The organism is Yersinia sp. 1252 StPb PI (assembly GCF_048593885.1).
Lineage (GTDB): Bacteria > Pseudomonadota > Gammaproteobacteria > Enterobacterales > Enterobacteriaceae > Yersinia > Yersinia enterocolitica_E.
Map to the genome: position 1 here is coordinate 1 of NZ_JAZGQE010000010.1, position 53,654 is coordinate 53,654.

The window sequence follows — 53,654 nt, forward strand, 5'->3', positions numbered from 1 at the left end:
GTTCGAACCCATTTATAAATTAAAACTATTTCCGTAGATAGTGGGAAAATTTTCTATAATTATGGTTCTATCGAGTTTTATTTAGCTAAGATTAAGTCATTCATTTTTAAAGGGGGTGTCATTTATGAGTTTTATGAAGGAATTTCGTGAATTTGCCATGCGTGGCAATGTGGTCGATTTGGCAGTCGGGGTAATTATTGGTGCCGCATTTGGCAGAATTGTTTCTTCACTTGTCGCCGACATCATCATGCCGCCACTTGGCTTATTGCTTGGGGGGGTCGATTTCAAGCAATTCCATTTCATATTACGTGCTGCTGAAGGGACTATACCTGCTGTAGTAATGAACTACGGTACATTCATTCAGAGCATTTTCGATTTTGTTATTGTGGCGCTCGCTATATTTTCCGCCGTGAAGCTAATGAATAAAATGCGCCGTGAAAAAGCGGAAGAGCCTGCAGCACCGCCAGCACCAACAACAGAAGAAAAGCTGTTAGCCGAGATTCGTGATTTACTGAAAGCGCAGCAATCAAAGTAAGTTCAGTTTTGATAAACGTAAAAGCCATCATATGATGGCTTCTTACTGCTTTCAAATCAGAAGACCAGTGGTAATGAATCTATTGATTGCTTACCACTGGCCTCCCAGTTACTACCTTTTGCGTATTTTTCTTTACGCCGATAACTTCCTTTTCCTTTACTGTTCTGCTCGATACGTTGCCTGAAAAGTGGGTCATGGAGTAATGCCTCTAGCGCATTATCTTTAATTTTCCCCTTGGTATGTCGATATACCGCCATAATAAAACCTCACTGATAAATTTATTGATTAAAAATCCTACGCATAATACTGCTAATGTAAGCTGATTTAAACTACCCACCTAAAATTTAGTCTTTAGCTGGTTCTTCAGTCGCCCCTTGTTCCAGTGCTTCCAGAATAGAACAATAAGTCGTTGCATGAGTACTTCCGCAGCAGGCATTACTAAGGCGTTTTAGTGATTCACGCATTCTTTTAAACTCAGTTATCTTACTTTCCACATCATGTAATCGAGAATCCACAATTGCTTTTGATTCCTGACAGGTATGATGTTCAGGATCGACACGAATCGACAGTAATTCGGCGATAGTTTCTAATGTAAACCCGAGCTGCTTCGCATAGCGGATAAAACGTAAACGCTGTAAATCTTGTTCACTATACAGTCGGTAACCGCCTTCTGTCCGTTTGCCATGATCCATCATTCCTTGTTTCTCATAGTAGCGAATAGTATCTGGTGTAACATCTGCCAGTTTAGCGAGTTGCCCAATTTTTAACATTTAGTTACTCCTCTTTTGACAGTTTATCGACCATTTTATGTTGGTACTCCTGATGGAGAAAGTCAGTGCTAAACCCTGCTTGTCTCAATCTCAGTTCTAATAATGCCAAGCGCTTATGTAAATTCTGGTAGTTATCGTGCTGCTTATCTATCTGTGACAACAATTCGGCGACAGTAAGTGCTTCTTGACGATCCTGCAATTCAACGGGGAGGTACCCTGCATTTCTCAGTAATCTGTAACCTGCTCTCAAATCAAGAGGAACTAGGGAGTCATCATCTAGCTGTAGTGGTTTACCGCTGCCTGACAGATTATCGAGTTCGCCCTTTTGCTGAGCATCAATAATGCGTCGTTCCGCCCATTCATCAATTAATTCCATATCACGACCAGGAGATCAGACTTTATAAAATCGAAGAATAGTTAAGGTTAAAGGATCGGTAGCAAAATAATAAGAGAGGATTGACAATATATGGGAAGGATAAACGCATATCACTGAATTGTAGACGTAAAAAAACCGGGCAAGCCCGGTTTTTTTACGCGTTTACAGATTACTCTGCAGCAACTACTTCTGCTTGCGATGCAGCACGATCAACTAACTCGATGTAAGCCATCGGTGCGTTGTCGCCTGCACGGAAGCCACACTTCAGAATGCGAGTGTAACCACCGGCGCGGCTCGCGAAACGCGGGCCTAGCTCGTTAAACAGTTTTGCCACGATCTCGTTATCACGAGTACGGGCGAATGCCAGACGACGATTAGCTACGCTGTCGGTCTTGGCAAGAGTAATCAGCGGCTCAACAACGCGACGCAGCTCTTTCGCTTTCGGCAGGGTCGTCTTGATTATCTCATGACGAACCAAAGAGCCGGCCATGTTACGGAACATAGCCTGGCGATGGCTGCTGTTACGGTTCAGTTGACGACCACTCTTACGATGGCGCATGACCTTATCCTTCTCAGTAAAACCTTAACCTGTGATCCGGTTACTCGTCAGCAATGCTAGCTGGCGGCCAATTTTCTAGGCGCATGCCTAAAGAAAGACCACGTGAAGCAAGCACGTCTTTAATCTCAGTAAGAGATTTTTTACCCAGGTTCGGCGTTTTCAGCAACTCAACCTCGGTACGCTGTACCAGATCACCGATGTAGTGGATAGCTTCTGCCTTGAGGCAGTTAGCAGAGCGGACAGTCAATTCCAGATCGTCAACAGGGCGCAGCAGGATCGGATCGAACTCTGGCTTCTCTTCTTTAACTTCCGGCTGACGTACATCTCGTAAATCAACGAAAGCTTCAAGCTGTTCAGCCAAGATAGTTGCCGCACGGCGGATCGCCTCTTCAGGATCGATCGTACCATTGGTTTCCATCTCGATAACCAACTTGTCCAGGTCGGTACGCTGTTCTACACGCGCTGCTTCAACATTGTAGGCAATACGCTCTACAGGGCTATAGCATGCGTCTACTAACAGACGACCAATCGGGCGCTCATCTTCTTCCGAATGAATTCGGGCAGAAGCCGGCACATAACCACGACCACGTTGAACTTTGATACGCATACTAATAGATGCGTTCTCATCGGTCAGGTGGCAGATAACGTGCTGCGGCTTGACGATTTCGACATCCCCGTCATGGGTGATATCGGCTGCAGTCACAGGGCCAATGCCAGACTTATTCAGGGTAAGAATAACTTCATCTTTACCCTGAACTCTCACCGCCAGCCCTTTCAGGTTGAGCAGGATCTCCAGGATATCTTCCTGTACGCCTTCTTTGGTGCTGTACTCATGCAGTACACCATCAATCTCAACCTCGGTCACCGCGCAACCCGGCATAGATGAAAGCAGAATACGGCGCAGTGCGTTGCCGAGAGTATGGCCAAAGCCACGCTCTAACGGCTCAAGGGTCACCTTGGCGTGCGTCGAACTGACTTGCTCGATATCTACCAGGCGCGGTTTTAGAAACTCTGTCACAGAACCCTGCATTGTGTCCTCTCTTTGGTACTAAGCTTTACTTGGAGTAAAGCTCGACGATCAGGTGTTCGTTAATGTCCGCAGACAGATCAGTACGTTCAGGAATACGTTTGAACACACCTTCCATCTTGACAGCATCAACTTCCAGCCAAGTCGGCTTTTCACGCTGCTCAGCCAGCTCCAAAGCTGCCTTAACACGAGACTGCTTTTTAGCTTTCTCACGGATGCTGACTACGTCATTCGGAGATACCTGATAAGAAGCGATGTTAACAACGCGACCATTTACCATGATAGCTTTATGACTAACCAGCTGACGTGATTCAGCACGAGTTGCGCCAAAGCCCATACGGTAAACTACGTTATCCAGACGACCTTCCAGCAGTTGCAACAGGTTTGCACCTGTGTTGCCTTTCAGACGTGCTGCTTCTTTATAGTAGTTACGGAATTGACGTTCTAGAACACCATAGATACGGCGAACTTTTTGTTTCTCACGTAACTGCACACCGTAGTCAGACAGACGCGGTTTACGCGCACCGTGCTGGCCAGGTGGTTGTTCAATCTTACACTTGGTGTCAATCGCGCGAACGCCAGACTTAAGGAACAGGTCTGTGCCCTCACGACGGCTCAGCTTGAGCTTAGGACCCAAATATCTTGCCATTTTCTCTCTCCAACAAACCTAAAAGCAGCGTTATACGCGGCGCTTTTTCGGCGGACGACAACCGTTATGAGGGATCGGAGTCACATCAGTAATATTAGTGATGCGGAAACCAGCCGCGTTTAACGCACGGATAGTAGACTCACGGCCCGGACCAGGTCCTTTAACCATAACTTCCAGATTCTTGATACCGTATTCTTTCACTGCGTCAGCGCAGCGCTCTGCTGCAACTTGCGCTGCAAACGGAGTAGACTTACGAGATCCACGGAAACCGGAACCACCTGCTGTTGCCCAACCCAATGCGTTACCTTGACGATCTGTAATAGTAACGATGGTGTTGTTGAAAGAAGCATGGATATGAGCCACACCGTCAGAGACTGTCTTTCTTACACGCTTGCGTGCACGAATAGGTGCCTTTGCCATTATTCAATCACCCCGATTATTTCTTGATCGGTTTACGCGGACCCTTACGGGTACGTGCGTTGGTCTTAGTACGCTGACCGCGAACTGGTAGACCACGACGATGACGCAAACCACGATAAGTCCCAAGGTCCATCAGACGCTTGATGCTCAGGGTCACCTCACGACGCAGATCACCTTCTACAACGTACTTGGCAACTTCGTCACGCAGCTTCTCGATTTGCTCTTCAGACAGCTCACTGATCTTAACATTTTCAGCAATACCCGCAGCAACACAGATAGCCTGTGAACGGGTTTTACCGATGCCGTAGATCGCAGTTAACGCGATTACGGTATGTTTCTGATCAGGAATGTTAATGCCTGCTATACGGGCCACTATGCACTCCTACTATTTTATACAGCAATACCATTCTGAAAAGCCCGTTTTCAGGATACTCAAATAGTATTGCAGTCACATACAAAAGATTGGCTGGCTAATCTAGCCAGCTCAACCCAACTTTGCAAGAAAAATATGCAAGATAAATCAGCCTTGACGCTGTTTATGCTTTGGTTCGGCACTGCAGATTACGCGAACGACACCGTTACGCTTAACAATTTTGCAGTTACGACATAATTTCTTGACGGAAGCACGAACTTTCATTTTTACTCTCCGTAACTTCTCAAACATCCCTGAATTAGCGGTTATAGCCTTTCAGGTTTGCTTTCTTCAATGCAGACTCGTATTGACTAGACATCATCAGAGTTTGCACTTGAGCCATAAAGTCCATGATGACCACCACTACGATAAGTAGGGAGGTACCACCAAAGTAAAATGGTACTTTCATCGCGTCACGCATGAACTCCGGGATCAGGCAGATGAAAGTAATATACATCGCACCAATTAAGGTTAGACGCGTCATTACTTTATCGATGTACTTCGCCGTTTGCTCTCCCGGACGAATTCCTGGCACGAATGCACCGGACTTCTTCAGGTTATCTGCTGTTTCACGCGGGTTAAACACTAACGCCGTGTAGAAGAAACAGAAGAAGATGATTGCAGACGCATAGAGTAACACATAAAGCGGCTGTCCCGGCTGCAAATACATCGAAATAGTCGTCAGCCAGTTCCAACCTGTCCCACCCCCAAACCATGATGCAATCGTGGCAGGGAACAGAATTATGCTGGAAGCGAAGATTGCTGGGATAACCCCGGCCATATTCACTTTCAACGGTAAGTGTGTGCTCTGTGCTGCATAAACACGACGACCTTGTTGACGTTTAGCATAGTTAACGACGATACGACGCTGACCACGTTCAATGAAAACAACGAAGAAGGTTACTGCAAACACTAATACTGCAACCAACAGCAACAGGAGGAAGTGCAGGTCGCCTTGCCGAGCTTGCTCGATGGTATGGGCTATTGCAGGTGGAAGACCAGCAACAATACCAGCAAAGATTATGATTGAAATACCGTTACCGATACCACGCTCAGTAATCTGTTCGCCCAGCCACATCAGGAACATAGTCCCGGTGACCAAGCTAACAACAGCGGTAAAGTAGAAAGCAAAGCCTGGATTGATTACCAGACCTTGCATCCCAGGCATATTCGGCAGACCGGTAGCAATACCGATCGATTGGAATATAGCCAATACCAACGTGCCATAACGGGTGTACTGGCTAATCTTACGACGGCCAGCCTCCCCTTCTTTCTTTATCTCTGCTAACGCTGGATGAACCACCGTTAACAGTTGGATAATAATCGATGCCGAAATATACGGCATGATACCCAAGGCAAAGATAGAAGCACGACTGAGAGCACCACCAGAGAACATGTTAAACATTTCAATGATGGTCCCTCTCTGCTGCTCGAGCAATTTAGCAAGCACAGTGGCATCGATACCAGGAATCGGAATAAAAGAGCCGATACGGAAAACAATAAGCGCACCGATAACAAACAAAAGTCTGCGCTTCAGTTCGCCTAATCCGCCTTTAGCACTTTGAAAATCTAATCCTGGTTGCTTAGCCATCTGCTACTTATTCCTCAATTTTACCGCCAGCAGCTTCGATAGCAGCACGAGCGCCTTTGGTGACACGCAGACCACGAAGAGTTACCGCACGAGTGATTTCGCCTGAAAGCATAACTTTCGCGAACTCAATCTGGGTACCAACAACGTTAGCGGCTTTCAACGTGTTCAGGTCGATTACGTCGCCTTCCACTAAAGCCAGTTCAGACAGACGAACTTCTGCCGTGATCATAGCTTTGCGAGAGGTGAAGCCGAATTTCGGCAAACGACGATATAAAGGCATCTGACCACCTTCAAAACCACGACGTACGCCACCACCAGAACGTGAGTTCTGACCTTTGTGACCACGACCAGCAGTTTTACCCAGGCCAGAACCGATACCACGACCTACACGCTTCGGCGCATGCTTGGCACCTTCAGCCGGAGACAGAGTATTTAAACGCATCTGTTACTCCTCAACTTTAACCATGTAGGAAACCAAGTTGACCATACCACGCACAGCGGGAGTATCCTCACGCTCTACAGTATGACCAATACGACGCAGACCTAAACCGATCAGAGTTGCCTTATGTTTCGGCAAACGACCGATACTGCTTTTTGTTTGAGTTACTTTAATAGTCTTTGCCATGGTTATTTCCCTAGAATTTCTTCGACGGACTTACCACGCTTGGCAGCGACCATTTCTGGGGATTTCATATCTTCCAGAGCTGCAATAGTTGCACGAACCACGTTGATCGGGTTAGTAGAACCATAGGCCTTGGCCAATACGTTATGAACCCCTGCAACTTCCAAGACGGCGCGCATTGCACCACCGGCGATGATACCGGTACCTTCAGAAGCTGGTTGCATGAATACACGAGAACCTGTGTGAGCACCTTTAACTGGGTGCTGCAGAGTACCGTTATCCAAAGCAACATTAATCATAGCGCGACGGGCTTTTTCCATCGCTTTCTGGATCGCTGCCGGAACTTCGCGTGCTTTGCCGTAGCCAAAACCAACGCGACCGTTACCATCACCAACTACTGTCAGTGCGGTAAAGCTGAAAATACGGCCACCTTTTACGGTTTTAGATACGCGGTTTACCGCGATCAGCTTTTCCTGCAGTTCGCCAGCTTGTTTTTCGATGTGTGACATCTTACACCTCTACCTTAGAACTGAAGGCCAGCTTCACGGGCAGCATCTGCCAGTGCCTGGACTCGACCATGATATTGGAAACCGGAACGGTCAAAGGATACTTTCGTGATCCCTTTTTCCAATGCGCGCTCTGCAACAGCTTTACCTACAGCTGCGGCGGCATCTTTGTTGCCGGCGTACTTCAATTGCTCATTGATAGCTTTTTCTACAGTAGAAGCTGCTACCAAAATTTCTGAACCGTTTGGTGCAATAACCTGCGCGTAAATATGGCGTGGGGTACGATGTACCACCAGGCGAGTCGCACCCAGTTCTTTGAGCTTGCGGCGTGCGCGGGTCGCACGACGGATACGAGCTGCTTTCTTATCCATAGTGTTACCTTACTTCTTCTTAGCCTCTTTGGTACGCACGACTTCGTCGGCGTAACGGACACCCTTGCCTTTATAAGGCTCAGGACGACGGTAGGCACGTAAATCTGCTGCAACCTGACCAATCACCTGCTTATCAGCGCCTTTCAGCACGATTTCAGTTTGGGTCGGGCATTCTGCAGTGATGCCAGCCGGCAATTCATGGTCAACTGGGTGAGAGAAGCCTAAAGCTAAATTCACCACGTTGCCTTTAACTGCGGCACGGTAACCTACACCTACCAATTGAAGCTTCTTAGTGAAGCCTTCGGTAACACCAACGACCATTGCGTTAAGCAGTGCACGAGTGGTACCCGCTTGGGCCCAACCGTCTACAGCGCCTTCGCGTGGAGCGAAAGTCAGTGTATTTTCTTCTTGCTTAACTTCAACAGCGCTATGGACGGTACGAGTCAGCTCGCCGTTCTTACCCTTTATCGAAATAACCTGACCGTTGAGTTTTACCTCTACGCCGGCAGGAATGACGACGGGTGCTTTTGCAACACGAGACATTCTTTCCTCCCGAATTAAGCTACGTAGCAGATAATCTCGCCACCAAGACCAGCTTGGCGAGCTGCACGATCGGTCATAACACCTTTAGAGGTAGAAATAACAGCGATACCCAAACCGGCCATAACTTTTGGCAGCTCATCTTTTTTCTTATAGATGCGCAGACCTGGACGGCTGATACGTTGAATGCTTTCTACCACTGCCTTACCCTGGAAATACTTAAGAGCTAATTCCAGAACAGGCTTGGTGTCGCCTTCGATTTTAAAATCTTCAATAAAACCTTCTTCCTTCAGAACGTTGGCAATTGCCACTTTCAGCTTGGAGGAAGGCATGGTGACCGCGACTTTGTTTGCGGATTGACCGTTACGGATACGGGTCAGCATATCCGCGATCGGATCTTGCATGCTCATCTGTCTTTACTCCCGTGATTCAATTGGTGACAATTACCAGCTAGCCTTCTTAAGGCCCGGGATTTCACCGCGCATTGCGGTTTCACGGACTTTAATACGGCTCAACCCGAACTTCCGCAGGAAACCATGCGGACGACCAGTTTGGTTGCAGCGGTTACGCTGACGGGACGGGCTGGAATCACGCGGCAGAGACTGCAGCTTCAGAACAGCATTCCAACGGTCTTCGTCGGATGAGTTCACACCAGAGATAATAGCTTTTAATTCCTCGCGTTGAGCGCGGTATTTGTTAGCTAGTTTCACGCGAACAACTTCGCGTGCTTTCATTGATTGCTTAGCCATCAGTAACCCTACCTTACTTGCGGAATGGGAATTTAAAAGCAGCCAACAATGCACGGCCTTCATCATCGGATTTCGCAGTAGTGGTAATGGTAATATCCAAACCACGTACACGATCGACTTTATCGTAGTCGATTTCCGGGAAGATGATCTGCTCGCGCACACCCATGCTGTAGTTACCACGACCATCGAATGACTTAGCGGACAAGCCACGGAAGTCACGGATACGAGGTACAGCAATGGTAATCAGACGCTCAAAGAATTCCCACATGCGTTCGCCACGCAGGGTTACTTTACAGCCGATCGGATAGCCCTGACGGATTTTGAAGCCTGCAACAGATTTGCGTGCTTTGGTGATAAACGGCTTTTGACCGGAGATTGCTGCCAAGTCAGCTGCTGCATTGTCCAGCAGTTTCTTGTCAGCGATCGCTTCACCAACACCCATGTTCAGGGTGATCTTCTCGACCCGAGGGACTTGCATGACAGAGTTGTAGCCAAACTGAGACATCAGTTGTTTGACCACCTCGTCTTTGTAGTAATCATGCAGTTTCGCCATCGTATTACTCCAAATTACTTGATAGTTTCGCTATTAGATTTAAAGAAACGGACTTTTTTGCCGTCTTCGAATCTAAAGCCTACACGGTCAGCCTTACCGGTTGTCGTGTTGAACAGCGCAAGGTTGGAAACTTGAATTGCAGCTTCTTTTTCAACAATGCCACCTGGTTGGTTCAGGGCCGGAACCGGCTTCTGATGTTTTTTAACCAGGTTGATACCTTCAACAATGACCTTACCAGCAGACAGGACATTCTTTACTTTACCGCGCTTACCTTTGTCTTTCCCGGTTAGCACGATAACTTCGTCATCACGACGGATTTTCGCTGCCATGGTTCGCTCCTTAGAGTACTTCTGGTGCCAGAGAGATAATTTTCATGAACTTCTCATTACGCAGTTCACGAGTTACCGGCCCAAAAATACGCGTGCCGATTGGCTGCTCGCTGTTATTATTTAAAATAACACAAGCGTTACCATCGAAGCGAATGACAGAACCGTCCGGGCGACGTACACCCTTCTTGGTGCGCACCACTACCGCCTTCAGAACATCGCCTTTCTTCACCTTGCCACGAGGAATTGCTTCCTTGATGGTGATCTTGATGATGTCGCCGATGCCTGCGTAGCGACGGTGCGAGCCACCTAGAACCTTGATACACATTACGCGACGTGCACCGGAGTTGTCGGCCACGTTCAGCATAGTCTGTTCTTGGATCATGTTAGTGCTCCGCTAATGTCAACTACTACTTTAGGACCCAGAATAGGTCGTTTAAAAGCCCCATTAATGAGGGCGCAGCATTATAACACCGCTTCCAAATTATGGGTAGAAAAAATAAACGGCCCACTTTCTGAGCCGTTTATTATGTTCGAGTTGGCTACTCTATTACAGAATCGCTTTCTCTACAACGCGAACAAGCGTCCAAGACTTAGTCTTTGACAGTGGACGGCATTCGCGGATTTCTACCACGTCACCGATTCCACATTCATTGTTCTCGTCATGTACATGCAATTTCGTCGTACGACGGATGAATTTCCCGTAAATAGGGTGTTTCACCACACGTTCGATAGCAACAACCATGGATTTCTCCATTTTGTCACTAACTACGCGACCTTGCAGAGTACGGATTTGCTCAGTCATTACGCACCCGCCTTCTCAGTCAGTAAAGTCTTAACACGTGCGATATTACGGCGCACTTGTTTCGACAGGTGAGTTTGTTGCAGCTGGCCACTAGCCGCCTGCATGCGCAAATTGAATTGCTCACGCAGCAGGTTGAGCAGCTCAGTGTTCAGCTCTTCAACGCTTTTTTCACGCAGCTCTTGTGCTTTCATCACATCACCGTCTTAGTTACAAAGGTGGTTCCTACAGGCAGTTTCGCTGCTGCGAGCTTAAATGCTTCGCGAGCAGTTTCTTCCGGTACACCAGCCATTTCAAACAACATTTTTCCTGGCTGGATCAGGGCAACCCAATACTCTACGTTACCCTTACCTTTACCCATACGCACTTCGAGCGGCTTCTCGGTGATCGGCTTGTCCGGGAAAACACGGATCCAGACCTTACCTTGACGCTTAATTGCACGTGTCATCGCACGACGGGCTGCTTCGATTTGACGAGCCGTCAGGCGGCAACGGCCACAAGCTTTCAGGCCGAACTCACCGAAGCTAACATCCGTACCTTGCGCAAGGCCACGGTTACGGCCTTTGTGCATCTTACGGAATTTTGTACGCTTTGGTTGTAACATCAGCGATTCTCCTTACTTGCGGCCTTTACGCTGCTGCTTTTTAGGTTGAGCAGCCGGTTCCGGTTGTTCAACAGCAGCCATACCACCCAAGATCTCACCTTTGAAGATCCATACCTTAACGCCGATTACACCGTAAGTGGTGTGCGCTTCAGATGTGTTGTAATCGATATCCGCACGCAATGTATGCAACGGAACACGACCTTCACGGTACCATTCGGTACGCGCGATTTCAGCACCGCCAAGGCGGCCGCTTACTTCAACTTTGATACCTTTAGCGCCAAGACGCATTGCGTTCTGTACAGCACGCTTCATAGCACGACGGAACATAACGCGACGTTCCAGCTGTGAAGTGATGCTGTCAGCAACCAATTTTGCGTCCAGTTCCGGTTTACGGACTTCGGCGATGTTAATCTGTGCAGGAACGCCAGCGATATCCGCTACGACCTTACGCAGTTTTTCGACATCTTCACCTTTCTTGCCGATAACGATGCCAGGACGAGCGGTGTGAATAGTCACACGGATGCTCTTCGCTGGACGCTCGATAACGATGCGAGAAACGGAAGCTTTCGCTAATTCCTTAGTCAGGAATTGGCGAACTTTAAAGTCGCTGTCCAGGTTGTCAGCGAATTCTTTGGTATTTGCGTACCAGGTAGAGTTCCAAGCTTTGACAATACCTAGTCGAATACCATTAGGATGTACTTTCTGACCCATTGCTAGTCTCCAGAGTCTCAGCGATCGGACACAACCACAGTAATGTGGCTGGTGCGCTTCAGGATGCGATCTGCACGACCTTTTGCACGCGGCATAATGCGCTTCATGCTAGGGCCTTCGTCTACGAAGATCTTCGTGACTTTCAGATCATCGATGTCAGCGCCATCGTTGTGTTCTGCGTTAGCAATGGCAGACTCTAGTACCTTCTTAACCAAACCAGCAGCTTTCTTGTTGGTATAGGCCAGAGTTTCCAGAGCTTGCGACACTTTCTTACCGCGAATCAGGTCCGCTACCAAGCGAACCTTCTGAGCAGAAGAACGAGCGTGGCGATGTTTAGCGATAGTTTCCATCTCTTCCTCCTACCTTAGCGCTTTTTAGCCTTTTTATCGGCCGCATGGCCGCGATAAGTACGGGTCGGCGCGAATTCACCCAGTTTGTGACCGACCATTTCATCGGCTACAAAAACGGGAACGTGCTGACGACCATTATGGACAGCGATGGTCAAACCGATCATATTTGGAAAGACCGTTGAACGACGGGACCAAGTCCGAATTGGCTTCTTGTCTCCGCTTTCCACCGCTTTCTCTACCTTCTTCAGCAAGTGCAGGTCAATGAAGGGACCTTTCTTGAGAGAACGTGGCATGGCTTATCCTCTAATTATTTTTTACTACGGCGACGTACGATGAACTTATCAGTACGCTTGTTGCTACGGGTCTTCTTACCTTTGGTTTGAACGCCCCACGGAGTTACCGGGTGCTTACCAAAGTTACGACCTTCACCACCACCGTGTGGGTGATCTACCGGGTTCATCGCCGTACCGCGAACGGTAGGACGAATACCACGCCAACGACTAGCACCTGCTTTACCCAGCACACGCAGCATGTGTTCAGCATTACCGACTTCACCTAAGGTGGCGCGGCAATCAGCTTGAACCTTGCGCATTTCGCCGGAGCGCAGACGCAGAGTAACGTAGGAACCGTCACGAGCAACGATCTGAACGTATGCACCAGCAGAACGAGCCAATTGGCCGCCTTTACCTGGTTTCATTTCTACGTTATGAACCGTTGAACCAACTGGGATGTTACGCATAGGCAGGGTGTTACCTGCTTTAATTGCCGCATCAACGCCAGATTGAATCTGGTCACCAGCTTTCAGGCCTTTTGGCGCCAGGATATAACGGCGTTCGCCGTCTTTGTACAGAACCAGCGCGATATTCGCGGAACGGTTCGGATCGTACTCCAGACGCTCAACCACTGCAGGGATACCATCTTTGTTGCGTTTGAAGTCAACCAGACGATAATGTTGCTTGTGGCCACCACCGATATGACGGGTAGTGATACGGCCATTGTTGTTACGGCCACCGCTTTTGCTTAATTTCTCAAGCAACGGGGCATAAGGCTTACCCTTATGCAACTCCTGGTTAACCACCTTAACAACGTGGCGACGACCCGGAGATGTAGGTTTACATTTAACAATTGCCATTGTTTTACTCCTCCGACTTACTCTGCGCCGCCGATGAAGTCCAGATTCTGGCCTTCTTTCAGGGTGACGTAAGCTTTTTTCCAGTCGCTACGACGACCAACACGCTGACCGTGACGCTTACTCTTGCCTTTAACCAGCAAGGTGTTAACGTCTTCGACTTCGACTTCAAACAGTTTCTGCACTGCAGCTTTAATTTCTGCTTTGGTCGCGTCTTTGGCAACTTTGAGAACGATGGTGTTATTCTTTTCCATCGCAGCGGACGCTTTTTCAGATACATGCGGCGCGCGCAGTACTTTCAGCAGACGTTCTTCACGAATCATGCCAGCATCTCCTCAACTTGCTTCACAGCATCAGCAGTCATAACCACTTTATCGAAGGCGATCAGGCTAACTGGGTCGATACCGGCTACATCGCGAACGTCAACCTTGTACAGGTTGCGAGCTGCCAAGAACAAGTTCTCGTCCAGTTCACCCGTTACGATCAGCACATCTTCCAGAGCCATATCTTTCAGTTTCTGCGCCAGCAACTTAGTTTTAGGTGCTTCAACAGAGAACTTTTCGACAATGATCAGACGATCTTGACGTACCAATTCGGACAGAATGCTTTTCAGCGCGCCGCGGTACATCTTTTTATTTACTTTCTGACTGTGATCCTGAGGCTTCGCAGCAAAGGTCACACCACCTGAACGCCAGATTGGGCTCTTTACAGAACCTGCACGCGCACGGCCGGTGCCTTTCTGGCGCCACGGTTTCTTACCGGAACCTGTTACTTCAGCACGGGTCTTCTGAGCACGAGTACCTTGACGGGCACCTGCTGCGTAAGCAACAACAACCTGATGTACAAGCGCTTCATTGAAATCACGCCCGAAGGTAGTTTCGGAAACAGTCAGCGCGCCTTGCGCGTCTTTCATTACCAATTCCATTCCTATCTCCTCGACGTTACGCCTTGACAGCCGGTTTTACGATCAGGTTGCCACCGGTTGCTCCCGGTACAGCGCCCTTGACCAGCAGTAGGTTGCGCTCAGCGTCAACACGTACTACATCCAGGCTTTGAACAGTTACACGTTCATCACCCATATGGCCTGCCATTTTCTTGCCTTTAAACACTTTGCCCGGAGTCTGGTTCTGACCGATAGAACCCGGAACGCGGTGAGACAAGGAGTTACCATGGGTAGCATCTTGGGTACGGAAGTTCCAGCGCTTAACAGTACCGGCAAAACCTTTACCTTTAGACGTACCTGTAACGTCGACTTTCTTAACGTCTGCAAAGATTTCGACGCTAATTTCTTGGCCAGCAGTGAATTCTTGACCTTCTGGAAGGCGGAATTCCCACAGACCACGGCCAGCTTCTACGCCAGCTTTAGCGAAATGACCCGCTTCTGGTTTAGTAACGCGGTTAGCTTTTTTAGCACCGGTAGTTACTTGCACAGCACGGTATCCGTCGTTCTCCAGGCTTTTGACCTGAGTTACGCGGTTCGCTTCAATTTCGATAACAGTTACTGGGATTGAAACGCCATCTTCAGTGAAGATACGCGTCATACCCACTTTTTTACCGACTAAACCAATCATTGTTTCAACCTCTCAATCGCTCAATGACCTGATTAACCCAGGCTGATCTGCACGTCTACACCAGCAGCCAGATCCAGACGCATCAGAGCATCAACGGTTTTCTCGGTTGGCTCAACGATGTCAACCAGACGCTTGTGAGTGCGAATCTCGTACTGATCGCGCGCATCTTTATTGACGTGCGGAGAGATCAGAACGGTAAAGCGCTCTTTGCGAGTTGGCAGCGGGATCGGACCGCGAACCTGCGCACCAGTGCGCTTGGCAGTCTCGACGATTTCCGCAGTTGATTGATCGATCAAACGATGATCAAACGCTTTCAGGCGGATACGGATTCTTTGGTTCTGCATGAGACCAGAGCTCCAATTATTTATAAACGTAAATGATTACTCCTCGCACCCATTTCGATTGATGGGGGAGTGTAATCGTTCAACATATAACCCCCATATCGGGAGTATTGTTCAGTAACAGCACTAGGCTATGACTGACAGATTAGTTTCAATCTGGCCTACCAAGATTAGGTAGGCCCGCGCATTATACGTAAATACCAGCAGGAAGCAAGCCAGTGTTGGAAATCTATGCAAAAACTTGCCAGATAATTTAATTAAGGGGATATAAGGTTAATTTGTGCGGTAGGAATGAAAAAAAGAGTGAGTCCAAGAAGGATTCTCACTCTTTTTGACTGCGTAATCTTATGGTTAATAAACAAGCTATCTTGCAAGTATTTAGTCTTTCGCCAACTGTGCCTGAGAGTAGTTTTGTATACCTAAACGCTCAATCAGACTCAGTTCTGTTTCGAGCCAGTCAATATGGCCCTCTTCATCAGCAAGAATTTCTTTCAATAAATCGCGACTAACATAGTCATGGATAGAATCAGCATAAGCAATACCTTCACGCAGATCCTTCGCCCCGGCGAGCTCGAGAGCTAAATCTGATTTCAGTATTTCCTCAACATCCTCGCCAATATTCAGCTTACCCAAGTCCTGTAAGTTAGGAATACCTTCGAGGAATAAAATACGTTCGATGTATTTATCGGCATGCTTCATTTCGTCTATGGATTCGTGATACTCCTTATCATTAAGGCGCATCAGCCCCCAGTTTTTAAACATTCGGGCATGGAGAAAATATTGATTGATGGCAACTAGCTCGTTGCCGAGTAGTGTATTGAGATGTGCAATTATCTTTTTATCGCCTTTCATAAGTATACCCTCCGCTTCCAGTACACAAAGTGTAGTACCAGATGGCAAAGTGTGGGGAATACTTCTCCCTGCTAACTATTAGGCAACATCATTCATTTCTGGAATATTCGCGCGTTCCTCGATCAGTATCTCTCTGGCCTGTCGGATGCACTTACCGCAGTCTGTACCAATGGGTACCAATTGACGCAGTTGTTTAATGGTATGTGGATGGTGCTGACGTACAGCTTTGCGGATAACTTTGTCAGATACCGCATTACACAGACAAACATACATAGAGAGACTCACTTCTTAACCAATCTCTCAAGTGTAAATAAGAATGCGTGTTATTTCAATTAAGATTATTCACTTTATCAATAAAAAAGGGTGCCGAAGCACCCTTGGTTACTTGATCAATAAAATAATTAATCAGTAAAACAATTAAGCGATAACTTTAGCAACAACACCAGCGCCTACAGTACGGCCGCCTTCACGGATTGCGAAACGCAGACCGTCGTCCATTGCGATTGGGTGAATCAAGGTAACAACCATGTTCACGTTATCACCAGGCATTACCATTTCAACGCCTTCTGGCAGTTCGATGGTACCGGTTACGTCAGTTGTACGGAAGTAGAACTGAGGACGGTAGCCTTTGAAGAACGGAGTATGACGGCCGCCTTCATCTTTGCTCAGAATATAAACTTCTGAATCAAAGGTAGTGTGTGGTTTGATAGAACCTGGTTTAGCCAGAACCTGACCACGTTCGATATCTTCACGTTTGATACCACGCAGAAGAACACCAACGTTCTCACCAGCACGGCCTTCGTCCAGCAGTTTGCGGAACATTTCAACGCCAGTACAAGTAGATTTAACAGTATCTTTGATACCAACGATCTCTACTTCTTCACCAACTTTAACGATACCGCGCTCTACACGACCAGTTACAACAGTACCACGGCCTGAGATAGAGAATACGTCTTCGATTGGCAGCAAGAATGGCTTATCGATAGCACGTTCTGGCAGTGGAATATAAGTATCCAATGCTTCAGCCAGTTCGATAATTTTTGCTTCCCACTCAGGAACGCCTTCCAGTGCTTTCAGAGCTGAGCCCTTGATTACTGGAATGTCGTCGCCTGGGAAATCGTAAGCAGAAAGAAGTTCACGAACTTCCATTTCTACCAGTTCCAGCAGCTCTTCGTCGTCAACCATGTCACATTTGTTCATGAATACGATCATGTATGGAACGCCAACCTGGCGACCCAACAGGATGTGTTCACGAGTCTGTGGCATAGGACCGTCAGTTGCAGCAACAACCAAGATCGCGCCGTCCATCTGAGCAGCACCGGTGATCATGTTTTTAACGTAGTCGGCGTGTCCTGGGCAGTCAACGTGCGCATAGTGACGAGTCGGGGTGTCATATTCAACGTGAGAAGTGTTGATGGTGATACCACGAGCTTTTTCTTCTGGTGCGTTATCGATCTGATCGAAAGCACGAGCGCTACCGCCGTAGGTTTTAGCCAGTACGGTAGTGATTGCTGCAGTCAGGGTAGTTTTACCATGGTCAACGTGGCCGATAGTACCGACGTTTACATGGGGTTTGTTACGTTCAAATTTTTCTTTAGACACGACTATATTCCTTACTCTGGTGCTCTACCACTTATGAGAGAGCACTGGATCATTGTTTTAAACCCGAAAGCTTATTTGCCACGGGCTTCGATAACGGCTTGAGCGACGTTACTCGGCGCTTCAGCATACTTCAGGAACTCCATAGAGTATGAAGCACGGCCCTGGGTCTGAGAGCGCAGGTCAGTAGCATAACCGAACATTTCAGACAACGGAACCTGGGCACGAATAGTCTTACCAGTTAACGTATCTTCCATACCTTCGATCATGCCACGACGACGACTCAGGTCACCCATTACGTCACCCGCATAATCTTCAGGGGTTTCGATTTCAACCTTCATTATTGGCTCAAGCAGAACTGGTTTAGCTCGTTTGAAACCTTCTTTAAAGGCGATAGAACCGGCTAATTTAAACGCCAATTCTGAGGAGTCAACATCATGGTAAGAACCGTAGTGCAGACGCACTTTAACGTCCACAACCGGATAACCAGCCAGAGGACCGGATTTCAGTTGTTCCTGGATACCTTTATCAACAGCAGGGATGAACTCTTTAGGAATAGAACCACCAACGATTTCGTTGACGAATTCATACCCAGCGCCACCCGGTGGTAACGGAGACATATCGATAACAACATGACCGTACTGACCACGACCGCCTGACTGCTTAGCGTGCTTACCTTCCACGTCCTTGACGGTATCGCGGATAGTTTCACGGTAAGCAACCTGAGGTTTACCGATGTTTGCTTCCACGCTAAATTCGCGGCGCATACGGTCAACCAGGATATCCAAGTGCAGCTCACCCATACCAGCGATGATAGTCTGACCTGATTCTTCGTCAGTCCACACACGGAATGATGGATCTTCTTTTGCCAGACGCCCCAGAGCCATACCCATTTTTTCCTGGTCGGCTTTGGTTTTTGGTTCAACGGCAACAGAGATAACCGGCTCAGGGAACTCCATACGTTCCAGAATGATCACATGCTTTGGATCACATAAGGTGTCACCCGTCGTCACGTCTTTCAGGCCGATCGCTGCTGCGATGTCACCTGCGCGAACTTCTTTGATCTCTTCACGTTTGTTGGCATGCATCTGTACGATACGACCCAAACGCTCTTCACGCGAACGTACTGAGTTCAGCACAGTGTCACCGGAGTTAACAATGCCAGAGTACACACGGAAGAATGTCAGGTTACCCACAAACGGGTCGGTAGCAATTTTGAATGCCAATGCAGAGAACGGCTCTTTGTCGTCTGAATGACGAACAGCCGGAGTATCTTTACCATCGTCCAAAATACCGTTGATTGCTTCAACGTCAGTTGGCGCTGGCAGATAATCGATAACGGCATCCAGCATTGCCTGTACGCCTTTGTTTTTAAACGCAGAGCCACAGGTAACCAAGATAATTTCGTTGCGCAGAACACGTTGACGCAGAGCTTTCTTGATTTCTTCTTCGGTCAGCTCTTCGCCGCCCAAATACTTGTCCATCAGCTCTTCAGACGCTTCTGCAGCCGATTCAACCAGATTCTGGTGCCATTCAGCAGCCAGCTCAGCCATATCAGCAGGGATCTCTTCGTATTCGAAGGTCACACCCAGATCGGCTTCATTCCAGTTGATCGCTTTCATTTTCACTAGATCGATAACACCAGTGAATTTCTCTTCCGCGCCGATTGCCAGTTGCAATGGAACTGGATTCGCGCCCAGACGAGCTTTAAGCTGGCCAACAACTTTCAGGAAGTTAGCACCCATGCGGTCCATTTTGTTAACGAACGCAATGCGTGGGACTTTATATTTGTTCGCCTGACGCCATACGGTCTCAGACTGTGGCTGAACACCACCAACTGCACAGTAAACCATTACCGCACCGTCAAGAACACGCATAGAACGTTCAACTTCAATGGTGAAGTCAACGTGCCCTGGGGTGTCAATGATATTGATGTGATGTGGTTCATACTGTTTAGCCATACCAGACCAGAAGCAGGTAGTAGCCGCAGAAGTAATGGTAATACCACGTTCCTGCTCTTGTTCCATCCAGTCCATAGTGGCTGCGCCGTTATGAACTTCACCGATCTTATGGTTTACACCGGTGTAAAACAGGATACGTTCGGTAGTGGTTGTCTTACCGGCGTCGATGTGAGCGCTGATACCGATATTACGATAGCGCTCAATGGGTGTTTTACGAGCCATTTGATTCCTCTATTGCCTTAGGCGTTCATTCGATTAACCATGCGGGTTAACTATTAAAGCGCCCGCATGGTTAGCATAGCTACTGCGTGGTAATTACCAGCGGTAGTGCGCGAACGCCTTGTTAGCTTCGGCCATACGGTGAACGTCTTCACGTTTCTTAACAGCAGAACCTTTGTTCTCTGCTGCGTCAGACAGTTCATTCGCCAAGCGCAAAGCCATGGATTTATCACCGCGTTTACGAGCAGCATCAACGATCCAACGCATTGCCAAGGCATTACGACGAACCGGACGAACTTCAACTGGTACCTGATAAGTAGAACCACCAACGCGGCGAGACTTAACTTCGACAGTCGGGCGCACGTTATCCAGAGCTACTTCGAAAGCTTCCAGAAAATCTTTACCAGAACGCTGAGCCAGGGTTTCCAGCGCGGTATAGACGATTGCTTCTGCAGTAGATTTTTTACCATCTACCATCAGGATATTTACAAATTTAGCCAGCAATTCAGATCCGAACTTAGGATCTGGCAAAATTTTACGCTGACCAATTACACGACGACGTGGCATGAAAATACTCCGTTGTTAATTCAGGGTTGTCCAAAACTCTAAGAGTTTATTTTGACATTAATGTGAAAATGTTTGGCCTTACTTAACGGAGAACCATTAAGCCTTTGGCTTCTTCACGCCGTACTTAGAACGTGATTGCTTACGGTCTTTAACACCTGAGCAGTCAAGCGCGCCGCGGACGGTGTGGTAACGCACACCTGGCAAGTCTTTTACACGACCGCCACGGATCAGGATCACGGAGTGTTCCTGTAGGTTATGACCTTCACCGCCGATGTAGGAGGTGACTTCAAAACCGTTAGTTAAACGCACACGGCAAACTTTACGCAGTGCGGAGTTAGGTTTTTTCGGGGTGGTGGTATATACGCGGGTACATACACCACGTTTCTGCGGGCATGCTTCCAGCGCAGGAACGTTGCTTTTAGCAACCTTCATGCTGCGTGGCTTGCGAACCAGCTGGTTAATCGTTGCCATTATTAAAAAAGCTCCTGGTTTTTTGCTTCGTAAACACGTGATAAATCCCCCTCGTTTGCACGACTGGCAGAGAACGAGGACGCAGAATTTTATGGCTGACTATCTAAGGTGTCAAGAAATATACAGCATTGACTGCATTACCATGCCAGTTGTTGCTGATGTTTTAGGGTCAAATCCACGAAGTGAGTATAGCCGATTAGCGTAGCGCTGTCTGAAATTTGACCAGACAAACCACGTGCAATAACGTCATCTTCTAACACAAATAGAGAAGCGGGGTTATTTAACAATAGCTTAAGACTTTCACTGTTTTTCAAAACAGTCATAACGCCATCTTGTAGAAAGAGAATCTCATCTTCGGATGTGACTAATCTCAGCAAAGCAGATAAATCGCAACGATAAGGAGAATGACTGACGGTATACAGCATTATAGCGACCCAAATCCCATTAAAAAGTTAGCACAACATCATAAGTTGCCAATTGGCGACGTAAATTTACCGGAGATAATACCTCGACAGCAAGGATCCAGTTCGTCACACCACTCAACCCGCGTTGCTCTAATGAGGCTTCGCAGATATAACAATTCTCAACATCGTACAGGGGTAAGACACCGAAAGTGGCAATATAGTTTCTGGCGAGAATTATTTCCGGTTGTTGCTGAGGTAATAGCTGCAAAACACCATCTGACAGAAAGAATACACCTAAATCTTCGCTTAATGCCGATGTAGCCAGTAAGGCATCCAACCCTTCCCGCCCTGCCGAATTGCCATGCGGACCTTGGGTGAAAACAAAAGCGACACGTTTCATTGCCATTAAAATTGCACCATGCGATCACAGGTCAATGCAGCTTCGGCTAACGCACCCAGGCCGGTTAAGGTAAAACCCGGTTGCAGATTCGCTGCCGCAAGATTGAGTTGTTCGGCTTCCTGTTGGTCGGTTACACCACGGCGTAATGCCGCCGCCACACACACATGCAACATAACAGCATGTTCAGCCGCCAATTGTTGCCACGCCCTTACCAAGTCAAATTCATCACTGGCAGGGGCAGTTAATTGGTTAGCGTTCAAAACGCCTTCGCGATAGAAGAAAACACTCACCAAACTGTGACCTGAATTTATCAGCGCTTGTGCGAATTGATAAGCACTACTGGCCTGCTGCGTACCATAAGCAGGCCCAGTGACCATAAGACAATATCTTTTCACGCCAGACATTAACGGTCGTGCCCTACAAGGTCGCCACTTTTGAATTGGCGAATGTAAAGATAGACGGTGTGTTTAGAGATATTAAGCCGTTCTGCAACCTGATTGATGGCATCTTTGATATCAAAAATACCCTTTTCATAAAGATTAAGTACCACTTGGCGGTTCTTCGCATTGTTAGAAACATTACGGTCCGCATTGACTTCTTCGATGGTAAATTCAAGTGTTTGCGCCACCAAATCATCAACAGATGAGGCAAAGTTGACCGAGGAAGCAACTTCCTGCGTTTCCGGCGGCATAAACGTTTGGATGATTTGTGAGAAAGGCACATCCAGATTCATGTTGATGCACAGCAAGCCAATAACACGCTGGTCACGGTTACGGATAGCGATAGTGACTGATTTCATCAGTACACCACTTTTGGCTCGGGTGAAATAAGCTCTTGAAACACTGCTGTCAGCACCGGCCATATCGTGCAACATCCGTAGAGCCAAGTCGGTTATCGGTGAACCAATTTGCCTTCCAGTGTGTTCTCCATTCGCAATTCTTACCGCAGAGCTTTTCAGATCTTCCAGTGAGTGCAGAACAATTTCACAGTGGCCGCCAATAAGCATAGCTAAGCCATCAACGACAGCTTCGTATGATTTTAGTATTTCATGGTCCGTCTGACTGAACGGACGTTCATCCAGTAAATCCAGTTCACTGGTTTCGCTACTGAGAAGCGAATTAGACATCGAAGACACCATCCTCTAGGTAAAGCCTGTCTCAATATCGTTGGCAGACTCATAACTCAATATCTTAGATTTTAAGTCTAGCAAATATGCTGAGATAAAATCCTTGCGTTTGCGCGTGATATTGACGTTAAGCCCACAAGCCATAAACCGTCAAGTTATCAACGAACAGAAGTGAAAATTGATAGATGTGCCGCAAAAAAAACCGCCACGACAATTATCGCAGCGGTTATAAGCAGAATCGGTGAACTAAGCTGAATTACTTCTTCGCTTTTTCGCCTGCAGCTGCTGCTGGTTGCTCTTCTGGAGCATCAGCTTTTGGCGCCGCTTTCACATCTAACAGTTCTACATCGAATACCAGAGTAGAGTTAGCTGGGATACCTGGGACGCCAGTTTTGCCGTAAGCCAGTTCTGGTGGGATAACCAGAGTGATCTTGCCACCTTTTTTGATTTGCTTCAGGCCTTCAGTCCAACCTGGGATAACACCGTCCAAGCGGAAGGATAATGGCTCACCACGCTTGTAGGAGTTATCAAACTCAGTGCCATCAGTCAGTGTCCCTTTGTAATTAACAACCACGGTATCACTGTCTTTTGGTGCTTCACCAGTACCGGCTTTCTCTACTTTGTACAGCAGGCCAGATTCGGTTTTCTTCACATCTTTTTCTTTAGCGAAAGTATCGCGATACTTAGCGCCCTTATCGGCATTTTCTTTAGCGTCCTGCTCCATTTTTGCCTGAGCAGAAGCTTTTACGCGAGCTTCAAAACTTTGCAGAGTGCTTTCAATTTCTGCATCAGTCAGTTTGCTTTTGTTAGCAAACGCGTCCTGAACACCGGCGATCAACTGGTCTTTATCCAGTTTAATACCCAGCTTTTCTTGTTCTTTTAGGGAATTATCCATGTAACGCCCTAATGATGCGCCTAATGCATAAGCAGATTGCTGGTCATCATTTTTAAATGCGCTATTGGTCGTTGCTGGCGCGGCTGCGGTTTTAGCTGCTTCAGCAGCGAAAGTAGCAGAGGTATTCAGGGTCAGCGCCATGGTGGTAGCCAGTAGCGTTACTTTAAACAGTGATTTCATCCATTTCTCCATTGGCTTAAGGACACTTACCCCAAGCAACGATTATAAGTGTAACTTGTACTATAACTGTCTGTGCGAACACAAAACAATCTCTATGCTGATGCTATTAAGTGATATTAAGACTTTTTTTACTACAAGAAGTTTCGTTTTATCGATATCTTGACCCTCGCAAGGCAATCACGGCGTTTTACAGGTAGAATCGCCCCTCCCCTGTTTTTTCTCTATGAGTATCAAATAGGAAGTAATAAGAGGGTATGGTTTGCAGTCATGAGAGGAAATTAATATGGAACAATCCCTGTTTGAACAACGGCTGGAAATGCTGGAAAGCCGTCTGGCATTTCAGGAAGTGACGATTGAGGAACTCAATTTGATCGTGACGGAGCACCAAATGGAAATGACCAAATTGCGGGAGCATCTGCGTTTGTTGACCGATAAACTGCGCGAATCTCAGTCTTCCATGATGGCCTCGCCAGCAGAAGAGACACCGCCTCCGCATTATTAATGCGGATAGCAAAAAGCCAGCCGCAAGGCTGGCTTTTGACTGACCATGTCAAATTTTAGTAACAGGTCAGATCTTAGTGACAGCCACAGCCGCCCTTACCACAACCACCTTTACCCTGTTCATGATCGTGGTCACCCTCATCATGGCCATGACCGCCGCAGCAACCATCACCGTGTTCATGATGATGATCATGCTCGCCATGTACGTGGCCATGTTGCAGCTCTTCTTCTGTTGCTTCACGGATAGCAACCACTTCAACGTGGAAGTTCAGATCCTGACCCGCCAGCATGTGGTTACCATCAACCACCACGTGCTCATCTTCAACAGCAGTGATCTCTACCGGTACTGGACCTTGATCGGTATCAGCCAGGAAACGCATGCCAACTTCCAGCTCGTCAACGCCCATAAAGACGTCTTTCGGTACGCGCTGCACCAGATTTTCATCATAGCTGCCGTAGCCTTCGTCTGCATTCACGCGCACATCAAAGCTGTCGCCAGCTTCATGACCTTCGAGCGCTTTTTCCAAACCAGCGATCAGGGAACCGTGTCCATGCAAGTAGTCCAACGGCGCACTCACCGGAGACTCATCAACTAAAACACCGTCTTCTGTACGTACCTGGTAAGCCAGGCTGACCACCAAGTCTTTTGCTACTTTCATGATATCTCCTACCCTTGGAACAAAAATTGGCACAGATTGTAGCTGAAATCTGCACCGCTGTACCCACCAGCATAAAAAATCGCGAAGGATAACGCTACTCGGGATGGAAAATACCGATCACTTGTTCATGCGGGCGGACGTGTTGATTGACCTGTTCATCCGTCTGGCGTTGATGGTGACCACACTTGACACACTCGACCACCTCTACCTGATCTTCACGCCATAAAGCCAATGTATCCAATGCCTTACATTTTGGACAAACCGCTCCAGCGATAAATCTTTTGCGCGTTTTTGTCTTATTAAGAGCACTTGTCATCGTTTTCTCCGACATTATTCGTATTCATCCCACCCATCTAACTGCCGACTTTCGTGTAGCATTTCTCGCTGGAAAATATCTTCCAGTTCACGGCGGGCCTCTTTAACTCTGGAGATTTGCGCCACATCACCATGATGCTGCGGCACCAATTCACGCAGCATCCGCATATCAAGACGGCGGAAATGTTGTTGCGCCCGATAAGCTTGATGTGGATGCATTCCCAATCCCAATAGCGTTTTACGTCCCAACTCCAGCGCACTGGAAAAGGTTTCGCGGGTGAAGTCTTTGACGCCATTTTGCAACAGTTCATGTGCTTCAACACGCCCTCTGGCACGCGCCAGAATGTGCAAGTCAGGGAAATGTTGCTGGCACAGATGCACCAATGTCATGGTATCTTCCGGCTCATTACAGGTGATAACAATAGCTTTAGCTTTTTCCGCGCCGGCGGCCCGCAACAGTTCCAATTCGGTGGCATCGCCGTAATAGACTTTGTAACCGTATTTGCGCATCACACTCACCGCACTGACATCACGTTCTAACACGGTAATACGCATTTTGTTCGCCATCAGTAGGCGGCCAATCACCTGACCAAATCGCCCAAAACCAACAATAATCACCTGCGGATCATTATCTTCCACGAACGGCTTCTCATCGCTCTCTTCCTGCGCGTTATAACGGCGGATCAGAATGCGATCGATAGCCTGCATCAATAATGGTGTCGTCATCATCGACAACGTAACCACCACCAGCAGCAATGCCAGTTGTTCAGCATTTAGAACATGTTGAGAGAATGCAGCGGAGAACAAGACGAAAGCAAATTCACCGCCCTGACTGAGCACTCCGGCAAATTGCAAGCGCACCGAACGGCGCAAGCCAAATGTACGTGCCAAACCATACAATACGGTGCCTTTGATAAATACCAGCGCCAGCACACCTAACAACACATCCAGCAGGTGAGTGAATAGCACACCAAGATTCAGCGCCATCCCAACCGAAATAAAGAACAACCCGAGCAATAACCCTTTAAAAGGTTCGATGGCAATTTCCAGTTCGTGCTGAAATTCACTTTCGGCCAGTAATATCCCGGCGATAAATGTCCCTAACGCCATCGATAGGCCCAATGCATCCATAAACAGTGCAGAACCTAATACCACCAGTAATGCGGCGGCAGTAAAAACCTCCCGCACACCAGAGGCGACAATATAGCGAAACAAGGGGCGCAGCAGATAGCGACCACCAATCAACATGCCCGCAAACGCCGCAACTTTAATACCAATTTTGACCCAATCATTGGCAGCACCACCGCCCCCCGCCAGAATAGGGATCAACGCCAAAGCAGGTATAACCGCCATATCCTGGAACAGTAACACCGAGAATCCGAGCTGCCCGCCTTCGTTGCGGTTCATGCCTTTTTCCCGCATTAGCTGCAATGCCATCGCGGTCGAGGACATTGCTAAACCAATGCCACCGATAACCGCCGCCTGCCAGGCGAATTGGGTGAAATAGAGTAATGCCCCCAATACTGCTGCTGTAATAACGACCTGACCCGCCCCGACACCAAAAATAGAGCGCCGCAACTGCCATAGCTTGGCTGGATTCAACTCCAACCCAATGATAAACATCAGAAACACCACACCAAGCTCGGAGAAGTGCAGTATTTCGTCAACATCACGTATAAAACCTAACCCCCATGGACCAATAGCAATACCGGCTATCAGATAACCCAACACCGCACCAATACCCAGGCGTTGAGCAATAGGGACCGCAACCACAGCGGCAAATAAAAATAATAAAATGGCAGTAAGTAGCGCTGAGCCTTCCATATATCAGTGCCCTCCCGCAGGCAGCGGCGACTGCAACCACTGCGTATAAGCTTGCGCATGGCTGGCTAAGACTTCCGGTTTCTGACGTCGTGCCCAGTATATAATCATCGGGTTCATCCAATGCATATGGCACATAGCCGCTGTCAATTCGAAAGGGCGCAGAATATCTTCCATCGGATAGCGGTTATAGCCCCCTACCCGATAGGCCCCTTCCGGTTCGCCGGTGGTAATTACCGAGCGCCAATACTTACCCGTCAGAGCATGACCACCCACACCATTGGCAAAACCACGAGCTAATACCCGGTCCAGCCACTCCTTCAGCAACGCCGGGCAACTGTAGGTATAGAGAGGATGTTGAAATACAATAACTTGATGCTCACGTAGCAATTGCTGCTCATGGTGAATATCAATAAAGAAATCAGGATAATGTGCATAAAGATCGTGCACAGTAACATGTTCTAACTGCTGCACCGGTTGCAGTAAAACCCGGTTTGCCACCGAGTCTTGTGATTCCGGATGGGCATACAGCAGCAAAACCTTCGGTGGCTGCGACATCATTCCCCTCCAAAGCGTCGTCAGGGTCCGGTTTTTCCGTTACCATGCTCCGCAAAGACCAAAAAAGACTAAGATTTATACCCAAAGTCATTGGCTCTACAGAAAGTAGCGGCAAAAACTCAGGGGATAATAATTTAACATATACCCAAAATAATTCGAGTTGCAGGAAGGCGGCAAGCGAGAGAATCCCGATGAGCTTACTTGAGTAAGTGATTCGGGTGAGCGAGCGCAGCCAACACACATGCAGCTTGAAGTATGACGGGTAAACTCTAAACATACGGCACTCTATGATTGTTTTTTCTTCGCTTCAAATACGACGTGGTACCCGCGTCTTGCTGGACAACGCTACAGCAACGATTAATCCTGGCCAAAAGGTCGGGCTGGTCGGCAAAAACGGTTGTGGTAAATCCACCCTGCTGGCGTTGCTCAAAGGCGAACTGAGCGCCGATGGGGGCAATGCCACTTTCCCCAGCAACTGGGCACTGGCCTGGGTTAATCAAGAGACCCCGGCCCTGGATATTCCGGCGATAGAGTATGTTATCGACGGGGACCGCGAATATCGCCAATTGGAGGCCGAACTTCAGGCCGCTAACGAAAAAAATGATGGTCATGCCATCGCCACCGTGCACGGCAAACTTGATGCCATCCATGCCTGGACAATTCAATCCCGTGCCGCCAGTTTGCTACACGGGCTGGGGTTTTCTCAAGAGCAATTACAGCAACCGGTACGTTCATTTTCTGGCGGCTGGCGCATGCGCCTTAACCTGGCCCAAGCGCTGGTTTGCCGCTCTGATTTACTGCTGCTGGATGAACCGACCAACCACTTGGATTTGGATGCAGTTATCTGGCTGGAAAAATGGCTGAAAAGCTATTCTGGCACGCTGGTATTAATTTCTCATGACCGCGATTTCCTTGATCCTATTATTGATAAGATTCTGCATATTGAACAGCAGACGCTGAATGAATATACCGGTAACTATTCATCTTTCGAACGCCAGCGAGCGACCAAGCTCTCGCAGCAGCAGTCGATGTATCAGCATCAGCAAGAAAAAGTGGCGCATTTACAAAGCTATATCGACCGCTTCCGCGCACAGGCGACTAAAGCCAAACAAGCTCAGAGCCGCATCAAGATGCTTGAGCGGATGGAACTGATTGCACCTGCCCATGTGGATAATCCATTCCACTTCAGCTTCCGTACACCGGAAAGTTTGCCTGACCCCCTACTCCGCATGGAGAAAGTGAGCGCCGGCTATGGTGATCGTACGATTTTGCAGTCCATTAAGCTCAATCTGGTCCCCGGCTCCCGCATCGGTCTGTTGGGGCGCAATGGTGCGGGTAAATCTACGCTAATTAAGTTGCTAGCCGGCACATTAGAGCCACAAAGCGGTGAGATTGGTTTATCCAAAGGGATTAAACTGGGTTACTTCGCCCAGCATCAGTTGGAGTTTTTGCGTGCGGATGAATCACCGCTACAGCATATGAGCCGCCTGGCACCCAAAGAGTCGGAACAACAACTGCGCGACTATTTAGGTGGCTACGGTTTTCAGGGCGATCAGGTTACGGACCCAACAGCCCGCTTCTCCGGCGGTGAAAAAGCGCGTTTGGTACTGGCACTGATTATCTGGCAGCGCCCTAACCTATTGCTACTCGATGAGCCAACCAACCACCTTGATCTTGATATGCGTCAGGCGCTAACCGAAGCCTTGATTGATTTTGAAGGCGCATTGGTGGTGGTTTCCCATGACCGCCATTTACTGCGTTCCACCACCGATGACCTCTATCTGGTGCATGATGGCAAAGTAGAGCAATTCGACGGCGATTTAGAAGATTACCAGCAATTTTTGGTCGATGTGCAGCGCCAGCAAAGCCAGCAGGATAATCCGACAAAAGAGTTGTCCGGTAATAGTGCCCAACAGCGTAAAGATCAAAAACGCCGTGAGGCAGAGTTCCGAACCCAGACTCAGCCATTGCGTAAGCAGATTATGACGCTGGAAAAACAGATGGATAAGCTCAGTACCGAGCTGGCAGTCATCGAAGAGCGATTGGCTGATTCTGCCTTATACGATATTGCACGTAAGGCTGATTTGACCCAATGTTTACAGCAGCAGACGCAAGTGAAAACCAAACTTGAAGAGACTGAAATGCACTGGCTAGATGCTCAGGAGCAGTTGGAGAACCTCACTAAGATATTTGAAGCGGGATAACCGCTTTTCAGAAAACGCCAGTATTAAGGATAATAAGGTCATGGCTAATAAGGATATTAGTGTGGTGGTACCGGTATTTAATTGCGCCGCTTACCTCACACAACTACTGGATTCATTGTACCAGCAGTCGGGTGTGTCATTGGAAATCATTGCCGTCAATGATGGTTCGACCGATGACAGCCTGACGATATTAGTAGCCGCCGCGCGCCGTGATTCGCGGCTGGTCATTGTTAATCAGGCCAATCAGGGGCTTTCTGCGGCCCGTAATGCTGGAATCGCTCGGGCAACTGCCCCCTGGATTGCTTTTGTTGATGGCGATGACTGGCTGGCCTCTGATGCTTTATCAACCTGGTTGCAACAGGCCAATCGGCAGCAATTAGATTTACTGATAGGTAATGGTTTTACCTTTACCATTGATCCCCACCTAGCGCCCAGCAGCCCCTTGTTACATAAACAGCCGTGGAGCGAGATACTTAGCGGCCAGCAATGGGTTATTCGCAGTATTGAACATAATGAGTGGCCACATTATGTATGGCTACAATTGATTCGGCGCGAATTGATCGCGGCCCATCAACTCGCATTCATCCCTGGAATGCTACATGAAGATATTCTGTGGACCACCCATCTGGCACTCGCCGTACAACGTGTCGGTTTCTGTGATACGCCATTTTATGGTTATCGCACCAACCCACTATCCATCACCCACTCTCCGTTACCCCAAGCCTTGGTGGCTCGCGCCAATAGCTATCTTAGAATTATTAACGCGCTAATTAACCTTTCTGCCACGCAACAACCGCCGTTATGCCGTGCGCTGTTACGTCACGCTAATCAGGAGAGCGGCCATTTTTTCGGGTTGATGCGTAAGAAATTATCCCCGTCACCAGAACGTTCGGCACTCGCGGCTGAGTTTAGGGCATTAGGCTTACCCAAAGCGCTGTTTCAGGGCGCGGGGAATATCAGTGAGTTCTGGCGAGCGGTACGTTTATCAGTCACTCTATGGCGTTATGCGCAGCAGAAGCATTCATTATCAAAATAGATCTCAAATTTACGTTTATTTTTGTTATTACTCAGGAAATTTTCATGTTTAATAAGGCATAAAATTACTTCTGGGAATATGTATTGATGCAGCGCATTTTGGTTATCCGAATTGATTTCCTTGGCGATCTGGTTTGTACCACTGCTTTATTACATGCATTAAAGCAGCGCTGGCCAGCAGCCGAAATTCATGTGCTGGCCAATAAATACAATCGAGATGCACTGGCACGTAACCCCGATATCAGTACCGTTCACACCTACGTTTACAGTAAGCAATGTGAAAGAAACCAACAACCGGGCAGGATCAAGGCGCTGTTTAATCGTCTGGCCCTGATTTGGCGACTGCGATGTTTACGTTTTGATTTACTGGTTATCCCTAACGGTGGCATGAACAAAAACAGTATCCAGTTCGCTAAACAACTTAATGTGGTCGATAGCCGTTGGCATAACCCGGGCAGTGAATTTGATGACCGCAATCCTGACCATGTGACCAATCGGCCAATACGCCATGAGGCGCTGTCTGGTTTTGCACTGCTACCCGAACTGGGGCGGGTCGACATCGATACGCTCAAATTACATCTCTATCCTGACCCACAATTGCAGGCAAAATGGCAGGCAGAATTAGGTGAACGCAAGCGGCCACGTATCGGGCTGTTTGTCTCGAATAAATCACCGCAACGGCGTTGGTCGTGGGAGAAGTGGCAACAGTTGGCACTGAAGCTCAGTGATCAGGCCGAGATAGTGATTTTATATGATCCCATCGCACCGCCAAGTGAACAGCAACTGGCGAGCATCCACGGCCGAAGTCTATTTACACCGTCAGTTGATGAGTTCGTGGCCGCAGCCAGTCAATTGGATGTGGTTATTTCGGCTGATAGCGCACCGGTCCATATCAGTTCAGCATTACAGATCCCGGTCGTCGCACTGTTTGAGTCGCGGCCAGAAAAATACCGGCGCTGGTACCCGTTAACCCGCCATGTGTTGTTACATGCCGGGCCACAGGTTGATGACATCACCGTTGATGCAGTTGACGCAGCGGCCCGCTCGTTGTTAATCACAGACTAAATCAAATCGCCCGTTAACCAGGCCGGTACACCGGCCTATCCCCCAGAATAGTCGCCCGATGCATCACCCGCCGTTGTGGCAGATAATCGGCATTGGCATAGTGCTGGGTGACACGGTTATCCCACATCGCCACATCATCCTGCTGCCAGCGCCAGCGTACTTGAAACTCGGGTTTGGTGGTGTGTGCAAACAGGAAACGCAGTAAAGCATCGCTCTCTTTATCACTCAATTCAACGATTCGGGTGGTGAATCCTTCATTGACGAACAATGCCTGACGCCCACTCACCGGATGGGTACGTACCACCGGATGCAATATCGGCGGATTATTCTCTTTAGCCAGTAGCCATCGTTGATGCTCTTCCGGGGTCGCACGATGTTTGTGCTCGGGGAAGGAGTGCGCAAAGTCATGCTCGGCCTGTAAACCGGCCAAAAGCTGTTTAAACGGAGCAGAAAGCGCTTCATAAGCCGCAATCCCACTGCTCCATAAGGTATCACCACCGGTTGACGGTAGCTGCTTTGCCGCCAGAATCGCACCTAATGGCGGATTGGCGATAAACGTCACGTCGGTGTGCCAGTTATCGTTGTCCGGCGGATTATTATCATGGGTATCCAGCACGATAATCTCCTCACACTCTTTGGTGTGCGGATAAACCGGATGAATATGTAAATCACCAAAACGCCCGGCCAGTTCACGCTGCTGTAATGGCGTGATGGGTTGATTGCGGAAAAACAGTACCTGATGCTTGAGTAACGCATGATAAAGCTGTTCAAACTGACTATCACCCAACGGGCGGGCAATATTAATATTCTCAACCAAAGCACCAATATGCGGCCCTAACGGCGTGACTACCAAGCGTTCATTCATTGCTGTGCTCCATACCAAGGTGTTAGCCGGCGTTGGATCGCCCGCAAACTTAGCTCCATACCAAAAGCGATAATAGCAATCACACTGATGCCGGCGATGACGACATCGGTTGCGAGAAACTCACCGGCTGATTGCACCATAAACCCTAATCCGCGCGTAGCGGCAATAAGCTCAGCAGCCACCAACGTTGACCACCCCACACCCAACCCAATGCGGATACCGGTTAAGATTTCTGGCAAGGCGCTGGGGAGCACCACAAACCATAAAACCTGCCAGCGACTGGCCCCCAATGCACGAGCAGCTCTAACCCGCACCTGTGCCACGCTACGCACGCCAGCCACAGCGGCTAACGTCACCGGCGCAAATATCGCCAGATAAATCAGCAGGATCTTTGAGGTTTCACCAATGCCGAACCAGATAACCATAAGGGGCAAATAGGCTAAGGGGGGAACGGGACGATAAATCTCAATCAGTGGGTCCAACACACCACGTACGGTGCTGCTTAGCCCCATCGCAATGCCCGTTGGAACACCAAGTGCGACCGCAGCGAGTAATGCGATAAGAATTCGCCCCAAACTGGCGGCCAGATGTTGCCATAGCGTGGCATCCATAAACCCCTGCGGGCTGGCAATCACCAATAACTGATGTAATACCTGCTGCGGCGCGGGTAAAAAGAGTGGGCTGATAAGCTGTAACGCCGTCACCGCCCACCACAACGCGACCACCACAATCAGAGTAGTGATGCTAAGCCACAAGCCATTACCCGCAGGTAAACGGCGAGCCGCCTTCTTGGCAATCAACGGGGGTTCATCGTTAGCCGGTAGGCGGTGAAGCGGCAGCGTGACGGCTTGATTACGTAACGTGCTGTGCAGGCTCATATCAATACCTCCCGTTGCTGGAAGACTTTACCCAACACATATTCGCGGCGGGCGATAAATTCAGGATCAGACTTAATGGATCGGCATGGCTCACCAGCGGCATAACGCTGACCAAAATTCAGCGACAGTCGTTCGACCACCTGCCCCGGCCCTGGAGACAGCAATAGCAGCTCGCTGGCCAGAAACACCGCCTCTTCGATATCGTGGGTGATCAGCAAAATTTGTTTGCCGGTATCACGCCAAATAGTCAGCAACAGTTCTTGCATCTGCTCGCGGGTAAAAGCATCCAGCGCGCCAAACGGCTCATCCAACAGCAACAAGCGCGGGTCAACCGCCAGTGCACGAGCAATCCCTACTCGTTGGCGCATCCCACCAGAGAGTTGCCAGATAAGGTGATGTTCAAAACCAGCTAACCCTAGCCGATGAAGCATTTTCAGGGCAGTTTCGCGCCGCTGCTGTTTGCTTAATCCTGCCAGTTGCAGGCCAAACTCCACATTGCTGACCACATCCCGCCACGGCAGTAAGCCCTCATGCTGGAACACCACTCCCCGTTCGGCACTCGGGCCGTGAACCGGTATATCATCCAGAGTGATGCTGCCAGCTGAAGGCTCCATAAATCCGGCAATTAGATTCAATAACGTGGTTTTACCGCAACCTGATGGCCCCAATACCACGACCAACTCTCCAGATGCGATTTGCAGTGACACATCCTGTAAGGCAGGTTTGCCCTGATATTCGGCCCACAGGCCGCGCACGTTTAGCATGATGGCTCCTAGGACTGCGGTGTGGCCTGCACTGCTTTCACAAAGCGGTCAGTGACGAAATCACTATAATCGCTGGCAATTTGCGGGATTTTGCCTTGCTCTTTCAGGAACGCGGCAGTATCGCGGATGGCCTGATCCACTGGTTGACCCAGTTGCGTTATCTGCTCAGCGACAGGCAAATAAGTATTGCCCTTCACCAGCTCCGGCACTTGATCGGTAGGGACACCACTTAAGCGCGAAAGCTGCCCCAGATACTGCTGATTTTTCAGCCATTGTTCTGGTTGGGCCAGATAAGCACCTTGGGCGGCCAATGCACTGCGGGCGAAGGCGGTGACCACCTCAGGATGGGCTTTGGCGAAATCTTTGCGCACCACCCAGACATCCAGGGTTGGCGCGCCCCATTGACCTACTTGGGCAGAATCAGTCAGGACGGTGCCGGTTTTGGCTAATTCGTTAACGGCAGGAGCCCAAACATAAGCGCCATCAATATCACCCCGCTGCCAAGCGGCGGCGATAGCAGGTGGCTGCAAGTTGAGGATAGTGACCTGATCCGGCTTAATTCCCCAATGTTTCAGGGCTGCCAGCAGACTGTAATGTGTCGTGGAGATAAACGGCACGGCAATACGTTTACCAATTAAATCTTGTGGGGTTTTAATGTCTTTCTTCACCACCAGCGCCTCTGAACTCCCCAGTTGTGACGCCAGTAGGAAGACCTCAATTGGCACCTTCTGGCTGGCAGCAACGGCTAATGGGCTGGAGCCGATATTACCAATTTGCACATCACCCGAGGCCAATGCCCGCACAACGCTAGAGCCGCTGTCAAACTTGCGCCAATCCACATTGGCACCGGACAACTTGGCAAAGCTGTTATCCGCTTGCGCGACTTTTGCCGGTTCTGCGGAAGTTTGATAAGCCACCGTCACATCGACAGCATGTGCACTGGCAGCAACCAGCGACAGAGCTAACAGTGCACCACCTGGCCGTAAAAAGCCGCGTATTGCGGCGGTAAGACTTGCAGAAGATAAGGTTATCGCCATGGTTCACTCCGCTCGGTTAACTGTGTCATTCGCTATTGCTGCGACCCTGAGCGCACCGGGCGCTCTGAGATGACAGTGTTACCCGAAGGAGTAATACGACAAAAGGAATAAAAGAATATTCTTTATTCCTTTTGGTGATAAGAAAAATCTGAAGGAATTGTCTATGCAGTTAACTTAAAGATCTATTTGGCCTTTCATAAAAATGCGGGCATCACCGGCAATTAAAGTACGATCACCAGCTAAGGTGCAGAATAATTCGCCACCGCGTGCTGATATCTGCCGGGTGTGCAGTGATGACCTTCCCAGTCGCGCGACCCAATAGGGCATTAAGGTACAATGGGCTGAGCCGGTAACCGGATCTTCATTGCAGCCAAGGGTAAAGTAACGCGAAACAAAATCCACTTCATCACCCGGCGCGGTCACAATCACTCCACAACCGGTATAGGCAATCAGCGCAACAATATCGGGTTGTAACTGCCGTACCTGCTGCTCGTTTTCCAGCACCACCAACAGAGATTTTGCCTGCCATACCTGCTGAATGTTGCTGCCAAGCAATGCACTCAACTCTGCCGCGATAGCGATTTGGTCGGGCGGTAATGAAGGGAAATCCAGCGACAGTCGGCCGAAGTTATCGCCATCGCGCTTGACGTACAAGTCACCGCTGGCACTGCGAAAACAGATATCATGCAAGCCAGGATTAACGATGCTGAACATCACATGCGCCGCCGCCAATGTGCCGTGTCCACATAAGTCGACTTCACGTTCCGGGGTAAACCAGCGGATCGCCGATTTATCCCCTTCATCCCAGACAAAACTGGTTTCCGGTAAATTAATCTCGGCCGCGATACTTTGCATCTCTGCGGCCGACAACGGTTTCTTCAGCAGATACACCCCTGCCGGGTTGCCGGATAACCCTGCGCCAACAAATGCATCAACATGAAAATAGTTATAGGCCATCAATTAGCTCCACTGATTAATGCCAAATCAATAACACACAGGCTGCCGTCAGCAAGCCCATCGAGATATTAAAGCTAAACCAGGCGCGGCGGCTGCGTAACAAGCGCCCAATCAAAGTACCAAAACCCAGCCAAATGATACCGGCCACCAGGTTCACCATAAACATACCAAGGCTTATCATTACGATAGAATGATTATAGGCGGCTCCGGTCATACTGAAGCTGGCGACTGACCCGAGTCCCATCAACCAGGCTTTGGGATTAAGGAACTGCAATAACCAGCCCTGATACAAGCGCAACGGTTTTGGCGGTGCGACATTGGTTTCCAATTTCTCATAGGCAGAAGTGGCAATTTTCCATGCCAGCCATAGCAGATATAGGCTACCCAAAATTTTCAGAACCAGATGGAGGGAGGGGTAGATAAGAATCAGGCCGCCGACACCAAAAGCCACCAACAGCAACATGCTCTGCATGCCTAACATAATACCTAACATCAGCCAGATAGAACGCATAAAGCCGAAGTTAGCCCCCGCAGAGGTTAACAACATATTGTTTGGACCGGGGGTAATAGCTGCAACCCAAAGAAAGCCTACCATTGAAAGAAATAAACTCAGTTCCATGAGACGGGTGCCTCTCACCCAAAATGATGCGCGATATACCCATGAAGCTAACAGTGTGTTATTGATCACACAAGAGCAACAACATGATTTCCATTCACTATATGCATGAATTATTTCGCCCACTGGCCGGAGCCAGTAATCCACATCTACAAACACTGTTGCCACGACTGGTCAGACGGCATGTGCAATTGCAACCGTTCTGGCAACGGCTGGAACTGCCTGATGGCGATTTTGTCGATCTGGCCTGGAGTGAAAATCCCGAGCTGGCAAGAGATAAACCCAGAGTCGTACTCTTCCACGGTTTGGAAGGTAATTTTTACAGCCCTTATGCCCATGGGTTATTAAGTGCATGGCAAGCCAAAGGCTGGCTCGGTGTGGTGATGCATTTTCGTGGATGCAGTGGAGAGCCAAATCGTAAGTCACGCATTTATCACTCCGGTGAAACAGAAGATGCTCGCTTCTTTCTCCGCTGGCTGCGAGAGCGCTATGGCCAGGTGCCAACCGCCGCCGTCGGGGTCTCTTTGGGTGGCAATATGCTGGCGATGTATTTGGCAGAGCAAGGCCAAGATAGCCTGTTGCAGGCCGCAGTGGTGGTGTCAGCACCACTGATGCTTGAACCCTGTGCTAATCGTATGGAGCAAGGTTTCTCCCGGGTCTATCAGCATTATTTACTGGGCCAACTAAAGTTAAATGCCACGCGTAAGCTTTTGCATTACCCCGGAAGTCTGCCTTTGGATCTGGCTCAATTGAAAGGGTTGCGGCGAATCAGAGATTTTGATGATGTCATTACTGCTAAAATTCATGGTTTTAATGATGCAGTTGATTATTATCGCCGTTGCAGCGCCCTGCCGCTATTGCCGCAGATTACGACTCCGCTGCTGATCATTCATGCCAAAGATGATCCGTTTATGACGGCTGAAGTTATCCCGGATCTCAGCGAGTTACCAGCCAATATTGACTATCAGTTAACCGAACATGGCGGTCACGTTGGTTTTGTCGGTGGCTCATTGAAACACCCACAAATGTGGCTGGAACAACGTATTCCGGCCTGGCTTTCCCCTTATCTGGAGCAACAGCAATGATAGTTCCCTGGCAGCAAGTTGACGGTGAAACACTGGATAACTTACTTGAAGCCTTTGTGTTACGTGAAGGTACCGATTACGGCGAGCATGAGCGCTCATTAGCGCAAAAAGTCGAGGATGTGCGCCGCCAGTTGATCAGCGGTGAAGCCATCTTGGTGTGGTCCGAATTACATGAAACCATCAATATTATGCCGCGCAGCGCATTTCGCGCCGGAGCAGAAGAGCAGCAATAGTCCTCCCGCTGTTACGAAGACATTGACTGAAACAGGGTGACAAGCCCGCCACTTTGCCCTAAAAATAATCATCAACGATAAAAAACAGGCGATTGCAGCCCGGTCACTGAAGATCTAACCCCCATGGAGTTACAGCTAATATGTCGACTAAACATCCGGTTATAGCCGTTACCGGCTCAAGTGGCGCAGGGACAACCACCACCAGCCTGGCATTCCGTAAGATCTTTCAGCAATTGAATATTCGCGCAGCGCAAATTGAAGGTGACAGTTTCCATCGCTATACCCGCCCTGAGATGGATGCAGCCATCCGTAAAGCACGAGATCAAGGCCGACATATCAGCTATTTTGGCCCCGAAGCCAATGACTTTGGCCAGTTGGAGCAAAGTGTGTCGGAATACGGTGAACACGGCACTGGCCGTTCACGTAAGTATTTACATACCTATGATGAAGCGGTGCCATACAACCAAATTCCCGGCACGTTTACCCCGTGGGAAGCATTGCCACAACCCACCGACGTGCTGTTTTATGAAGGGCTGCATGGCGGCGTGGTGACTGAACATCATGATGTGGCGAAACACGTCGATCTGTTGGTGGGCGTGGTACCTATCGTCAATCTGGAGTGGATTCAGAAATTAGTACGCGATACCGGCGAACGCGGCCATTCGCGTGAAGCGGTGATGGATTCCGTAGTGCGCTCCATGGATGATTATATCAACTACATTACGCCGCAGTTCTCACGCACTCATATCAACTTCCAGCGCGTTCCAACCGTTGACACATCAAATCCGTTTGCTGCCAAAGCGATTCCGTCACTGGATGAAAGCTTTGTGGTTATTCATTTCCGGGGTTTGGATCAAATTGATTTCCCTTACTTACTGGCGATGTTGCAAGGATCATTTATCTCGAATATCAATACATTGGTGGTACCCGGCGGAAAAATGGGGCTGGCAATGGAGCTGATTATGGCGCCGCTAGTGCAGCAGTTGTTGGAAGGGAAGAAAATCAGTTAATCGCCTTCGTTCTTGGCGTTGCAGTATAGCAATTGCTGGAGAGAGAAAAATAATTTGGCTCAATCCCAACCCAAAGTAATTGGAGCTGCAGGTAGGCGGCAAACGAACGCAGCTAACAGCCCTGCAGCTTCAAGTACGAAGGGTTTGCTTAGGCGATGTCACGGATCTCAAAACTGTGGGTAATAGTCGCCGCTTTACCCAACATCAGTGAGACGGAGCAATATTTTTCTGCTGACAACTCAACGGCTCGTTCCACAATTTTGTCGGTCAGACCTTTGCCGCTGACAATAAAATGCAGGTTGATTTGCGTAAACAGACGCGGTGCCTCTTCGCGACGCTGCGAGGTTAATGTCACTTCGCAATCACGCACATCATTGCGGCCTTTTTGTAAAATAGAGACCACATCAATCGCGCTACAGCCGCCTGCTGACATTAACAACATTTCCATCGGACTCGGTGCTTTGTCTCCAGCATTACCGTCCATCAACACCTGATGACCTGATGCCGATTCACCCAAAAATGTCAGCCCCTCAACCCACTTTACACGTGCCTGCATAACTCTTGCTCCCGGTTAAATTTTCTGATCCAGACTACCCTTTCATTTACAAACTGGCAATGTAACCCGATGTTCATCATGCTGAAGCGATACAACACAAGACACTGGCTTCATCCTGTGCTACAAACAGAACCGAAAGTGTTGTTTCTAGAATTAAATAGGGTAGCTTCTCAATACTCAGTGGAGGGTTTCTACCCGGTACGTATCTTGGCTATACCTTTCGGCAGTTGAGCAAATTAATATGCTACGAGAAAGTGTATTTTATAAGCACGCCGTACAGGGAACTCTGAGCCCTGTTATGTTAGGCAGCGATAACAACAGAGGATAACAGCGAATGGTTCTCGGCAAGCCACAAACAGACCCGACTCTCGAATGGTTCCTGTCTCATTGCCATATCCACAAATATCCATCGAAGAGTACGCTGATTCACCAAGGTGAAAAGGCCGAAACACTTTACTACATCGTGAAAGGCTCCGTTGCGGTGCTTATTAAAGATGAGGAAGGTAAAGAGATGATTCTCTCCTATCTAAATCAGGGAGATTTCATCGGCGAACTTGGATTATTTGAAGAAGGCCAAGAACGTAGCGCCTGGGTTAGAGCAAAAACCGCCTGTGAAGTGGCTGAAATTTCTTACAAAAAATTCCGTCAGCTGATTCAGGTCAATCCAGATATTTTAATGCGCCTATCTTCACAGATGGCGAGTCGCTTACAGATTACATCTGAGAAAGTGGGCAACCTTGCTTTCCTTGATGTGACTGGGCGTATTGCACAAACGCTGCTTAATCTGGCAAAACAACCTGATGCCATGACCCACCCAGATGGGATGCAGATTAAAATTACCCGCCAGGAAATTGGTCAGATAGTTGGCTGCTCCCGCGAAACCGTGGGGCGGATACTAAAAATGCTGGAAGATCAAAACCTGATCTCCGCACACGGTAAAACGATTGTCGTCTACGGCACCCGTTAATTCCCCCTAAACTGGTGCCGATACTGTCGGCATCAGTTTTTTAATCTTTTGTGATCTATAAATTTCTGGGGCCTTTATGAAATGGCAACGGCTTATTTATCATCCTGAAGTTAATTACGCACTACGCCAAACATTGGTTCTCTGTCTGCCCGCAGCATTAGGGTTCGCTCTCGGCGAACTTCGGCTGGGCTTGATGTTTTCTCTGATACCCGCCTGTTGCAACATTGCCTCACTGGATACACCACACCAACATTTTTTCCGGCGTCTGCTGGTCGGCGGCGCGCTGTTTACTGTGAGTAGCTTCCTAACCCAGCAACTGCTGCTATGGGATATTCCGTTGCCTGCCGTCATGCTCAGCCTGGCATTAGTTCTGGGGGTGAGTGGGGCGATTAGCCAGTTGAATGGCCATTTGTTACCCGCGGCACTGATTGCTGCTATTTTCAGCCTCAGCATGGTGGGCCGCGCGCCGATCTGGCAAGCCCCGTTGCTGTGTGCCGTAGGGACACTGTGGTATGGGGTGTTTAACGGGTTATGGTTCCGACTCTGCAAGGATCAACCGATTCGCGAACCTTTGAGTCAGCTTTATCGCTTACTAGCCGATTATTGTGACACCAAATACAGCCTATTTGCTCAGCACCTTGAGCCGGAAAAATCGATACCGCCGCTGCTGGACAGACAACAGGCGATTATGGACAAGATTAATCAGCTTTATCAGCAATTTAATCTGATTCATAACACCACGAAGAAAGAGCAGAAACGGTTGTTGGGATTGTTCCAAATGGCTCTCGATTTGCAAGAGCATATTACTGCAGCCTTGATTCAGCCGGAAAAAGCACAAGAGTTAATGGAGCAGACACAGATTGAGAGCGTGATGCGCCGTAATTGCCAGAAAATCTCAGCTCAAATGCGCAGCATCGCCAACGACATTCTCTATCACCACCATACTGATGAGCATTTCACTGCCGATGATGGTCTGACAGAACTGGCAAGCATCGCACAGGCACACCCAGACAACCCGGTCGCACAATTCTACTACTACCATATCAGCCACGTGACCCAGCTATTGAGTGACCGGCGACCACTGTATGACCGTGACCTGATGTCCAGCCAACAACCACAACCTTTCTGGCCGGCGTTGATCAGCTATCTGTCGTTCAAATCAGGTGCACTGCGGGAAGCCGCTCGTCTGGGCGTAACACTGGCAGCAGGTAGCTATATCGGTAACTTAATTCATCTACCCAAACCTTATTGGATTTTGCTTACTGTGATGCTGGTAACGCAGAACGGTTATAACGCCACCAAGGTACGAATCCATCACCGTGCACTCGGCACCTTGATAGGGCTGATATTGGCCGCTGGCCTATTGCATCTGCCAATGCCAGAGGGTGCCACCCTTGGCATTATGCTGCTCATTACCCTTGCCGCTTATCTGGTTCAACGTAAAAACTACGGGCTATCTGTTGTTGGCAGAACCATAACCGCAGTCTATATCTTGCAATTATTGACCGGAGAAGGCGCTGACTTCTTGGTTCCGCGATTGCTGGATACCTTAATTGGCTGCGCATTGGCCTTTGCCAGCGCCTTATGGCTGTGGCCTCAGTGGCAGAGCGGTTTACTGCGTAAGAATGCCCATCAGGCGCTAGAGGCGTATCAGAAGATTTTGCGCTTGCTGCTGACGCCTGAGCCTGATATCAACCAACTGGCCTATGAACGCATTGCAGTAAATAAGGCCAGTAACACCGTGTTAAGTTCCTTAAATCAGGCGATGCAAGAGCCGGGGTTCAACTCAAAATATTTGGCAGATATGCGATTATGGGCCACTCACAGTGAGTTGATTGTTGGGCATATCAATGAGATGACTATCCTGACGCGGGCTTATCCCTTGGGGAGTTCAGTACCAGGTAAACATCACATTCAGCTCAGCGTCGAACTGGCGGCGGATTATTTACAACTCTGTGAGATAGCCATTCAGCAATGCCAGCAACGGCTGGAGTCAGACAACAGCGAGGGGAATAACGATTTCGTGCAGATGCCGGATGTCACACCGGATACACAAATTTCTGAACTGGAACGTAATTTACGCCGGGTTTTGTCACACTTAAGCGTGATGCATACGGTGTCTGCCATGGCTTGGCAACAACAACCCCATCACGGTATTTGGCGCAGTCGGAGATTGCGGGAGCATGTATAGCAATGGAGAGGCAAAATACCTCTCCATAATTGAGTTAACCCTGGACCAGACTGGCGATGGCTTGCTCTAACCGCGCCATTCCTTGTTTGATATCATCCAGCTCCACCACTAATGAAGGGGCTAACCGCAACACATTTGGCCCGGCATTGAGGACCATCAAGCCATTAGCCGCCGCAGCCATCAGCAACTCGCGCGCACGGCCATGGTATTGCGGCGTTAACTCGGCACCAATCAATAACCCCATGCCACGGATATCGTCAAACAGGTGATACTTGTTATTGATCTCTTGCAGAGCCTGCACAAACAGGCTGTGGCGCTGTTCAATACCATTAAGTACCTCAGGGGTATTAATCACATCTAGAGCAGCCTCAGCGACGGCACAGGCCAGAGGATTGCCCCCATAGGTGGTGCCGTGAGTTCCCACCGCCATTACCGACGCAATTTCTTCCGTGGTTAGCATCGCACTGATAGGGAAACCACCACCTAAGGCTTTCGCCGTGGTCAGAATATCTGGCGTCACACCATAATGCATATAGGTAAACAGCTTGCCGCTACGCCCCATACCGCTTTGTACTTCGTCAAATACCAGCAGCGCATCATGCTGATCACATAAAGCCCGCACCCCTTGTAGAAATTCAGGCGTCGCAGAGGTTAACCCCCCTTCTCCCTGAATGGGTTCGAGCACCACCGCACAAGTATGATCATCCATAACGGCTTTCACCGCAGCCAGATCATTAAACGGCACATGGATGATATCAGCAGGTTTCGGGCCAAAACCATCGGAATACTTGGGCTGCCCCCCCACCGATACAGTAAACAAGGTGCGGCCATGGAAAGCATTATGGAAAGCAATGATTTTAGTCTTATAGGGGCTATGACGCTCAATGGCATAATGACGGGCCAGCTTAAAGGCCGCTTCATTTGCCTCGCCACCCGAGTTGGCAAAAAACACGCGATCCGCAAAGGTGGCATCAATCAGTTTTTGCGCCAAACGCAGCGCAGGCTCATTAGTGAAAACGTTACTGGTATGCCATAACGTCTCACCTTGCTGATGCAATGCCGCTACCAGCGCCGGGTGGCAATGCCCCAGAGCAGTAACCGCGATCCCACCAGCAAAATCAATATATTCCTTGCCTTGTTGATCCCACACTCGGCTGCCCTTCCCTTTTACCGGAATGAACTGTGCTGGTGCATAAACAGGCAAAATAACCTGATCGAATGTACTGCGAGTTACTGCTAACTTATCCGCCATTATACTGTCCACCCTGATATCCCCTTCGCACTTGAAGCTACAGGGTTGTTAGCTGCACGCAGCGTTCAAATCTGTTCCCGACAGATTTGTCACCCGAATCACTTGACTGTGTAAGCTCATCGGGATTCGTTTGCGGGCTGCCTACCTGCAACTCCAATTACTTTGGGTATAATCCATTGAGTTACCAATTATTGGTATGTGAAAATATAATCACAAAATATGCATAAAAAATCACAATCAGGCAAACAAAAAAAACAATTAAATAATAAATACAACTCAACCAGCTAATTTTTAAGGAAATTATCTAATAATTGATGACCTTGCTCGCTGAGGATACTCTCAGGATGGAACTGCACTCCCTCCAATGGCAAGGTGCGATGACGGATACCCATAATCTCATCCATCACTCCCTCATGTTCGGTCCAGGCGGTCAGTTCAAAACAGTCTGGCAATGAGTCGGTCGCAATCACCAAAGAGTGATAACGGGTCACGGTCAGCGGTTGGTTAAGCCCCCGAAAAACCCCCTGACCATTATGGCAAATAGCCGTGGTTTTACCGTGCATCACTTGCCGCGCTCGCACTACGCGTGCGCCAAAAGCCTGCCCTAGTGCCTGATGCCCCAGGCAAACCCCCAGTATCGGTAATTTTCCGGCAAAATGGCTGATGGCAGCTAAAGAAATTCCGGCCTCATTGGGCGTGCAAGGACCAGGCGAAATCACCAAATGTGAGGGTGATAACTTTTCAATATCAGCGAGTTGTACCTCATCATTACGTTTAACCACCACCTCAGCCCCCAATTCACAAAAATACTGGTAGAGGTTGTAAGTAAACGAATCGTAATTATCGATCAATAGCAGCATTTCATATCCAAAAAATCAGGTTAACGCTTACGCCCACCGGTAATTGACCCCAGGACACCACGCAAAATTTGTCGTCCCAAGTCCCGCGCCATGCTCTTGGCTGCCGTCTGGACGATACCATCACGTTTGCCACCGCGCGGGCCGGTAGAGCCAAACAGTAGATCATTCAGCCCATCCATCAAACCACCGCCCGCGCTACCCTGCTGATCGGTTGACGGCTGAGAAGCCGCCCCCCCTCCGGCCGCTGCATCCCCCATAGTAGAGAATCCACCCGCAGATAATTTCTCATAAGCAGACTCGCGATCCACCCCCTCCTCATAACGGCCATACAGTGGGGAATGATTGATAGCGTGATTACGCGCTGCCGCATCCAATGCGCCCATTTTTGATTGTGGCGCGATAACCATACCCCGCTCGACCACATTAGGCCGCCCTTTCTCATCAAGGAAAGAGATGAGTGCCTCGCCAACCCCCAATTCGGTAATCACCTGTTCGGCACTGAATGCCGGATTCGCGCGCATAGTCTGAGCTGCGGCTTTAACTGCTTTTTGATCCCTTGGGGTAAAGGCACGCAGGGCATGCTGTACCCGGTTGCCCAATTGGCCGAGGATTTTATCGGGAATATCTAATGGATTTTGCGTCACAAAATAGATGCCGACCCCTTTCGAGCGAATCAGCCGGACCACATGTTCAACTTTATCCACCAGCGCCGTTGGCGCATCACTGAACAACAGATGGGCTTCATCAAAGAAAAACACCAGCTTAGGTTTATCAACATCACCCACTTCAGGAAGTTGCTCGAAAAGTTCTGCCAGCAACCACAACAGAAAAATCGCATACAGTTTGGGCTGATTAATTAACCGATCAGCCGCTAACAGATTGATAACTCCCTGCCCATGGCTGTCGATTTGCATTAAATCGTGAATATCCAGCATCGGCTCGCCAAAGAATTGATTGGCACCTTGCTCTTCCAAAGCCAGTAAACCACGCTGGATAGCACCAATTGAGGCCGGCGTGATGTTGCCGTATTGCGTACGGAACTGTTTCGCGTTGTCACCAACATATTGCACGATAGCCCGCAAGTCTTTCATATCAAGCAGCAGCAGGTTGTTGTCATCGGCAATTTTGAATACCAGTTGCAACACACCACTTTGCACGTCATTCAGATCAAGCAGACGCCCTAGCAGCAGCGGGCCAAGATCGGAAATAGTGGCACGGATCGGATGACCCTTTTCAGCGAAGATATCCCACGGCACAATCGGGCAAGCTTGTGGCTGCCAATCCGTAACACCTATCGCTGCCAGTCGGGTTTGAAGTTTTTCCGAATCAACCCCTTCCGCCCCAATGCCAGATAAATCCCCTTTCACATCGGCGAGAAATACCGGCACACCAATACGGGAAAATTGCTCAGCCATTTTTTGCAGGGTGACTGTTTTACCAGTGCCGGTCGCGCCAGTAATCAAGCCATGACGGTTAGCCAGAGCCGATAAAATCACTAAATCCTGTGCCGGCGGCACCTTCGCGATAAGCAATGTTTCACTCATAAACCTTCACCCCATCACGTTTACGTTAGAGACAGATAATTGATTATAAGCACCCGATTCGGGCAAACGGATTAATTTATGACAGCAATGCGACTGTTACCCAAAGAACGTGGCGTTGCAGGTGGGCAGCAAGCAAAAGACAGATTGGTTGTAAACCAGCCTTCGAGGTTTAGCGTGAAGGCTGGTAACCAGCGATTAAGGTAAAACTTTCGCTGACAGGATAGTGATAGGTTTGACCGGCACATTCTGATACGGGCCGACATTTTCGGTCTGAACCTGGGAGATCTTCTCTACCACATCCATCCCTTTAACCACTTTACCGAACACCGCATAACCGAAGTCACGTTGGCCGTGGTCAAGGAAGGCATTATCTGCCACATTCAGGAAAAACTGGCTGGTAGCACTGTCTTTATCAGCAGTACGGGCCATAGAGATGGTGCCACGCAGGTTGCGCAGGCCGTTATCCGCTTCATTCTTGATTGGTGTTTTAGCAGTTTTCTGTTTGAAGTCAGCAGTAAAACCACCACCTTGAACCATAAAACCAGGGATAACACGGTGAAAAATAGTGTTGTTGTAGTAGCCGTTGTTAACATAATCAACGAAGTTTTGTGTTGAAACCGGGGCCTTCTGGCTATTGAGTTCCAACTCAATATTCCCCACCGACGTCGTTAACAACACATGAGGCTCACCGGCAGCAAAAGCTGCGGGGGCCACGGCGCTAAGGGAACAAAGTGCAATGAAGGTCACTAAAGTACGTTTAAACATTAACGGTTCCTTTCTGTAGGATGCGAACAACGGAAAAGCGCTTTGATTCTAGAGAGCTGACCCGCGCAATGCCACCCATTTACGGAATTTTACGTAACAGAATGCGCATTTAGGCTGAAAAGCTGCCTCTTCAGCAGTTAAACCGCACCATGATGATTAATTAGCCAAATTAAACCATTCCCGCACTCCCAGGCAACAGTGGAATTCTGCTATAGGGATCACGTCTTGTTTATTTTCCTTTATCTTATCTGCCATTTTTGAGAGAAACATCTCATTTTGTTTTTGGTTAATCGCTAGTCTGCTTCCAAATGAGAGCGCTCTCATTTCTAATTAATCTATATGGAAGCCAAATGATGAAAACCTTTAAAATTGCCATTATCGGTGGCGGTAGTAGCTATACCCCGGAGTTGGTTGATGGGCTGATTCAGCGTATTGACCAGTTACCGGTCACTGAACTGGCACTGGCTGATGTCGAATTGGGCCGTCAAAAAGTGGAAATCATTGCTGCATTAACCCGAAGAATGCTGGATCGGCATGGGCTAGAGCATGTAAAAGTCAGCATTCACTTCTCACTGGATGATGCGATTGCCGGAGCCAGTTTTGTCCTGACACAGTTCCGTGTCGGCCAACTCCCGGCACGCGCCGCGGATGAACGTTTAGGGCTGAAATATAACCTGCTTGGGCAGGAAACTACCGGGGTTGGTGGGTTCGCCAAAGCTCTGCGTACCATTCCGGTGATGCTTGATATTGCCGCCAGAGTTGAGCGATTAGCACCGGATGCCTGGATCATTAACTTCACCAATCCAGCCGGTATCGTTACTGAAGCAGTGACACGTTATAGCAAAGCGAAAATCATCGGCTTGTGTAATGTCCCAATCAGCATGCACCATATGATTGCCAACTTGCTCCACGCACCTTATGAAGATATCCAACTGCGCTTTGCCGGGCTAAATCATATGGTGTGGGTGCATGAGGTGTTACAACGTGGCAAAGATGTTACCGCCGAGGTACTGGACATGTTGTGTGACGGGGCCTCACTAACCATGAACAACATTAAGGAAGCACCATGGCCGCCAGAGTTCCTGCGGGCAATGGGGGCGATTCCTTGTCCGTATCATCGCTATTTCTATCAGACTCAGGATATGTTGGCAGAAGAGATGGCCGCAGCAGCCGAGCGTGGCACCCGTGCGGAACAAGTTATGCAGGTAGAAAAAGAGCTGTTCGAGCTGTACGCTGATCCGCATCTGGACAGTAAACCAGAGCAACTCAGCTTCCGTGGCGGATCATTTTATTCTGAAGTTGCACTGGAACTTATTCGTGCCATTCATAATAATTTAGGTACGCAACTTGTTGTCAATACAACAAACCGAGGTGCAATTCGCGGTTTATCTGACGGCTCAGTAGTAGAAACTAACTGTATTGTTGATGCACAAGGTGCACACCCACTCACCTTCGGCCCATTACCTGTTGCTATGCATGGGTTGACCCAGCAAGTAAAAGCCTACGAGCGCCTGACCATTGAAGCTGCGGTTCATGGTGACCGTCGTAGTGCCTTGTTGGCGTTAGTGACTAACCCACTGATTGCTAACGCCAGCATTGCTCAGCCACTATTGGAAGAAGTTCTACAGGTAAATAAACCTTACTTGCCTCAGTTCACAGAACTGTGATGGTAAATTAACTATTGTTGCGGGTTCTGACTTTATACCCAACGCTATAGGCGTTATAGCCAGATAACCCGCATAAACCCCGATGAACTTGCGCAATCAAGCGATTCGGGTGACCAATCGGCAGATTTGAATGCTGATTGCTGCAGTCTGGAGTGAGTACGAACGCCGCTAACCCCCTGCGGCCTCAATAGCCAAGGGCTACTTTTAGCCTAAACAGGAGCATGAAATGGTTACACTGGAAGACGTCGCGGTATTAGCCGGGGTTTCCCGCGCTACGGTTTCCCGCGTGGTCAACGGTGATACCAATGTCAAAACCCTGACCCGCGAAAAGGTTGAACAAGCGGTCGCGGTATTGGGTTACACCCCAAACCCTGCCGCACGTGCACTGGCTTCCAGCCAAAGTAATACCTTGGGGTTGGTGACAACCTCATATCGCGGTGGCTTTTTTGGCGCGTTGATGGATTTCGTACAAACCGAAACAGAATCACAGGGTAAGCAGTTATTGGTCACCCAAGGGCGGGATAATGCTGATAAAGAGTGGCAAGCAATTCAGCGCCTGTATAACTTACGCTGCGACGGTTTAATCCTCCATGTACGTTTTCTCAGTGACGAGAAACTGCAACAACTTGCAGCGGCAGGCCGGTCATTTGTGTTATTAGACAGGATGGTTCCCGGTCTTGAACCCCGCTGTGTGACCTTTGATCACCGGCGTGCGAGTCAGATGGCGACTCAGGTACTTATCGATGCAGGCCACCGTCATATTGCCTGTATCAGTGGCTCTTCTCAGCGCTATTCCAGTGTGTTACGCCGTCAGGGTTTTTTGGATGCCATGCAACTCGCAGGTTTAGAACCTACCGCCTGTGTGGAAGGCGTTTACGATCTGGAAAGTGGCTATCAACGCGCGGACGAGATCTTAAAGCGGCCTCGCCTACCAACCGCTATCTATTGCTGTAACGAAGAAATGGCAATCGGCGCGCTGTTGGCTATTAATAAACACCATTTGCAGGTGCCACAGGACATTTCATTGATTTGCTATGACAGTGGCGAACGCGCTCCTTTTGTTAGCCCGGCATTAACCAGCCTGCATTTCCCGATTGTTGGAATGGCGCAATTCGCCACCCAGTTGTTGATTAATCCGCAGCTCCCCAGTGCCAGTTTCCCGCCAACAATTATTATGCGCGATTCTGTTATGCCACCGAAACAACTCCGCTAGTCAGCCCTGGTGGCAAGTTATCGCTCTTTCCTGCTTATCTCTCTTTTCGTTCATGAAAATAGCGAATGTTATTGGCATTGCTGGCACAGAATAAACCTTATCAGTGGCTCATCACCCGCATCACTCACATGAGTAAGTGATGCGACTGCGTGCCTAACACCCCTATTGCTTCAAGTACCAAGGGTCGCTCTATTAAAACGTCACATTCAACTTTGCCCAAAGAGTTCGACCCGGCTCATTCAACGACGTATTGGCCGAGTACCCAAATCCACTATTACCGGCCAGATTGAGGTGCTCGCTGTACGCTTTATTCAGTAGATTATCGATACCAGTGCTGACTTTGACTTGTTTTGTAACCTTGTAAGCCACATTGGCAGACAGCACACCGAAGCCCGCACTATCAGCAAAGTCTTTACCTACCACATTCCCTTCGTTAATCGCGACCCGGTGCTGGCTGCTGACTAACCGCCATAATGCCGTGCTGCTCCAATCCCCTGCTTCAAACGTCAATCCTAACCGTGCTTCAAGGGGAGGGATTTGCGGCAACGGACGATGATTACTGGTATTTTCCCCCCAGGCATAAGCCAGGCTGGCGTCAGCTTTCCAATTGTCGTTAAAGGCATAGCCGGCCCCCATCTCACCGCCCATAATAGTTGCGTTGATATTATCTGCCTGACTGATGCGCAGATTGTTCGGGTCATACTTGAACAAAATGAAATCATTGACCCGCCCAAGATAAGCAGAGACCCAACTGTTGAGCTGCTTACCATTGTATTGCGCGCCAATATCAAGTTGAGTGGTCTTTTCACTCTTCACCCCCTCAAAAGCACTGCTGGAGCCAACAGGCCCGAACGTCGGCGAAAATAGCTCCCAATAATCAGGAAAACGCTGCGTATGGCCCAAACCGGCGTACCACATCACGGGTAAGTCAGCCAGATTATGCTCAAAACGCATGAAACCAGCGGGGAGCGTTGCAGAGCGTGTCGGTTGAAAAGCACGGGCATAATTGGTGACTTCATGATGGTCAATGCGGGCACCGGTAATCAGTTTATCCTGATCGCTGGCACTCCAGGTCAGTTCGCTAAACAAGCCGTTGCTGGTAAAGCGAGCATCTTTATCCCAATGGCCTTGTTTATTTTTACGGTGCGTATTGGTTTGCAAATCAGTACCCGCCTCCAATTTCAGATCCCGCCACAACCAAGTGCCCATGACCCGGCCCCCCATCGTGCGCCGGTCTACATTACTGGACATCGCCATCATCGGTGGTGTGCGTAAGGTATTGTTATCCATAATGTGATTGGCATAATTGTAGTAGACTTTGGCTTCAATTTTGTCCAACACTTCACCGATATTTGTTTTTTCAAAGCGTGCGCCCAGACTCTCGCGCAAGAACTGGGAACCGTCCATACCGCGCCCGGCATACCTTGCTTCACCGTCACCTTTACCCGCCGTTAGCTCGAGCAACGTATCGCTGTCTGGTGTCCAGCCCAAGGCAATATCGGCATTCCATTTATCCCATTTCGAGGGCACCCGCGTACCATTGCCATCTTTGTAATCACCAGCCTGAGACTGATTGCCCATCATGCGCAAATAGCCTTGCTCGTTACCTAAACTGGTATCGAGATTTTTATCCCAGCGACCATTAGAGCCCACCAATAGACTGGCATTCCCTTTGATGCCCGCCTGGTCAAAGTGAGGGGGTTGCCGCTCAAACAAAATAGTACCGGCGGAAGCACCAGCGCCCCACAACACCGATTGTGGCCCCTTCACGACGGTCAGCAGGTCAAAACTCTCTGGTGAAATATAGGATGTGGGCGCGTCCATCCTTGATGGGCAGGCCCCCAGTGTTTCCCCACCATCTGTCAGAATTTTTATCCGTGAACCAAACATGCCACGGAACACCACATCCCCATTGGTACCCCCATTACGGATTTGCGAGAAACCGGGGATAGTTTTCAGATAGTCCGCTCCATCACTGGCGGGAACAGGTTGGCGCGGCGCTTTAGGCGAGGTCACGATAACCAGCGGCGAATGAAGAGGCGCGCTAACAGTTATGACATCAGCATCATTGAGTTTTTTCTCACTGCTATCGTTGATGGTGTTATTCGCCACCGGATCATGAGTCATCAGATGATCATGCGTAGCGGCAACGGTATTTAAGGCAAATACCGAAAAAGCAGCGGTTACTGCGCATGCTAATAATGTTTTTTTATAGGTTTTACTCTTGCCAGACATAATTATTCCTTGGGCAATACAAATCACTCCGGTGAGTATTTATCCACACCAGAAAAATGGTTTTTATTTTTTATCGGATTATCAGGAATAAAAGGCAGGTGGTGCGCGTGGTTGGCTCTCTGAATAGGTATCTTGAATAATTAACCAATAGATAAATGACGGCGCAGGGATCTCGGCTAACAGTAGTGCAGAGCGAATATCCGCTTTGAAAGCTGTATTCAGTAGGGGCAAATGAGTCAGTAATACGCAATAGCCACAAGCTGCATGATCCATCATCATGCCATCATGACCGCCTCCGGCCTGCGCGGTATTGCTATGTTGGGCCGTTGTCTGGCTCTGTTGAGGGTCAGCGTGATGCGCCATATCCATAGCACAATTGGCCTTAGCAGCACTCACACTCATCGTTGAGATGGTTTTTTGCTCATACGAAAGCGCCAGTGAGACTGAAACCACCGGAGCGATAAATAGCATCAGGATCGCCGCTATCCCCAACCAGGCAGAAAAGCGCCTTCTTTGATAAAGAATTTGGCTCAACGGCAGCCTATCGCCGTTGGTGTTACATCGGTATTCACGCTTCTCATCACGATAAATTCCTTTATATCGATGAAAAAAA

At 48.9% G+C, this 53,654-nt stretch carries 71 protein-coding genes; 12 read left to right on the forward strand and 59 right to left on the reverse strand.

Annotated elements, in window-relative coordinates; translation table 11 throughout:
• Positions 1–124: 124 nt before the first annotated feature.
• Positions 125–535 (forward strand): large-conductance mechanosensitive channel protein MscL, encoded by a 411-nt coding sequence (gene mscL, locus V2A85_RS02795; RefSeq protein WP_032906607.1) that lies wholly within the window; start codon positions 125–127, stop codon positions 533–535.
• Positions 536–591: 56 nt separating this feature from the next.
• On the opposite strand, the gene V2A85_RS02800 is transcribed toward mscL, so the two are convergent.
• From V2A85_RS02800 to fkpA, 42 genes are all read right to left on the reverse strand, one after another.
• The gene (locus tag V2A85_RS02800; RefSeq protein ID WP_372560350.1) at positions 592–792 is read right to left on the reverse strand and encodes an alternative ribosome-rescue factor A; all 201 of its coding nucleotides are present in this window, start codon (positions 790–792) and stop codon (positions 592–594) included.
• Positions 793–879: 87 nt separating this feature from the next.
• A complete protein-coding gene (gene zntR / locus V2A85_RS02805) occupies positions 880–1,305 on the reverse strand; it encodes a Zn(2+)-responsive transcriptional regulator (protein WP_420070861.1) in 426 nt (141 codons plus the stop codon).
• A gap of 4 nt (positions 1,306–1,309) precedes the next feature.
• On the reverse strand, positions 1,310–1,681 hold the full coding sequence (locus tag V2A85_RS02810; RefSeq protein ID WP_083161165.1) for a DnaJ family domain-containing protein: 372 nt from the start codon (positions 1,679–1,681) through the stop codon (positions 1,310–1,312).
• A 169-nt stretch (positions 1,682–1,850) separates the two neighbouring features.
• Complete coding sequence (rplQ, locus tag V2A85_RS02815; RefSeq protein ID WP_004391407.1) at positions 1,851–2,240, reverse strand: 50S ribosomal protein L17; 390 nt, start codon at positions 2,238–2,240, stop codon at positions 1,851–1,853.
• A 40-nt stretch (positions 2,241–2,280) separates the two neighbouring features.
• Positions 2,281–3,270: a DNA-directed RNA polymerase subunit alpha gene (locus V2A85_RS02820; protein WP_002438685.1), complete on the reverse strand. Its 990-nt coding sequence runs from the start codon at positions 3,268–3,270 to the stop codon at positions 2,281–2,283.
• 25 nt (positions 3,271–3,295) lie between these two features.
• On the reverse strand, positions 3,296–3,916 hold the full coding sequence (rpsD, locus tag V2A85_RS02825; RefSeq protein ID WP_002218949.1) for a 30S ribosomal protein S4: 621 nt from the start codon (positions 3,914–3,916) through the stop codon (positions 3,296–3,298).
• A gap of 30 nt (positions 3,917–3,946) precedes the next feature.
• Complete coding sequence (rpsK, locus tag V2A85_RS02830; RefSeq protein WP_004709234.1) at positions 3,947–4,336, reverse strand: 30S ribosomal protein S11; 390 nt, start codon at positions 4,334–4,336, stop codon at positions 3,947–3,949.
• A gap of 16 nt (positions 4,337–4,352) precedes the next feature.
• Complete coding sequence (gene rpsM / locus V2A85_RS02835) at positions 4,353–4,709, reverse strand: 30S ribosomal protein S13 (RefSeq protein ID WP_004702348.1); 357 nt, start codon at positions 4,707–4,709, stop codon at positions 4,353–4,355.
• A gap of 147 nt (positions 4,710–4,856) precedes the next feature.
• Positions 4,857–4,973 carry a 50S ribosomal protein L36 gene (gene rpmJ, locus V2A85_RS02840; RefSeq protein WP_002227352.1) on the reverse strand — a complete coding sequence of 39 codons (117 nt, stop codon included), beginning with the start codon at positions 4,971–4,973 and terminating at the stop codon, positions 4,857–4,859.
• A gap of 34 nt (positions 4,974–5,007) precedes the next feature.
• Positions 5,008–6,339: a preprotein translocase subunit SecY gene (gene secY / locus V2A85_RS02845; protein ID WP_002213344.1), complete on the reverse strand. Its 1,332-nt coding sequence runs from the start codon at positions 6,337–6,339 to the stop codon at positions 5,008–5,010.
• A 7-nt stretch (positions 6,340–6,346) separates the two neighbouring features.
• Positions 6,347–6,781 (reverse strand): 50S ribosomal protein L15, encoded by a 435-nt coding sequence (gene rplO / locus V2A85_RS02850; protein ID WP_004391411.1) that lies wholly within the window; start codon positions 6,779–6,781, stop codon positions 6,347–6,349.
• Positions 6,782–6,784: 3 nt separating this feature from the next.
• The gene (gene rpmD / locus V2A85_RS02855; protein WP_002213339.1) at positions 6,785–6,964 is read right to left on the reverse strand and encodes a 50S ribosomal protein L30; all 180 of its coding nucleotides are present in this window, start codon (positions 6,962–6,964) and stop codon (positions 6,785–6,787) included.
• Positions 6,965–6,966: 2 nt separating this feature from the next.
• Positions 6,967–7,470, reverse strand: coding sequence for a 30S ribosomal protein S5 (rpsE, locus tag V2A85_RS02860; protein ID WP_004391412.1), 504 nt, complete (start codon positions 7,468–7,470; stop codon positions 6,967–6,969).
• Positions 7,471–7,484: 14 nt separating this feature from the next.
• Positions 7,485–7,838, reverse strand: coding sequence for a 50S ribosomal protein L18 (gene rplR, locus V2A85_RS02865; protein ID WP_004391413.1), 354 nt, complete (start codon positions 7,836–7,838; stop codon positions 7,485–7,487).
• A gap of 9 nt (positions 7,839–7,847) precedes the next feature.
• Entirely contained in the window at positions 7,848–8,381 is a 534-nt protein-coding gene (gene rplF, locus V2A85_RS02870) for a 50S ribosomal protein L6 (RefSeq protein WP_004391415.1), read from the reverse strand.
• Positions 8,382–8,395: 14 nt separating this feature from the next.
• Positions 8,396–8,788 (reverse strand): 30S ribosomal protein S8, encoded by a 393-nt coding sequence (rpsH, locus tag V2A85_RS02875; protein WP_032820216.1) that lies wholly within the window; start codon positions 8,786–8,788, stop codon positions 8,396–8,398.
• 33 nt (positions 8,789–8,821) lie between these two features.
• Complete coding sequence (gene rpsN / locus V2A85_RS02880; protein ID WP_004391418.1) at positions 8,822–9,127, reverse strand: 30S ribosomal protein S14; 306 nt, start codon at positions 9,125–9,127, stop codon at positions 8,822–8,824.
• 13 nt (positions 9,128–9,140) lie between these two features.
• On the reverse strand, positions 9,141–9,680 hold the full coding sequence (gene rplE, locus V2A85_RS02885; protein ID WP_004391419.1) for a 50S ribosomal protein L5: 540 nt from the start codon (positions 9,678–9,680) through the stop codon (positions 9,141–9,143).
• A gap of 14 nt (positions 9,681–9,694) precedes the next feature.
• Positions 9,695–10,009 (reverse strand): 50S ribosomal protein L24, encoded by a 315-nt coding sequence (gene rplX, locus V2A85_RS02890; protein ID WP_049612315.1) that lies wholly within the window; start codon positions 10,007–10,009, stop codon positions 9,695–9,697.
• Positions 10,010–10,019: 10 nt separating this feature from the next.
• On the reverse strand, positions 10,020–10,391 hold the full coding sequence (gene rplN, locus V2A85_RS02895; RefSeq protein WP_002213325.1) for a 50S ribosomal protein L14: 372 nt from the start codon (positions 10,389–10,391) through the stop codon (positions 10,020–10,022).
• Between the two features lie 165 nt (positions 10,392–10,556).
• Complete coding sequence (gene rpsQ, locus V2A85_RS02900) at positions 10,557–10,811, reverse strand: 30S ribosomal protein S17 (RefSeq protein ID WP_032820219.1); 255 nt, start codon at positions 10,809–10,811, stop codon at positions 10,557–10,559.
• Entirely contained in the window at positions 10,811–11,002 is a 192-nt protein-coding gene (rpmC, locus tag V2A85_RS02905) for a 50S ribosomal protein L29 (protein WP_005159843.1), read from the reverse strand. Before rpmC ends, rpsQ begins: the two co-directional genes overlap by 1 nt.
• On the reverse strand, positions 11,002–11,412 hold the full coding sequence (gene rplP / locus V2A85_RS02910) for a 50S ribosomal protein L16 (RefSeq protein WP_038242806.1): 411 nt from the start codon (positions 11,410–11,412) through the stop codon (positions 11,002–11,004). The genes rpmC and rplP overlap by 1 nt, the downstream gene beginning before the upstream one ends.
• Positions 11,413–11,424: 12 nt before the next feature.
• Complete coding sequence (gene rpsC / locus V2A85_RS02915) at positions 11,425–12,123, reverse strand: 30S ribosomal protein S3 (RefSeq protein WP_002221644.1); 699 nt, start codon at positions 12,121–12,123, stop codon at positions 11,425–11,427.
• Positions 12,124–12,140: 17 nt separating this feature from the next.
• Positions 12,141–12,473 carry a 50S ribosomal protein L22 gene (rplV, locus tag V2A85_RS02920; protein WP_004391423.1) on the reverse strand — a complete coding sequence of 111 codons (333 nt, stop codon included), beginning with the start codon at positions 12,471–12,473 and terminating at the stop codon, positions 12,141–12,143.
• Positions 12,474–12,487: 14 nt separating this feature from the next.
• Positions 12,488–12,766: a 30S ribosomal protein S19 gene (gene rpsS, locus V2A85_RS02925; RefSeq protein ID WP_032818077.1), complete on the reverse strand. Its 279-nt coding sequence runs from the start codon at positions 12,764–12,766 to the stop codon at positions 12,488–12,490.
• Between the two features lie 14 nt (positions 12,767–12,780).
• Positions 12,781–13,605, reverse strand: a complete 825-nt coding sequence (rplB, locus tag V2A85_RS02930; RefSeq protein WP_005186240.1) for a 50S ribosomal protein L2 — start codon at positions 13,603–13,605, stop codon at positions 12,781–12,783.
• A 17-nt stretch (positions 13,606–13,622) separates the two neighbouring features.
• Positions 13,623–13,925 (reverse strand): 50S ribosomal protein L23, encoded by a 303-nt coding sequence (gene rplW, locus V2A85_RS02935; protein ID WP_005159841.1) that lies wholly within the window; start codon positions 13,923–13,925, stop codon positions 13,623–13,625.
• Positions 13,922–14,527 carry a 50S ribosomal protein L4 gene (gene rplD, locus V2A85_RS02940; protein ID WP_004702326.1) on the reverse strand — a complete coding sequence of 202 codons (606 nt, stop codon included), beginning with the start codon at positions 14,525–14,527 and terminating at the stop codon, positions 13,922–13,924. The genes rplW and rplD overlap by 4 nt, the downstream gene beginning before the upstream one ends.
• Positions 14,528–14,543: 16 nt before the next feature.
• Entirely contained in the window at positions 14,544–15,173 is a 630-nt protein-coding gene (gene rplC, locus V2A85_RS02945; RefSeq protein ID WP_002218932.1) for a 50S ribosomal protein L3, read from the reverse strand.
• A 32-nt stretch (positions 15,174–15,205) separates the two neighbouring features.
• A complete protein-coding gene (rpsJ, locus tag V2A85_RS02950) occupies positions 15,206–15,517 on the reverse strand; it encodes a 30S ribosomal protein S10 (protein WP_001181005.1) in 312 nt (103 codons plus the stop codon).
• Between the two features lie 375 nt (positions 15,518–15,892).
• Positions 15,893–16,366 carry a bacterioferritin gene (gene bfr, locus V2A85_RS02955; protein WP_083161169.1) on the reverse strand — a complete coding sequence of 158 codons (474 nt, stop codon included), beginning with the start codon at positions 16,364–16,366 and terminating at the stop codon, positions 15,893–15,895.
• A 78-nt stretch (positions 16,367–16,444) separates the two neighbouring features.
• On the reverse strand, positions 16,445–16,639 hold the full coding sequence (gene bfd / locus V2A85_RS02960) for a bacterioferritin-associated ferredoxin (protein ID WP_005186233.1): 195 nt from the start codon (positions 16,637–16,639) through the stop codon (positions 16,445–16,447).
• Between the two features lie 144 nt (positions 16,640–16,783).
• The gene (tuf, locus tag V2A85_RS02965; RefSeq protein WP_005186230.1) at positions 16,784–17,968 is read right to left on the reverse strand and encodes an elongation factor Tu; all 1,185 of its coding nucleotides are present in this window, start codon (positions 17,966–17,968) and stop codon (positions 16,784–16,786) included.
• A gap of 71 nt (positions 17,969–18,039) precedes the next feature.
• On the reverse strand, positions 18,040–20,148 hold the full coding sequence (gene fusA, locus V2A85_RS02970; protein WP_083161170.1) for an elongation factor G: 2,109 nt from the start codon (positions 20,146–20,148) through the stop codon (positions 18,040–18,042).
• A gap of 93 nt (positions 20,149–20,241) precedes the next feature.
• On the reverse strand, positions 20,242–20,712 hold the full coding sequence (gene rpsG, locus V2A85_RS02975; RefSeq protein WP_002212324.1) for a 30S ribosomal protein S7: 471 nt from the start codon (positions 20,710–20,712) through the stop codon (positions 20,242–20,244).
• A gap of 96 nt (positions 20,713–20,808) precedes the next feature.
• Positions 20,809–21,183, reverse strand: coding sequence for a 30S ribosomal protein S12 (rpsL, locus tag V2A85_RS02980; RefSeq protein ID WP_002212323.1), 375 nt, complete (start codon positions 21,181–21,183; stop codon positions 20,809–20,811).
• Between the two features lie 137 nt (positions 21,184–21,320).
• Positions 21,321–21,608, reverse strand: a complete 288-nt coding sequence (tusB, locus tag V2A85_RS02985; protein WP_049601300.1) for a sulfurtransferase complex subunit TusB — start codon at positions 21,606–21,608, stop codon at positions 21,321–21,323.
• 19 nt (positions 21,609–21,627) lie between these two features.
• Entirely contained in the window at positions 21,628–21,993 is a 366-nt protein-coding gene (gene tusC, locus V2A85_RS02990) for a sulfurtransferase complex subunit TusC (RefSeq protein ID WP_372560348.1), read from the reverse strand.
• The gene (tusD, locus tag V2A85_RS02995; RefSeq protein ID WP_083161172.1) at positions 21,993–22,391 is read right to left on the reverse strand and encodes a sulfurtransferase complex subunit TusD; all 399 of its coding nucleotides are present in this window, start codon (positions 22,389–22,391) and stop codon (positions 21,993–21,995) included. Before tusD ends, tusC begins: the two co-directional genes overlap by 1 nt.
• Positions 22,391–23,113 (reverse strand): helix-turn-helix transcriptional regulator, encoded by a 723-nt coding sequence (locus tag V2A85_RS03000; RefSeq protein WP_032906602.1) that lies wholly within the window; start codon positions 23,111–23,113, stop codon positions 22,391–22,393. The genes tusD and V2A85_RS03000 overlap by 1 nt, the downstream gene beginning before the upstream one ends.
• A gap of 256 nt (positions 23,114–23,369) precedes the next feature.
• A complete protein-coding gene (gene fkpA / locus V2A85_RS03005) occupies positions 23,370–24,188 on the reverse strand; it encodes an FKBP-type peptidyl-prolyl cis-trans isomerase (protein ID WP_372560347.1) in 819 nt (272 codons plus the stop codon).
• Positions 24,189–24,471: 283 nt separating this feature from the next.
• On the opposite strand from fkpA, the gene V2A85_RS03010 reads away from it, so the two are divergent.
• Positions 24,472–24,690: a protein SlyX gene (locus V2A85_RS03010; RefSeq protein WP_005186209.1), complete on the forward strand. Its 219-nt coding sequence runs from the start codon at positions 24,472–24,474 to the stop codon at positions 24,688–24,690.
• Positions 24,691–24,763: 73 nt separating this feature from the next.
• Here V2A85_RS03010 and slyD read toward each other — a convergent pair whose 3' ends face one another.
• From slyD to kefG, 4 genes are all read right to left on the reverse strand, one after another.
• Positions 24,764–25,348, reverse strand: coding sequence for a peptidylprolyl isomerase (gene slyD / locus V2A85_RS03015; protein ID WP_420070862.1), 585 nt, complete (start codon positions 25,346–25,348; stop codon positions 24,764–24,766).
• A gap of 94 nt (positions 25,349–25,442) precedes the next feature.
• Positions 25,443–25,664: a YheV family putative zinc ribbon protein gene (locus V2A85_RS03020; RefSeq protein ID WP_372560345.1), complete on the reverse strand. Its 222-nt coding sequence runs from the start codon at positions 25,662–25,664 to the stop codon at positions 25,443–25,445.
• Positions 25,665–25,678: 14 nt separating this feature from the next.
• Positions 25,679–27,487 (reverse strand): glutathione-regulated potassium-efflux system protein KefB, encoded by a 1,809-nt coding sequence (gene kefB / locus V2A85_RS03025; RefSeq protein WP_083161175.1) that lies wholly within the window; start codon positions 27,485–27,487, stop codon positions 25,679–25,681.
• Positions 27,488–27,490: 3 nt separating this feature from the next.
• A complete protein-coding gene (gene kefG, locus V2A85_RS03030) occupies positions 27,491–28,042 on the reverse strand; it encodes a glutathione-regulated potassium-efflux system ancillary protein KefG (RefSeq protein WP_372560690.1) in 552 nt (183 codons plus the stop codon).
• 287 nt (positions 28,043–28,329) lie between these two features.
• Here kefG and V2A85_RS03035 point away from each other — a divergent pair, with 287 nt between their 5' ends.
• The 3 genes from V2A85_RS03035 to V2A85_RS03045 all read left to right on the forward strand — a co-directional run bounded on the left by V2A85_RS03035 (position 28,330) and on the right by V2A85_RS03045 (position 32,346).
• Complete coding sequence (locus V2A85_RS03035) at positions 28,330–30,246, forward strand: ABC transporter ATP-binding protein (RefSeq protein WP_372560344.1); 1,917 nt, start codon at positions 28,330–28,332, stop codon at positions 30,244–30,246.
• 40 nt (positions 30,247–30,286) lie between these two features.
• On the forward strand, positions 30,287–31,282 hold the full coding sequence (locus tag V2A85_RS03040; protein ID WP_420070863.1) for a glycosyltransferase: 996 nt from the start codon (positions 30,287–30,289) through the stop codon (positions 31,280–31,282).
• 86 nt (positions 31,283–31,368) lie between these two features.
• Complete coding sequence (locus V2A85_RS03045) at positions 31,369–32,346, forward strand: glycosyltransferase family 9 protein (protein WP_420070864.1); 978 nt, start codon at positions 31,369–31,371, stop codon at positions 32,344–32,346.
• Positions 32,347–32,359: 13 nt separating this feature from the next.
• Here V2A85_RS03045 and tauD read toward each other — a convergent pair whose 3' ends face one another.
• From tauD to V2A85_RS03075, 6 genes are all read right to left on the reverse strand, one after another.
• Positions 32,360–33,211 carry a taurine dioxygenase gene (gene tauD, locus V2A85_RS03050; protein WP_420070865.1) on the reverse strand — a complete coding sequence of 284 codons (852 nt, stop codon included), beginning with the start codon at positions 33,209–33,211 and terminating at the stop codon, positions 32,360–32,362.
• Positions 33,208–34,089 (reverse strand): taurine ABC transporter permease TauC, encoded by an 882-nt coding sequence (gene tauC / locus V2A85_RS03055; RefSeq protein ID WP_372560340.1) that lies wholly within the window; start codon positions 34,087–34,089, stop codon positions 33,208–33,210. The genes tauD and tauC overlap by 4 nt, the downstream gene beginning before the upstream one ends.
• Positions 34,086–34,853 carry a taurine ABC transporter ATP-binding subunit gene (tauB, locus tag V2A85_RS03060; RefSeq protein ID WP_420070866.1) on the reverse strand — a complete coding sequence of 256 codons (768 nt, stop codon included), beginning with the start codon at positions 34,851–34,853 and terminating at the stop codon, positions 34,086–34,088. The genes tauC and tauB overlap by 4 nt, the downstream gene beginning before the upstream one ends.
• Before the next feature lie 8 nt (positions 34,854–34,861).
• Positions 34,862–35,890, reverse strand: coding sequence for a taurine ABC transporter substrate-binding protein (gene tauA, locus V2A85_RS03065; protein ID WP_102970493.1), 1,029 nt, complete (start codon positions 35,888–35,890; stop codon positions 34,862–34,864).
• Positions 35,891–36,064: 174 nt separating this feature from the next.
• On the reverse strand, positions 36,065–36,847 hold the full coding sequence (locus V2A85_RS03070) for a PhzF family phenazine biosynthesis protein (RefSeq protein ID WP_420070867.1): 783 nt from the start codon (positions 36,845–36,847) through the stop codon (positions 36,065–36,067).
• A gap of 16 nt (positions 36,848–36,863) precedes the next feature.
• Positions 36,864–37,466: a LysE family translocator gene (locus tag V2A85_RS03075; RefSeq protein ID WP_032906591.1), complete on the reverse strand. Its 603-nt coding sequence runs from the start codon at positions 37,464–37,466 to the stop codon at positions 36,864–36,866.
• 101 nt (positions 37,467–37,567) lie between these two features.
• Between V2A85_RS03075 and V2A85_RS03080 the strand changes: the two genes are divergently transcribed.
• The 3 genes from V2A85_RS03080 to V2A85_RS03090 all read left to right on the forward strand — a co-directional run bounded on the left by V2A85_RS03080 (position 37,568) and on the right by V2A85_RS03090 (position 39,791).
• Positions 37,568–38,548 (forward strand): hydrolase, encoded by a 981-nt coding sequence (locus tag V2A85_RS03080; protein ID WP_372560689.1) that lies wholly within the window; start codon positions 37,568–37,570, stop codon positions 38,546–38,548.
• Positions 38,545–38,781 carry a YheU family protein gene (locus tag V2A85_RS03085; RefSeq protein ID WP_032906589.1) on the forward strand — a complete coding sequence of 79 codons (237 nt, stop codon included), beginning with the start codon at positions 38,545–38,547 and terminating at the stop codon, positions 38,779–38,781. The genes V2A85_RS03080 and V2A85_RS03085 overlap by 4 nt, the downstream gene beginning before the upstream one ends.
• 140 nt (positions 38,782–38,921) lie before the next feature.
• The gene (locus tag V2A85_RS03090; protein WP_372560338.1) at positions 38,922–39,791 is read left to right on the forward strand and encodes a phosphoribulokinase; all 870 of its coding nucleotides are present in this window, start codon (positions 38,922–38,924) and stop codon (positions 39,789–39,791) included.
• Between the two features lie 148 nt (positions 39,792–39,939).
• On the opposite strand, the gene V2A85_RS03095 is transcribed toward V2A85_RS03090, so the two are convergent.
• Positions 39,940–40,347, reverse strand: coding sequence for an OsmC family protein (locus V2A85_RS03095; protein ID WP_004391459.1), 408 nt, complete (start codon positions 40,345–40,347; stop codon positions 39,940–39,942).
• A gap of 334 nt (positions 40,348–40,681) precedes the next feature.
• Between V2A85_RS03095 and crp the strand changes: the two genes are divergently transcribed.
• Both crp and V2A85_RS03105 read left to right on the forward strand, forming a co-directional pair.
• Positions 40,682–41,314 carry a cAMP-activated global transcriptional regulator CRP gene (gene crp, locus V2A85_RS03100; RefSeq protein ID WP_005186183.1) on the forward strand — a complete coding sequence of 211 codons (633 nt, stop codon included), beginning with the start codon at positions 40,682–40,684 and terminating at the stop codon, positions 41,312–41,314.
• Positions 41,315–41,390: 76 nt separating this feature from the next.
• Positions 41,391–43,505, forward strand: a complete 2,115-nt coding sequence (locus tag V2A85_RS03105) for a YccS/YhfK family putative transporter (protein WP_420070868.1) — start codon at positions 41,391–41,393, stop codon at positions 43,503–43,505.
• A 34-nt stretch (positions 43,506–43,539) separates the two neighbouring features.
• Here V2A85_RS03105 and argD read toward each other — a convergent pair whose 3' ends face one another.
• The 4 genes from argD to ppiA form a co-directional block, all read right to left on the reverse strand.
• The gene (gene argD / locus V2A85_RS03110; protein WP_372560336.1) at positions 43,540–44,757 is read right to left on the reverse strand and encodes a bifunctional acetylornithine/succinyldiaminopimelate transaminase; all 1,218 of its coding nucleotides are present in this window, start codon (positions 44,755–44,757) and stop codon (positions 43,540–43,542) included.
• Between the two features lie 284 nt (positions 44,758–45,041).
• Positions 45,042–45,617: an aminodeoxychorismate synthase component II gene (locus V2A85_RS03115; RefSeq protein ID WP_420070869.1), complete on the reverse strand. Its 576-nt coding sequence runs from the start codon at positions 45,615–45,617 to the stop codon at positions 45,042–45,044.
• Positions 45,618–45,637: 20 nt separating this feature from the next.
• Complete coding sequence (locus V2A85_RS03120) at positions 45,638–47,161, reverse strand: helicase HerA-like domain-containing protein (protein WP_420070870.1); 1,524 nt, start codon at positions 47,159–47,161, stop codon at positions 45,638–45,640.
• Between the two features lie 195 nt (positions 47,162–47,356).
• Positions 47,357–47,926, reverse strand: a complete 570-nt coding sequence (gene ppiA / locus V2A85_RS03125) for a peptidylprolyl isomerase A (RefSeq protein ID WP_083161196.1) — start codon at positions 47,924–47,926, stop codon at positions 47,357–47,359.
• A gap of 353 nt (positions 47,927–48,279) precedes the next feature.
• On the opposite strand from ppiA, the gene V2A85_RS03130 reads away from it, so the two are divergent.
• Together V2A85_RS03130 and V2A85_RS03135 are read left to right on the forward strand one after the other, a co-directional pair.
• On the forward strand, positions 48,280–49,593 hold the full coding sequence (locus V2A85_RS03130) for a 6-phospho-beta-glucosidase (protein WP_083163947.1): 1,314 nt from the start codon (positions 48,280–48,282) through the stop codon (positions 49,591–49,593).
• 226 nt (positions 49,594–49,819) lie between these two features.
• The gene (locus V2A85_RS03135) at positions 49,820–50,806 is read left to right on the forward strand and encodes a LacI family DNA-binding transcriptional regulator (RefSeq protein ID WP_372560333.1); all 987 of its coding nucleotides are present in this window, start codon (positions 49,820–49,822) and stop codon (positions 50,804–50,806) included.
• A 192-nt stretch (positions 50,807–50,998) separates the two neighbouring features.
• Here V2A85_RS03135 and V2A85_RS03140 read toward each other — a convergent pair whose 3' ends face one another.
• Complete coding sequence (locus V2A85_RS03140; protein WP_372560688.1) at positions 50,999–52,933, reverse strand: TonB-dependent copper receptor; 1,935 nt, start codon at positions 52,931–52,933, stop codon at positions 50,999–51,001.
• A 189-nt stretch (positions 52,934–53,122) separates the two neighbouring features.
• A partial coding sequence (locus V2A85_RS03145) for a DUF2946 domain-containing protein (protein ID WP_420070871.1) occupies positions 53,123–53,654 on the reverse strand: 532 nt, incomplete at its 5' end.

Excerpts from the sequence above, each read along its gene's own strand:
- mscL (WP_032906607.1), top strand. The coding sequence starts at position 125 with ATGAGTTTTATGAAGGAATTTCGTGAATTTGCCATGCGTGGCAATGTG.
- V2A85_RS02800 (WP_372560350.1), bottom strand. The coding sequence starts at position 792 with ATGGCGGTATATCGACATACCAAGGGGAAAATTAAAGATAATGCGCTA.
- zntR (WP_420070861.1), bottom strand. The coding sequence starts at position 1,305 with ATGTTAAAAATTGGGCAACTCGCTAAACTGGCAGATGTTACACCAGAT.
- V2A85_RS02810 (WP_083161165.1), bottom strand. The coding sequence starts at position 1,681 with ATGGAATTAATTGATGAATGGGCGGAACGACGCATTATTGATGCTCAG.
- rplQ (WP_004391407.1), bottom strand. The coding sequence starts at position 2,240 with ATGCGCCATCGTAAGAGTGGTCGTCAACTGAACCGTAACAGCAGCCAT.
- V2A85_RS02820 (WP_002438685.1), bottom strand. The coding sequence starts at position 3,270 with ATGCAGGGTTCTGTGACAGAGTTTCTAAAACCGCGCCTGGTAGATATC.
- rpsD (WP_002218949.1), bottom strand. The coding sequence starts at position 3,916 with ATGGCAAGATATTTGGGTCCTAAGCTCAAGCTGAGCCGTCGTGAGGGC.
- rpsK (WP_004709234.1), bottom strand. The coding sequence starts at position 4,336 with ATGGCAAAGGCACCTATTCGTGCACGCAAGCGTGTAAGAAAGACAGTC.
- rpmJ (WP_002227352.1), bottom strand. The coding sequence starts at position 4,973 with ATGAAAGTTCGTGCTTCCGTCAAGAAATTATGTCGTAACTGCAAAATT.
- secY (WP_002213344.1), bottom strand. The coding sequence starts at position 6,339 with ATGGCTAAGCAACCAGGATTAGATTTTCAAAGTGCTAAAGGCGGATTA.
- rplO (WP_004391411.1), bottom strand. The coding sequence starts at position 6,781 with ATGCGTTTAAATACTCTGTCTCCGGCTGAAGGTGCCAAGCATGCGCCG.
- rpmD (WP_002213339.1), bottom strand. The coding sequence starts at position 6,964 with ATGGCAAAGACTATTAAAGTAACTCAAACAAAAAGCAGTATCGGTCGT.
- rpsE (WP_004391412.1), bottom strand. The coding sequence starts at position 7,470 with ATGTCACACATCGAAAAACAAGCTGGCGAACTGCAGGAAAAGCTGATC.
- rplR (WP_004391413.1), bottom strand. The coding sequence starts at position 7,838 with ATGGATAAGAAAGCAGCTCGTATCCGTCGTGCGACCCGCGCACGCCGC.
- rplF (WP_004391415.1), bottom strand. The coding sequence starts at position 8,381 with ATGTCTCGTGTTGCAAAAGCACCCGTCGTCATTCCTGCCGGCGTAGAG.
- rpsH (WP_032820216.1), bottom strand. The coding sequence starts at position 8,788 with ATGAGCATGCAAGATCCGATCGCGGATATGCTGACCCGTATCCGTAAC.
- rpsN (WP_004391418.1), bottom strand. The coding sequence starts at position 9,127 with ATGGCTAAGCAATCAATGAAAGCACGCGAAGTTGTTCGCGTGAAACTA.
- rplE (WP_004391419.1), bottom strand. The coding sequence starts at position 9,680 with ATGGCGAAACTGCATGATTACTACAAAGACGAGGTGGTCAAACAACTG.
- rplX (WP_049612315.1), bottom strand. The coding sequence starts at position 10,009 with ATGGCAGCGAAAATCCGTCGTGATGACGAAGTTATCGTGCTAACCGGG.
- rplN (WP_002213325.1), bottom strand. The coding sequence starts at position 10,391 with ATGATCCAAGAACAGACTATGCTGAACGTGGCCGACAACTCCGGTGCA.
- rpsQ (WP_032820219.1), bottom strand. The coding sequence starts at position 10,811 with ATGACTGAGCAAATCCGTACTCTGCAAGGTCGCGTAGTTAGTGACAAA.
- rpmC (WP_005159843.1), bottom strand. The coding sequence starts at position 11,002 with ATGAAAGCACAAGAGCTGCGTGAAAAAAGCGTTGAAGAGCTGAACACT.
- rplP (WP_038242806.1), bottom strand. The coding sequence starts at position 11,412 with ATGTTACAACCAAAGCGTACAAAATTCCGTAAGATGCACAAAGGCCGT.
- rpsC (WP_002221644.1), bottom strand. The coding sequence starts at position 12,123 with ATGGGTCAGAAAGTACATCCTAATGGTATTCGACTAGGTATTGTCAAA.
- rplV (WP_004391423.1), bottom strand. The coding sequence starts at position 12,473 with ATGGAAACTATCGCTAAACATCGCCACGCTCGTTCTTCTGCTCAGAAG.
- rpsS (WP_032818077.1), bottom strand. The coding sequence starts at position 12,766 with ATGCCACGTTCTCTCAAGAAAGGTCCCTTCATTGACCTGCACTTGCTG.
- rplB (WP_005186240.1), bottom strand. The coding sequence starts at position 13,605 with ATGGCAATTGTTAAATGTAAACCTACATCTCCGGGTCGTCGCCACGTT.
- rplW (WP_005159841.1), bottom strand. The coding sequence starts at position 13,925 with ATGATTCGTGAAGAACGTCTGCTGAAAGTACTGCGCGCGCCGCATGTA.
- rplD (WP_004702326.1), bottom strand. The coding sequence starts at position 14,527 with ATGGAATTGGTAATGAAAGACGCGCAAGGCGCGCTGACTGTTTCCGAA.
- rplC (WP_002218932.1), bottom strand. The coding sequence starts at position 15,173 with ATGATTGGTTTAGTCGGTAAAAAAGTGGGTATGACGCGTATCTTCACT.
- rpsJ (WP_001181005.1), bottom strand. The coding sequence starts at position 15,517 with ATGCAGAACCAAAGAATCCGTATCCGCCTGAAAGCGTTTGATCATCGT.
- bfr (WP_083161169.1), bottom strand. The coding sequence starts at position 16,366 with ATGAAAGGCGATAAAAAGATAATTGCACATCTCAATACACTACTCGGC.
- bfd (WP_005186233.1), bottom strand. The coding sequence starts at position 16,639 with ATGTATGTTTGTCTGTGTAATGCGGTATCTGACAAAGTTATCCGCAAA.
- fusA (WP_083161170.1), bottom strand. The coding sequence starts at position 20,148 with ATGGCTCGTAAAACACCCATTGAGCGCTATCGTAATATCGGTATCAGC.
- rpsG (WP_002212324.1), bottom strand. The coding sequence starts at position 20,712 with ATGCCACGTCGTCGTGTAATTGGTCAGCGTAAAATTTTGCCAGATCCT.
- rpsL (WP_002212323.1), bottom strand. The coding sequence starts at position 21,183 with ATGGCAACGATTAACCAGCTGGTTCGCAAGCCACGCAGCATGAAGGTT.
- tusB (WP_049601300.1), bottom strand. The coding sequence starts at position 21,608 with ATGCTGTATACCGTCAGTCATTCTCCTTATCGTTGCGATTTATCTGCT.
- tusC (WP_372560348.1), bottom strand. The coding sequence starts at position 21,993 with ATGGCAATGAAACGTGTCGCTTTTGTTTTCACCCAAGGTCCGCATGGC.
- tusD (WP_083161172.1), bottom strand. The coding sequence starts at position 22,391 with ATGTCTGGCGTGAAAAGATATTGTCTTATGGTCACTGGGCCTGCTTAT.
- V2A85_RS03000 (WP_032906602.1), bottom strand. The coding sequence starts at position 23,113 with ATGTCTAATTCGCTTCTCAGTAGCGAAACCAGTGAACTGGATTTACTG.
- fkpA (WP_372560347.1), bottom strand. The coding sequence starts at position 24,188 with ATGAAATCACTGTTTAAAGTAACGCTACTGGCTACCACCATGGCGCTG.
- V2A85_RS03010 (WP_005186209.1), top strand. The coding sequence starts at position 24,472 with ATGGAACAATCCCTGTTTGAACAACGGCTGGAAATGCTGGAAAGCCGT.
- slyD (WP_420070862.1), bottom strand. The coding sequence starts at position 25,348 with ATGAAAGTAGCAAAAGACTTGGTGGTCAGCCTGGCTTACCAGGTACGT.
- V2A85_RS03020 (WP_372560345.1), bottom strand. The coding sequence starts at position 25,664 with ATGACAAGTGCTCTTAATAAGACAAAAACGCGCAAAAGATTTATCGCT.
- kefB (WP_083161175.1), bottom strand. The coding sequence starts at position 27,487 with ATGGAAGGCTCAGCGCTACTTACTGCCATTTTATTATTTTTATTTGCC.
- kefG (WP_372560690.1), bottom strand. The coding sequence starts at position 28,042 with ATGTCGCAGCCACCGAAGGTTTTGCTGCTGTATGCCCATCCGGAATCA.
- V2A85_RS03035 (WP_372560344.1), top strand. The coding sequence starts at position 28,330 with ATGATTGTTTTTTCTTCGCTTCAAATACGACGTGGTACCCGCGTCTTG.
- V2A85_RS03040 (WP_420070863.1), top strand. The coding sequence starts at position 30,287 with ATGGCTAATAAGGATATTAGTGTGGTGGTACCGGTATTTAATTGCGCC.
- V2A85_RS03045 (WP_420070864.1), top strand. The coding sequence starts at position 31,369 with ATGCAGCGCATTTTGGTTATCCGAATTGATTTCCTTGGCGATCTGGTT.
- tauD (WP_420070865.1), bottom strand. The coding sequence starts at position 33,211 with ATGAATGAACGCTTGGTAGTCACGCCGTTAGGGCCGCATATTGGTGCT.
- tauC (WP_372560340.1), bottom strand. The coding sequence starts at position 34,089 with ATGAGCCTGCACAGCACGTTACGTAATCAAGCCGTCACGCTGCCGCTT.
- tauB (WP_420070866.1), bottom strand. The coding sequence starts at position 34,853 with ATGCTAAACGTGCGCGGCCTGTGGGCCGAATATCAGGGCAAACCTGCC.
- tauA (WP_102970493.1), bottom strand. The coding sequence starts at position 35,890 with ATGGCGATAACCTTATCTTCTGCAAGTCTTACCGCCGCAATACGCGGC.
- V2A85_RS03070 (WP_420070867.1), bottom strand. The coding sequence starts at position 36,847 with ATGGCCTATAACTATTTTCATGTTGATGCATTTGTTGGCGCAGGGTTA.
- V2A85_RS03075 (WP_032906591.1), bottom strand. The coding sequence starts at position 37,466 with ATGGAACTGAGTTTATTTCTTTCAATGGTAGGCTTTCTTTGGGTTGCA.
- V2A85_RS03080 (WP_372560689.1), top strand. The coding sequence starts at position 37,568 with ATGCATGAATTATTTCGCCCACTGGCCGGAGCCAGTAATCCACATCTA.
- V2A85_RS03085 (WP_032906589.1), top strand. The coding sequence starts at position 38,545 with ATGATAGTTCCCTGGCAGCAAGTTGACGGTGAAACACTGGATAACTTA.
- V2A85_RS03090 (WP_372560338.1), top strand. The coding sequence starts at position 38,922 with ATGTCGACTAAACATCCGGTTATAGCCGTTACCGGCTCAAGTGGCGCA.
- V2A85_RS03095 (WP_004391459.1), bottom strand. The coding sequence starts at position 40,347 with ATGCAGGCACGTGTAAAGTGGGTTGAGGGGCTGACATTTTTGGGTGAA.
- crp (WP_005186183.1), top strand. The coding sequence starts at position 40,682 with ATGGTTCTCGGCAAGCCACAAACAGACCCGACTCTCGAATGGTTCCTG.
- V2A85_RS03105 (WP_420070868.1), top strand. The coding sequence starts at position 41,391 with ATGAAATGGCAACGGCTTATTTATCATCCTGAAGTTAATTACGCACTA.
- argD (WP_372560336.1), bottom strand. The coding sequence starts at position 44,757 with ATGGCGGATAAGTTAGCAGTAACTCGCAGTACATTCGATCAGGTTATT.
- V2A85_RS03115 (WP_420070869.1), bottom strand. The coding sequence starts at position 45,617 with ATGCTGCTATTGATCGATAATTACGATTCGTTTACTTACAACCTCTAC.
- V2A85_RS03120 (WP_420070870.1), bottom strand. The coding sequence starts at position 47,161 with ATGAGTGAAACATTGCTTATCGCGAAGGTGCCGCCGGCACAGGATTTA.
- ppiA (WP_083161196.1), bottom strand. The coding sequence starts at position 47,926 with ATGTTTAAACGTACTTTAGTGACCTTCATTGCACTTTGTTCCCTTAGC.
- V2A85_RS03130 (WP_083163947.1), top strand. The coding sequence starts at position 48,280 with ATGAAAACCTTTAAAATTGCCATTATCGGTGGCGGTAGTAGCTATACC.
- V2A85_RS03135 (WP_372560333.1), top strand. The coding sequence starts at position 49,820 with ATGGTTACACTGGAAGACGTCGCGGTATTAGCCGGGGTTTCCCGCGCT.
- V2A85_RS03140 (WP_372560688.1), bottom strand. The coding sequence starts at position 52,933 with ATGACTCATGATCCGGTGGCGAATAACACCATCAACGATAGCAGTGAG.